The organism is Vreelandella sp. L-25 (assembly GCF_056857535.1).
The window spans coordinates 1-57,671 of sequence record NZ_JBSXNH010000084.1; the positions used below are offsets into that span (position 1 = coordinate 1).

53 protein-coding genes, 2 tRNA genes and 1 pseudogene (1 of these 56 running past the window's edge) are annotated in these 57,671 nt (G+C 55.7%); 25 read left to right on the forward strand and 31 right to left on the reverse strand.

The window, feature by feature from the left end; all coding sequences use genetic code 11:
• Together AC13CN_RS13920 and AC13CN_RS13925 are read left to right on the forward strand one after the other, a co-directional pair.
• Positions 1-191, forward strand: a 191-nt coding sequence (locus AC13CN_RS13920) for a hypothetical protein (RefSeq protein WP_483053216.1), incomplete at its 5' end; no start/stop codon positions are given.
• Between the two features lie 179 nt (positions 192-370).
• Positions 371-1,357 carry a cytochrome-c peroxidase gene (locus AC13CN_RS13925; RefSeq protein ID WP_062360341.1) on the forward strand — a complete coding sequence of 329 codons (987 nt, stop codon included), beginning with the start codon at positions 371-373 and terminating at the stop codon, positions 1,355-1,357.
• A 40-nt stretch (positions 1,358-1,397) separates the two neighbouring features.
• Here the strand turns inward: AC13CN_RS13925 and AC13CN_RS13930 are convergent, their stop codons facing one another.
• From AC13CN_RS13930 to AC13CN_RS13955, 6 genes are all read right to left on the reverse strand, one after another.
• The gene (locus AC13CN_RS13930) at positions 1,398-2,390 is read right to left on the reverse strand and encodes an adenosine deaminase (RefSeq protein ID WP_062360343.1); all 993 of its coding nucleotides are present in this window, start codon (positions 2,388-2,390) and stop codon (positions 1,398-1,400) included.
• Between the two features lie 31 nt (positions 2,391-2,421).
• Positions 2,422-4,128 (reverse strand): thiol reductant ABC exporter subunit CydC, encoded by a 1,707-nt coding sequence (cydC, locus tag AC13CN_RS13935; RefSeq protein WP_253556850.1) that lies wholly within the window; start codon positions 4,126-4,128, stop codon positions 2,422-2,424.
• Entirely contained in the window at positions 4,125-5,801 is a 1,677-nt protein-coding gene (gene cydD, locus AC13CN_RS13940) for a thiol reductant ABC exporter subunit CydD (RefSeq protein WP_074210523.1), read from the reverse strand. Before cydD ends, cydC begins: the two co-directional genes overlap by 4 nt.
• A 3-nt stretch (positions 5,802-5,804) precedes the next feature.
• The gene (cydB, locus tag AC13CN_RS13945) at positions 5,805-6,806 is read right to left on the reverse strand and encodes a cytochrome d ubiquinol oxidase subunit II (protein WP_044628267.1); all 1,002 of its coding nucleotides are present in this window, start codon (positions 6,804-6,806) and stop codon (positions 5,805-5,807) included.
• Positions 6,807-6,809: 3 nt separating this feature from the next.
• The gene (locus AC13CN_RS13950; protein ID WP_039182128.1) at positions 6,810-8,225 is read right to left on the reverse strand and encodes a cytochrome ubiquinol oxidase subunit I; all 1,416 of its coding nucleotides are present in this window, start codon (positions 8,223-8,225) and stop codon (positions 6,810-6,812) included.
• A gap of 220 nt (positions 8,226-8,445) precedes the next feature.
• Positions 8,446-9,420, reverse strand: a complete 975-nt coding sequence (locus AC13CN_RS13955; RefSeq protein WP_074210522.1) for a calcium/sodium antiporter — start codon at positions 9,418-9,420, stop codon at positions 8,446-8,448.
• Between the two features lie 185 nt (positions 9,421-9,605).
• On the opposite strand from AC13CN_RS13955, the gene AC13CN_RS13960 reads away from it, so the two are divergent.
• From AC13CN_RS13960 to AC13CN_RS13995, 8 genes are all read left to right on the forward strand, one after another.
• Positions 9,606-10,949, forward strand: a complete 1,344-nt coding sequence (locus tag AC13CN_RS13960; RefSeq protein ID WP_062360354.1) for a paraquat-inducible protein A — start codon at positions 9,606-9,608, stop codon at positions 10,947-10,949.
• Positions 10,942-12,624: an intermembrane transport protein PqiB gene (gene pqiB / locus AC13CN_RS13965; protein WP_062360356.1), complete on the forward strand. Its 1,683-nt coding sequence runs from the start codon at positions 10,942-10,944 to the stop codon at positions 12,622-12,624. Before AC13CN_RS13960 ends, pqiB begins: the two co-directional genes overlap by 8 nt.
• A 15-nt stretch (positions 12,625-12,639) precedes the next feature.
• Positions 12,640-13,227 carry a PqiC family protein gene (locus tag AC13CN_RS13970; RefSeq protein ID WP_062360358.1) on the forward strand — a complete coding sequence of 196 codons (588 nt, stop codon included), beginning with the start codon at positions 12,640-12,642 and terminating at the stop codon, positions 13,225-13,227.
• A gap of 272 nt (positions 13,228-13,499) precedes the next feature.
• Positions 13,500-14,756: a DEAD/DEAH box helicase gene (locus tag AC13CN_RS13975; protein WP_062360360.1), complete on the forward strand. Its 1,257-nt coding sequence runs from the start codon at positions 13,500-13,502 to the stop codon at positions 14,754-14,756.
• A gap of 76 nt (positions 14,757-14,832) precedes the next feature.
• Positions 14,833-15,333 (forward strand): hypothetical protein, encoded by a 501-nt coding sequence (locus AC13CN_RS13980; protein ID WP_044628273.1) that lies wholly within the window; start codon positions 14,833-14,835, stop codon positions 15,331-15,333.
• A 10-nt stretch (positions 15,334-15,343) separates the two neighbouring features.
• Positions 15,344-16,546, forward strand: a complete 1,203-nt coding sequence (locus tag AC13CN_RS13985) for an MFS transporter (RefSeq protein ID WP_044628274.1) — start codon at positions 15,344-15,346, stop codon at positions 16,544-16,546.
• A gap of 30 nt (positions 16,547-16,576) precedes the next feature.
• The gene (locus tag AC13CN_RS13990) at positions 16,577-17,638 is read left to right on the forward strand and encodes an asparaginase (RefSeq protein WP_062360363.1); all 1,062 of its coding nucleotides are present in this window, start codon (positions 16,577-16,579) and stop codon (positions 17,636-17,638) included.
• A 100-nt stretch (positions 17,639-17,738) separates the two neighbouring features.
• A complete protein-coding gene (locus tag AC13CN_RS13995) occupies positions 17,739-17,978 on the forward strand; it encodes a DUF2789 domain-containing protein (RefSeq protein ID WP_044628276.1) in 240 nt (79 codons plus the stop codon).
• A 9-nt stretch (positions 17,979-17,987) separates the two neighbouring features.
• On the opposite strand, the gene AC13CN_RS14000 is transcribed toward AC13CN_RS13995, so the two are convergent.
• Entirely contained in the window at positions 17,988-18,656 is a 669-nt protein-coding gene (locus AC13CN_RS14000) for a VTT domain-containing protein (protein ID WP_052509912.1), read from the reverse strand.
• A complete protein-coding gene (locus AC13CN_RS14005) occupies positions 18,649-19,065 on the reverse strand; it encodes an SRPBCC family protein (RefSeq protein WP_039182150.1) in 417 nt (138 codons plus the stop codon). Before AC13CN_RS14005 ends, AC13CN_RS14000 begins: the two co-directional genes overlap by 8 nt.
• Positions 19,066-19,264: 199 nt before the next feature.
• Between AC13CN_RS14005 and queC the strand changes: the two genes are divergently transcribed.
• The 4 genes and pseudogenes from queC (at position 19,265) to AC13CN_RS14025 (ending at position 21,753) form a co-directional block, all read left to right on the forward strand.
• Positions 19,265-19,975: a 7-cyano-7-deazaguanine synthase QueC gene (queC, locus tag AC13CN_RS14010; RefSeq protein WP_062360364.1), complete on the forward strand. Its 711-nt coding sequence runs from the start codon at positions 19,265-19,267 to the stop codon at positions 19,973-19,975.
• Entirely contained in the window at positions 19,975-20,637 is a 663-nt protein-coding gene (gene queE / locus AC13CN_RS14015; RefSeq protein WP_062360366.1) for a 7-carboxy-7-deazaguanine synthase, read from the forward strand. Before queC ends, queE begins: the two co-directional genes overlap by 1 nt.
• Positions 20,637-21,470, forward strand: a complete 834-nt coding sequence (locus tag AC13CN_RS14020; RefSeq protein ID WP_062360368.1) for a 6-pyruvoyl trahydropterin synthase family protein — start codon at positions 20,637-20,639, stop codon at positions 21,468-21,470. The genes queE and AC13CN_RS14020 overlap by 1 nt, the downstream gene beginning before the upstream one ends.
• Positions 21,467-21,753: pseudogene (locus tag AC13CN_RS14025) on the forward strand (YkgJ family cysteine cluster protein). The gene AC13CN_RS14020 and the pseudogene AC13CN_RS14025 overlap by 4 nt, the downstream one beginning before the upstream one ends.
• A 4-nt stretch (positions 21,754-21,757) precedes the next feature.
• Here the strand turns inward: AC13CN_RS14025 and AC13CN_RS14030 are convergent.
• Positions 21,758-25,663: an ATP-binding protein gene (locus AC13CN_RS14030; protein WP_062360370.1), complete on the reverse strand. Its 3,906-nt coding sequence runs from the start codon at positions 25,661-25,663 to the stop codon at positions 21,758-21,760.
• Positions 25,664-25,692: 29 nt separating this feature from the next.
• Complete coding sequence (locus AC13CN_RS14035; protein WP_062360372.1) at positions 25,693-26,349, reverse strand: MiaE family protein; 657 nt, start codon at positions 26,347-26,349, stop codon at positions 25,693-25,695.
• A gap of 524 nt (positions 26,350-26,873) precedes the next feature.
• Between AC13CN_RS14035 and acnB the strand changes: the two genes are divergently transcribed.
• From acnB to AC13CN_RS14050, 3 genes are all read left to right on the forward strand, one after another.
• Complete coding sequence (acnB, locus tag AC13CN_RS14040) at positions 26,874-29,477, forward strand: bifunctional aconitate hydratase 2/2-methylisocitrate dehydratase (RefSeq protein ID WP_062360374.1); 2,604 nt, start codon at positions 26,874-26,876, stop codon at positions 29,475-29,477.
• A 150-nt stretch (positions 29,478-29,627) separates the two neighbouring features.
• Positions 29,628-30,122: a ribonuclease E activity regulator RraA gene (rraA, locus tag AC13CN_RS14045; protein WP_062360376.1), complete on the forward strand. Its 495-nt coding sequence runs from the start codon at positions 29,628-29,630 to the stop codon at positions 30,120-30,122.
• Positions 30,123-30,128: 6 nt separating this feature from the next.
• Complete coding sequence (locus AC13CN_RS14050) at positions 30,129-32,072, forward strand: glycerophosphodiester phosphodiesterase family protein (protein WP_153016729.1); 1,944 nt, start codon at positions 30,129-30,131, stop codon at positions 32,070-32,072.
• Between the two features lie 15 nt (positions 32,073-32,087).
• Here AC13CN_RS14050 and ggt read toward each other — a convergent pair whose 3' ends face one another.
• Positions 32,088-33,875, reverse strand: a complete 1,788-nt coding sequence (gene ggt / locus AC13CN_RS14055) for a gamma-glutamyltransferase (RefSeq protein WP_062360380.1) — start codon at positions 33,873-33,875, stop codon at positions 32,088-32,090.
• Between the two features lie 151 nt (positions 33,876-34,026).
• A complete protein-coding gene (gene ppsA / locus AC13CN_RS14060) occupies positions 34,027-36,411 on the reverse strand; it encodes a phosphoenolpyruvate synthase (RefSeq protein ID WP_062360382.1) in 2,385 nt (794 codons plus the stop codon).
• A 236-nt stretch (positions 36,412-36,647) separates the two neighbouring features.
• Between ppsA and ppsR the strand changes: the two genes are divergently transcribed.
• A complete protein-coding gene (ppsR, locus tag AC13CN_RS14065) occupies positions 36,648-37,481 on the forward strand; it encodes a posphoenolpyruvate synthetase regulatory kinase/phosphorylase PpsR (protein WP_044628288.1) in 834 nt (277 codons plus the stop codon).
• A 12-nt stretch (positions 37,482-37,493) separates the two neighbouring features.
• Here ppsR and AC13CN_RS14070 read toward each other — a convergent pair whose 3' ends face one another.
• From AC13CN_RS14070 to AC13CN_RS14085, 4 genes are all read right to left on the reverse strand, one after another.
• Entirely contained in the window at positions 37,494-38,072 is a 579-nt protein-coding gene (locus AC13CN_RS14070) for a hypoxanthine-guanine phosphoribosyltransferase (protein WP_054640851.1), read from the reverse strand.
• Positions 38,073-38,119: 47 nt separating this feature from the next.
• On the reverse strand, positions 38,120-39,130 hold the full coding sequence (gene nagZ, locus AC13CN_RS14075; RefSeq protein WP_062360384.1) for a beta-N-acetylhexosaminidase: 1,011 nt from the start codon (positions 39,128-39,130) through the stop codon (positions 38,120-38,122).
• 82 nt (positions 39,131-39,212) lie between these two features.
• Positions 39,213-39,728 (reverse strand): L,D-transpeptidase, encoded by a 516-nt coding sequence (locus AC13CN_RS14080; RefSeq protein WP_054640850.1) that lies wholly within the window; start codon positions 39,726-39,728, stop codon positions 39,213-39,215.
• Positions 39,706-40,383, reverse strand: coding sequence for a TetR/AcrR family transcriptional regulator (locus AC13CN_RS14085; RefSeq protein ID WP_044628292.1), 678 nt, complete (start codon positions 40,381-40,383; stop codon positions 39,706-39,708). The genes AC13CN_RS14080 and AC13CN_RS14085 overlap by 23 nt, the downstream gene beginning before the upstream one ends.
• Positions 40,384-40,611: 228 nt before the next feature.
• Between AC13CN_RS14085 and lexA the strand changes: the two genes are divergently transcribed.
• Positions 40,612-41,289, forward strand: coding sequence for a transcriptional repressor LexA (lexA, locus tag AC13CN_RS14090; protein ID WP_044628293.1), 678 nt, complete (start codon positions 40,612-40,614; stop codon positions 41,287-41,289).
• A 21-nt stretch (positions 41,290-41,310) separates the two neighbouring features.
• Here lexA and AC13CN_RS14095 read toward each other — a convergent pair whose 3' ends face one another.
• Entirely contained in the window at positions 41,311-41,982 is a 672-nt protein-coding gene (locus AC13CN_RS14095) for an energy-coupling factor ABC transporter permease (protein ID WP_062360386.1), read from the reverse strand.
• A gap of 18 nt (positions 41,983-42,000) precedes the next feature.
• Positions 42,001-42,855 (reverse strand): formyltetrahydrofolate deformylase, encoded by an 855-nt coding sequence (gene purU, locus AC13CN_RS14100; protein WP_054640848.1) that lies wholly within the window; start codon positions 42,853-42,855, stop codon positions 42,001-42,003.
• Between the two features lie 274 nt (positions 42,856-43,129).
• On the opposite strand from purU, the gene AC13CN_RS14105 reads away from it, so the two are divergent.
• Positions 43,130-44,731, forward strand: a complete 1,602-nt coding sequence (locus AC13CN_RS14105) for a ribonuclease J (RefSeq protein WP_062360388.1) — start codon at positions 43,130-43,132, stop codon at positions 44,729-44,731.
• Positions 44,732-44,740: 9 nt separating this feature from the next.
• Here the strand turns inward: AC13CN_RS14105 and moaE are convergent, their stop codons facing one another.
• The 10 genes from moaE to AC13CN_RS14155 all read right to left on the reverse strand — a co-directional run bounded on the left by moaE (position 44,741) and on the right by AC13CN_RS14155 (position 52,542).
• Entirely contained in the window at positions 44,741-45,217 is a 477-nt protein-coding gene (moaE, locus tag AC13CN_RS14110) for a molybdopterin synthase catalytic subunit MoaE (protein WP_074210515.1), read from the reverse strand.
• A gap of 3 nt (positions 45,218-45,220) precedes the next feature.
• Positions 45,221-46,021: a cyclic pyranopterin monophosphate synthase MoaC gene (gene moaC, locus AC13CN_RS14115; protein WP_062360390.1), complete on the reverse strand. Its 801-nt coding sequence runs from the start codon at positions 46,019-46,021 to the stop codon at positions 45,221-45,223.
• A gap of 18 nt (positions 46,022-46,039) precedes the next feature.
• Complete coding sequence (gene mobB / locus AC13CN_RS14120) at positions 46,040-46,600, reverse strand: molybdopterin-guanine dinucleotide biosynthesis protein B (RefSeq protein WP_062360392.1); 561 nt, start codon at positions 46,598-46,600, stop codon at positions 46,040-46,042.
• 22 nt (positions 46,601-46,622) lie between these two features.
• The gene (locus tag AC13CN_RS14125; RefSeq protein WP_062360394.1) at positions 46,623-47,852 is read right to left on the reverse strand and encodes a uracil-xanthine permease family protein; all 1,230 of its coding nucleotides are present in this window, start codon (positions 47,850-47,852) and stop codon (positions 46,623-46,625) included.
• 88 nt (positions 47,853-47,940) lie between these two features.
• The gene (upp, locus tag AC13CN_RS14130; protein ID WP_044628300.1) at positions 47,941-48,570 is read right to left on the reverse strand and encodes a uracil phosphoribosyltransferase; all 630 of its coding nucleotides are present in this window, start codon (positions 48,568-48,570) and stop codon (positions 47,941-47,943) included.
• A gap of 97 nt (positions 48,571-48,667) precedes the next feature.
• Complete coding sequence (gene ung, locus AC13CN_RS14135; RefSeq protein ID WP_062360396.1) at positions 48,668-49,351, reverse strand: uracil-DNA glycosylase; 684 nt, start codon at positions 49,349-49,351, stop codon at positions 48,668-48,670.
• 1 nt (position 49,352) lies between these two features.
• Positions 49,353-49,832 (reverse strand): xanthine phosphoribosyltransferase, encoded by a 480-nt coding sequence (gene gpt, locus AC13CN_RS14140; protein WP_100731227.1) that lies wholly within the window; start codon positions 49,830-49,832, stop codon positions 49,353-49,355.
• 6 nt (positions 49,833-49,838) lie between these two features.
• Complete coding sequence (locus AC13CN_RS14145) at positions 49,839-50,384, reverse strand: adenine phosphoribosyltransferase (protein ID WP_039182221.1); 546 nt, start codon at positions 50,382-50,384, stop codon at positions 49,839-49,841.
• Positions 50,385-50,418: 34 nt separating this feature from the next.
• Positions 50,419-51,717, reverse strand: a complete 1,299-nt coding sequence (locus tag AC13CN_RS14150) for an NCS2 family permease (RefSeq protein ID WP_054640844.1) — start codon at positions 51,715-51,717, stop codon at positions 50,419-50,421.
• A gap of 198 nt (positions 51,718-51,915) precedes the next feature.
• A complete protein-coding gene (locus AC13CN_RS14155; RefSeq protein ID WP_054640843.1) occupies positions 51,916-52,542 on the reverse strand; it encodes a riboflavin synthase in 627 nt (208 codons plus the stop codon).
• 461 nt (positions 52,543-53,003) lie between these two features.
• Between AC13CN_RS14155 and AC13CN_RS14160 the strand changes: the two genes are divergently transcribed.
• The 4 genes from AC13CN_RS14160 to AC13CN_RS14175 all read left to right on the forward strand — a co-directional run bounded on the left by AC13CN_RS14160 (position 53,004) and on the right by AC13CN_RS14175 (position 56,132).
• Positions 53,004-54,047: a methionine ABC transporter ATP-binding protein gene (locus tag AC13CN_RS14160; RefSeq protein ID WP_062360398.1), complete on the forward strand. Its 1,044-nt coding sequence runs from the start codon at positions 53,004-53,006 to the stop codon at positions 54,045-54,047.
• Positions 54,028-54,681, forward strand: coding sequence for a methionine ABC transporter permease (locus tag AC13CN_RS14165; RefSeq protein WP_044628308.1), 654 nt, complete (start codon positions 54,028-54,030; stop codon positions 54,679-54,681). Before AC13CN_RS14160 ends, AC13CN_RS14165 begins: the two co-directional genes overlap by 20 nt.
• A gap of 113 nt (positions 54,682-54,794) precedes the next feature.
• The gene (locus AC13CN_RS14170) at positions 54,795-55,589 is read left to right on the forward strand and encodes a MetQ/NlpA family ABC transporter substrate-binding protein (RefSeq protein ID WP_054640841.1); all 795 of its coding nucleotides are present in this window, start codon (positions 54,795-54,797) and stop codon (positions 55,587-55,589) included.
• Between the two features lie 72 nt (positions 55,590-55,661).
• A complete protein-coding gene (locus AC13CN_RS14175) occupies positions 55,662-56,132 on the forward strand; it encodes a GAF domain-containing protein (protein ID WP_062360400.1) in 471 nt (156 codons plus the stop codon).
• A gap of 53 nt (positions 56,133-56,185) precedes the next feature.
• Here the strand turns inward: AC13CN_RS14175 and AC13CN_RS14180 are convergent.
• Together AC13CN_RS14180 and AC13CN_RS14185 are read right to left on the reverse strand one after the other, a co-directional pair.
• Positions 56,186-56,262: transfer RNA gene (locus AC13CN_RS14180), tRNA-Val, on the reverse strand.
• Positions 56,263-56,287: 25 nt separating this feature from the next.
• Positions 56,288-56,364 (reverse strand) — tRNA-Val (locus AC13CN_RS14185).
• A 182-nt stretch (positions 56,365-56,546) separates the two neighbouring features.
• Between AC13CN_RS14185 and AC13CN_RS14190 the strand changes: the two genes are divergently transcribed.
• Positions 56,547-57,617: an endonuclease/exonuclease/phosphatase family protein gene (locus tag AC13CN_RS14190; protein ID WP_062360401.1), complete on the forward strand. Its 1,071-nt coding sequence runs from the start codon at positions 56,547-56,549 to the stop codon at positions 57,615-57,617.
• 37 nt (positions 57,618-57,654) lie between these two features.
• Here AC13CN_RS14190 and AC13CN_RS14195 read toward each other — a convergent pair whose 3' ends face one another.
• Positions 57,655-57,671 carry the end of a class II fumarate hydratase gene (locus tag AC13CN_RS14195; RefSeq protein ID WP_062360403.1) on the reverse strand. It continues 1,360 nt past the right edge of the window, so 17 of the gene's 1,377 nt are visible here — the last part of the coding sequence; its start codon lies off the right edge, out of view; it ends in the stop codon at positions 57,655-57,657.

Below are 57,671 nucleotides of genomic sequence, written 5' to 3' on the forward strand. Positions count from 1 at the left end.
AAAGCGGATCAAACTTGGCTCAAGGTTCAAACGAATTCGAAAGATGTGAACATCTTTCTTGTGCGCTTGCCTTGATATTTGGTGATTTATCACCCTCATCGGCAAGCGCCCACATGAATTACCTGATCAAATTGTTAAAGAGCTTTTCGAAGGGCGTTGCCGTTCGATGTGGGCGTATTTTACGCATTTAAATCAGCGCGTCAACACTTTTTTCGCATTAGTACTCTGACCGAGAAAGCCTCACATAAAGACTTAACATTTGACCCAGCGCAACCTTCCAGAATCGGCCCTTTTTTAAGCTAATACTCACGTCACACCACCGCTAATTGTCGGCGTGTCGTTAAAAAAGAGCCAGATGAGAGAGGGAACTATGCGTAACAAATATGAAGTGATTTCAGCGCTCGGCGCCACTCTATTGCTTTCTGCTAGCGCAGCGCAGGCAAGCGATGGCCTAGATGAGTATCGCCAGAGGTTTGAGCCTTTACCACACCTACCACCATTACCTGCCACTAACTCCCAGACAGAGGAAAAAGTTGAGCTGGGTAATATGCTGTTCTTTGAACCGCGCATTTCCTCTAGCGGGGTTATTAGCTGTGCCACCTGTCATAACCCTGCGTTGGGATGGTCAGACCGCATACCTCGCGCCGTTGGCCATAACGGCCAAGTTGGCGAGCGCAATACGCCCACTGTACTCAACAGTGGATTTTTAGATGCACAGTTTTGGGACGGTAGAGAACCCGACCTTGAAGCACAAGCATTAGGACCCATCCAAGCAGACGTTGAGATGGCGATGCAGCTAGAGCATGCCTTGGAGCGCCTAGCTGAATTTGAACGGTACCAAGATAAATTTTCAGCCGCATACCCTGATCAAGAAGACCCGATCAACGCTGATAATTTAGGGCAGGCATTAGCCGCTTTCCAGCGAACGCTCAATACCCCGGATGCGCCCTTTGATCGCTATTTAAGAGGGGACATGGACGCGATTAGCGAACAAGCGAAAAACGGCATGGTAGCTTTTGTTGATAATGGCTGCATTGCCTGCCATCGCGGCGCCAACTTTACCGATAGTCAGTTCCACGCCATTCAGGTGCCGGGGTCGACAGATTTGGGTCGCTACGTGGTGACCGGCGAAGAAAGAGACAAGTACCGCTTCCGCACCCCCACCTTGCGTAATGTCGGCGTCACTTACCCGTACATGAACAATGGTGCCACCGAAACGCTCGAAGAAGCCGTGGCCATTATGGGCCAGGAAATGCTGGGACGTGAGTTTGACGAACCCACCATTGATAACATCACGGCATTTCTGCACTCCCTGACAGGTGAAATGCCCGATTTCGAGGTGCCCGCTCTACCCTGATGCACTATGCCGCCGCCCATAGGAGCGGCGGCAGGCTGTATCAGGCTGCCTCCAGGCGCTTCAACAGTTCAGCGCGCCGCGCGTCGCTGACGAAGGCTTCTTCCATGGCATTGCGATTCAGCCATTTGAAGGTATCTTCTCCCCAGCCAAAGGCATCGACACAGGCGATATGATTTTCGAGCAGCCCACCACCAAAATAGGCAGGATCGTCAGAGCTGATGGTGACCTTCAGACCCGCTTCCAACAACGCCGGTAGCGGATGCTGATCCAATTGATCGACCACTTTCAGGCTGACATTGGAGAGCGGGCACACGGTCAGTACCGTCTGGGACTCCTTGAGACGCTGCACGACGTCTTCGCTTTCGAGACAGCGCACACCGTGGTCGATGCGCTGAACGTCCAACAGGTCCAGGGCTTGCGTAATGTAAGCGGCAGGCCCCTCCTCGCCCGCATGAGCCACACGCACCAGCCCAAGCTCCTTGGCGCGCGCAAACAGGGCCTGAAACTTCTCGGGCGGGTTGTCACGCTCGGCGCTGTCCAGGCCAATGGCATCCAGCATTTTCCAGTAGGGTGCCGCCTGCTCGAGAACGTGCAGTGCCTCGTCGGCTGGACGATCTCTCAGGAAGGCCATGATCATACCCACTGAAAGGTCCAGCTGGCTCTCGGCCTCCTGTTTGGCCCTGAGCAGTCCCGCCATGACCACCTCCAAAGGTACCCCACGCTGCAGATGCGCCTGAGGGTCGAAGTGCATATCGATATGCAGCACGCCTTCCGAACGGGCACGCTTGAAATAATCCATGGCCAGGTCATAGAAGTCCTGTTCGCTGCGTAAGACGTTCATGCCCCGGTAATACAGATTCAGAAACCCTTGCAAATCCTTGAAATCATACGCTGCCTTGGCCTCTTCGACCGTGGCATAGGGGAGTTCGATGCCGTTACGTTCCGCCAGTTGGAACATCAGTTCTGGCTCGAGAGAACCTTCGATATGCAAGTGAAGCTCAGCCTTGGGAAGGTGTCGTAAAAAGTCGTTCATGGTCGCCGCCTATTTGCCGATTCGGTGAATATCAAAATGAAGTATCGTGAATTAACTTGCCGCCATCCAGCCGCCATTGATGAGCCAAACCCGGCACCAGGGCCGCATCATCCACTTGATGAACAAAGAAAATCGCCGTACGGCCTACCAACCAGGCGTCCAGCGAGGCCGCCACGTGCCGGGCGGTTGCCGCATCCACTCCCGCGAAGGGCTCATCCAGCAATACCACCGAGGGTGAGCGTAAAAAAAGCCTCGCCAACGCCACTCTGCGCGCCTGGCCGCCTGAAAGCTGCTGCCCTCTTTCTCCCACCTGAGCCACCAACTGACGAGGCTGGCGTTTCGCCCAGTCCGAGAGAGCGACCTGGGCAAGCACCTGCCAAAGCTCTTCGTCTGTCGCGTCAGGCTTGGCGATCCGCAGGTTATCGGCCAGCGATCCATCGAACAGGTCTATTTGCTGGGGCAGATAACCCATATGCGCTGCGCTACTTTCGAGGGTAACGGCCGAGGGTGCATGCTCCGCCACCCACACGTCCCCTTCAGTGGGAGAGATGCGGCCCATGATCAAATTGGCCAGCGTCGATTTGCCCGAACCCGAAATACCCATGATGGCACCACGTTGACCGGCGGGCAGGGTCAGGGAAACCTGGCATATAGCCCAGCCCGCCGCATCCGGATAACGGAACATGACCTCACGCAGTTGCAGGGCATGGCCACCCTCGTCATCCGGAAGAGAGCCCACACGCGTTTGCCCTTGTGTCGCCTGCAGGGCATTCAGCCGCTGGGCCGCCCCGTGGCTGGCGCCAAACCGCACAAAAGCGGCAGGCAGGCTGGCCAGCACCTCATTGATACCAAACACGGCAATCACGGCCATGACCATGATGGGGCCCACCACGCGCTGCTCGGCCAGTGCCAGACTCCCCAGCCAGAGCACACCGATGATCAACAGCCCCGTTACCGCCATCAGTAGCGCATTTCCCAGCGCGGCCTTCACGGCCAACTGACGCTGGTTATCCAGCGCTTGCTGTTCGTGAGATCGTATTTTCCTGCGATACCAGTCACTGGTTCGGTAGCTCATCAGCTCAGCGGACGCCTGCACCTGATCCAACACCAGCCGCCGAAGCTCCTCCTGATCATCCACTTGCCGATGGCTGTTGGTGAAACCCAGCCTGGCAAAGCCCAGGGTGATGACCAGCCACAGCAGCGTCAATACACAGGCCACGACGGCTCCCACCAGCGGCAACCAAATAGCGATGAAACCTGCAACGATCCAGACACTCAACAAGGCCACTACTGGCGGCACCAGCAGGCGTAGATACAGGCTATCCAGGGCATCGATATCCGACGTCAGGCGACTCAACCACTCACCGACTCGCCGACGCCGCAACGATGCGTCATCCAGGCGCGTCAAGTCACCAAAGACGCGATAGCGTAAATCCGCCAGCAGCGTCAGCACGGTATTGTGGTTGTAGAGCCGCTCAGTATATCGAGCGACAGTGCGCAGCAAGGCAAAAAAACGAATGCCGCCGCCGGGCACATAAATATCCAGCGATGACGGCAACCCGGCAGCCAACGCAATGCCCGCCAGGGCACACGCCGCAATGAACCAGCCGGACAAACCCAGCAGCGCAAGGCCCGCCAGCAATGTTACCCATACCAGCAGCGCACCCACGAGGAAGCGCTGCCTGCGCCTTAACATGAGCGCCAGCCATGGGCTCAGGTCATTGTGCAGAAACTTCATGGCGCCACCTCGTGAAGCTGGCCGTCTCGACACACCCAGTGGCGAGTGGCAACGGCCATCACCGCAGGGTGATGTGTTGCCATGACCAACGTTCGCCCTTCCGCCGACCAGGCCAGCAGTGCGTCGATCACGCTCTTTTCCGTCGCCGAATCAAGGCTAGCGGTGGGCTCATCCAACAACACCAGCGGTGCCTGGCTGAGAAATACTCTAGCCAGGGTCAAGCGCTGCGCCTGACCTCCTGACAAGCCGACCCCGCGCTCCCCTACCACCGTCTCCAGGCCATGGGGCAAGGCAGCCAACAATTCACCCAGGCCTGCGTTTTCCAGGGCCTCCTGCATGGCAGCCGGTGTCGCATCAGGCGCCGCCAGGCGCAGGTTATCGGCCAACGAGCCTTGAATGATGCAGGGTGATTGATCCAGCCACGCCACTTGCTCGCCCTGGCGGACTCTGCAAGCGCCACGCAGAGGCGCCATGAAACCGGCCATCAGCGCCAGCAAGGAAGATTTGCCACTGCCTGACTCTCCGGTAATAACCACCACATCTGCCTGACGTATCGTGGCCGAGACGCCCATCAAGACCGCCGAGTGCCGACCATAGCCCACCTCGACATCCACCAATTCAATCAGTGCATCTGGTTCAACGGGGGCGTCGAACCGGGTCGGCACCACGTCAGGCTCATTGAGGATGGTCACGATACTCTCTGCCGCCCCCAGCGCCGCAGCACGGTCATGATAATGCTGCGAGAGGGTTCGCAAGGGCTGGAAGAACTCCGGAGCCAGTAGCAACACCGCCAGACCACTGAACAGGGTCAGCGAGGGGGAAGGACCGTAATCGATATAGCCCAACAGACCAAACCCCACGTACATGGCGACGACGGCGATGGCCACCGAGGCAAAAAATTCCAATACCGCTGACGAGAGAAATGCCAGCCTGAGAGTGCGCATGCTCAGGCGGCGATACTGGTCGGTGGCATACCAGACGTCCTGCTGGGCAGCACGCGTATGACCAAATAGCTGCAGCGTCGTCATGCCGCGTACGCGGTCGACGAAATGCGCCGAGAGCCTGGCAACGGAAGCAAACTGCTCCTTGTTGAGACGCTCTGCCCCCATGCCGACCAGCGCCATGAACAGCGGAATCAATGGCGCAGAGAGCAGCAAGAAGATGGCCACCAGATAATCGAGCCAGCCCACCACGACGGCAATCAGCAGTGGCAGCAAAAGGACGATGCGCATTTGCGGGAGGAAGCGCGCGAAATAGCCATCGAGGGCTTCGATGTGCTCGACCGACTGGGTCGCCAGGGCCCCGCTCTGCTGCCGCGTCATCCAGACCGGGCCTAGCGCGGCGACCTTGTTCAAGACCTGCTCCCGAGCGTACTGACGAATGCGCAAGCTGGCAGTTGCACTCAACGACTCTTGCAGGGCAAGAAACAGTGAGCGCAACGCCACGGCGACCACCAGACCGAGCAGCACGGGCACCAGCGTGACAGGTGAGCGGCCATGAACGACCAGTTGCTCGATCGACCACGCCAACCCGACCACCAGCAAGATCGTCTGAGCGCCGGACAGCACGCCGAAGCACGCCGCCAGCGCCAGCCGAGCTCGCTCACGACGAGCCAGCGTGCTCAGCCAACGGCGCGGCGTCAACAAATTCGACTGGGCCGCAGGAGGGGCCATGAATCAGTGGTACCCTTCGCCGACGCGCACCTTGCCGCGGAAGACCCAGTAGGTCCAGGCGGTGTAGGTCAGGATGATCGGAATGACGAACAGCACACCGATCAGCAGGAACAGCTGAGATTCAGGGGCGGAGGCGGCATCCCACAGCGTGTAGTTGGGGGGCACGATGATGGGCCACTTGCTGACGATCAGCCCCAGGTAAGTGAACACGTAGATGCCGATGGTGGCTACAAAGGGAATGCCCTCGTCACGACGTTTCACGGAGCGATACACCATGAAAGCCGACAGCAGCGCCAATGCCGGGAACACCCAGATCAGCTGCAAATGACCGAACCAGCGCTCCCAGACCACCGGATTCACGAACGGAGTCCAGATGCTGATGATACCGAAGACGCCCAGTACCAGCGCCAACAGCAGCGGGGTGATCCTGTACGCCCACTCCTGAATGTGGCCCTCGGATTTCAAGATCAGCCAGGTGGCTCCCAGTAACGCATAACCTGCCATCAGGCCGAAGCCGGTCAGTACCGAGAATGGCGTCAGCCAATCGAAAGCGCCACCTGCAAAGGCAAAGTTTTCGACATGAAACCCCTGAATGTAAGCACCGACCACCGCCCCTTGAGCGAAAGCGGCCACGCCGGAGCCCCAGCAGAAGGCGCGGTTCCACCAGCGACGATTGCGCCGGGACTTGAAGCGGAACTCGAAGGCCACACCCCGGAAAATAAGCCCCGCCAGCATCAAGAACACACCAATATAGAGTGCCGGCAGGAAGACCGAATAGACCAGCGGGAAAGCCCCGAGCAAACCGGCACCCGCCAGCACCAGCCAGGTCTCGTTGCCGTCCCAGACCGGCGCCACGGAGTTCATCATCACATCCCGGGCGTCTTCGTCCGGGGCGAAGGGATACAGAATCCCAAGCCCCAGATCGAAACCGTCCATCAGCACGTACATCATCAGTCCGAACCCGATGATGCCTGCCCAGATTATCGTCAGATCAAACATTTCCATGTCTCAGTTCCTCACCGGGTCAACATCGTCATCAAAGGGAGTTTCCGTGGCCGATAGCGGGCGCATGGGGCGTCTGAAATTGTCGCCTGCCGTTTCACGCTCTTCCTTGGGCAGCATGCCGTTACGCACCACGCGGGTCAGATAGTAGATACCGGCATAGAACACCACCGCATACACCAGCACGTAGCCCACCAGCGTAAACAGCGCCATGGGGCCGGTCAACGAAGGCGTCACGCCTTCCGCATGGGTCATCATGCCGTATACCAGCCATGGGGCACGTCCTGACTCGGTCACGATCCAACCAGCCAGCACGGCGACGAACGGCATGGGGATCATGTACACCAGCGTCTTGAGGAACCCGGTGTGCTGATGGAATTTGCCTTTGCGACGCAGCAACAGTCCTGTCAGGGCGGTGGCAATCATCAACAGTCCGATCCCCACCATCACGCGGAACGCCCAGAAGACGATCCAGACCGGTGGCTGCTCTTCAGGAGCAAATTCATTCAGCCCCTGAATAACCCCATCCGTAGAGTGGGTCAGGATGAGGCTGGCAAGATTGGGGATGCCGATTTCAAAGCGATTGGTTTGCGCTTCCTGGTCCGGGATGGCGAACAGCAGCAACGGAACGTTGCCAGAGGTTTCCCAATGCCCTTCCATGGCCGCCACTTTGGCCGGCTGGTGCTCCAGGGTATTCAAACCATGGAAGTCACCCACGACCGCCTGGGCTGGCGCCAGAAACAGCAGCAACCAAAGGCACATGGAAAGCGCTCGACGATTGGCTTCCGGGTCGCGACCACGCAGCAGGAACCAGGCACTCACACCGGCCACCACGAAGCCACCGGTCAGAAAGGATGCCATGGCCATGTGCGCGAAGCGGTAAGGAAAGGAGGGATTGAATATCGCTTCGGTCCAGGAAACCACGTGGAACCGATAGTCGATGAGCTCTACCCCTGCCGGCGTATGCATCCAGCTGTTGGCAGAAAGAATCCAGAACGACGAAATGAACGTACCGATCGCCACCATGATGGCAGCAAACAGGTGCACCCCTTGCGGCACCTTGCCTCGGCCAAAGAGCAGGACACCGAGGAATGCCGCCTCAAGGAAGAAAGCAGTAACGACCTCGTAGCTGAGCACCGGCCCGAGGAAGTTGGAGGCCGCCTGGGAGAAGTTGCTCCAGTTGGTGCCAAACTGGAAAGACATGACGATCCCGGAGACGACGCCCATTCCGAAAACCACGGCAAACACCTTGGTCCAGAACAGTGCCAGGCGGTCCCAAGCGGGGTTGTTGGTCTTGAAGAACAGCCCATGAAGCAGCGCTATGTAAGACGCCAGCCCGATGGTGAAGACCGGAAAAATCGCATGAAACGATACAACGAAGGCGAACTGCATTCGCGATAGTACAAGGGGGTCGAGTTCCATCACACGCTCCTAAGACCTGGATTAAAATCCCATCAATGGGTGTCACAAGCTTAGTTGAGCCTTAATGGCGCTGCATTTTAGTTATAAGCACTAAGCTTATTCTTTACATGTGTTGTAGTTTAACGTTTCGACCGCCGTTATACAGCGATAGTTTGCCTGAAAAGCTGTGTCGCGTTGACGCATACTCCTCAGAAAAACCACCATTTTTCGGTGCAATCGTTTAAGACATCACCACAATGCTGACCATATAGCCTGTGTAGGCGATAAAAATGGCGAAGAGAACACCGCCTTCAACGCGGTTGATACGCCGTGGGCGACCACGCCAAGAAAATGCGAAGAGCACCATCATAAGCGTCATAAAGGTCATGACACTCCAATCACGCACCAGCACCTCACGACCCGCTTCAATAGGTGCAATCACTCCCGCCAGCCCAACAACGGCCATACTATTAAACAGGTTAGAGCCCACCACGTTGCCCAGCACCATATCGTGCTCTTTACGCCGCAGTGCGCTGATTGAAGAAGCCAGCTCCGGCAAAGAAGTACCTACGGCAACTACGGTTAAACCGATAATTAAATCACTGACTCCGAAAGCTACCGCGATCTCGACAGCTCCCCATACCAGCAGCCTCGAACTGGCAATCAACAGCACCAAGCCAATCAGCGTCCACATGATGGCCTTACCGCGCGACATCGGGTTGCTATCAAGACTTTCGGTCACTTCACCCAACAGCGGATCATCCTCCTGACCTCGAGAACGAATAATGCTGATCGCAATAAATATGCCAAGCGCCACTAGCAGCACAATAGCTTCAGCACGGGAAATCCAACCGTCGAAAAGCATATAGCCGGTAAGCAGCATCACCGCTACCAACAGGGGCATTTCTTTATGGATAACAGCTGAATGCACTGCTAACGGAGAGATAAGTGCGATAAAGCCCAAAACCAAACCAATATTGGCAATGTTGGAACCGTACGCATTCCCCACCGCCAAGCCTGGGTTGCCTTGCATCGCTGCCAGCACCGACACCATCATTTCCGGTGCAGAAGTACCAAAACCGATTACCAACATACCAATCAGCAGCGGCGACAGCCCCAGCCACCGCGAAGTTGCCGCAGCGCCATCAATAAATTTTTCTGCGCTCCAGATGAGCAGGACCAAGCCTACTACCACAGCAATAAAGGCAAGTAACATTTCAGTTCCTTGATGTCATAATGTTAGGCACTATCGCGGCTGCATCCTTGTCTAACTCTGGTATTTGGTCAAGTACTGTTTGCAAGTAGTTATCAGGTCACCTAGGTTGACACACACGATATACCATCGTATTGGTTCTAACCGTATTATGCACAGAGAGTTTGCTGTTGCCCCATTACGCCTTTATGAAACGGCCTTCGCTGCCGGTTAATACACCCCAGGTTGATTGCTCCCCCCCTGAAACTCGCACCCAGCGAAGGCGTTTGCGTGCGTGCCATGAATGTGACTGGGTATCTGCGCTCCCCCCCCTGAACTCTGGTGAAAAAGCCACCTGCCCTCGCTGCTCGCATGTGTTAGTGAAGCGCCACCGTTATCCTGCTCAGCGCAGTATGGCGCTAGCGTTAGCCTCATTGGTCGCATTAATAGTCGCGGTATCTTTTCCTTTTGTCAGTTTCAGCGTTAGCGGTGTTGGCAACCGCATTGATCTATCGCAGACCGCTACCACGCTGATTGCTTTCCACCAGCCGATAGTAGCTATTGCGGTCATGATGACTATTGTCGTGCTGCCCGCCGTATATCTTGTAAGCGTCGTCTGGCTTCAGTTTGGCTTACTGCAGTCTCGCCCTATGCCTTTTAGCCGTGACATTGCCCGCTCCCTGGCACATCTAACCCCATGGATGATGGCCGATGTATTCATCATCGGCGCACTGGTAAGCTTAATTAAAGTTGCTGGCATGGCGCAGATTGAACTTGGCATCTCCTTTTGGGCATTCTGCTTGTTCGCCATACTGTTATTAATGACGGTGCAGTCCATTGACGCTGACTGGATGTGGTTCTCATTGGAAGGCGAACCCCTTGCTCCTGAAGGCACGCTCACTGGCACCACCGCTGCTAGCCAGCATGTCACTGGCTGCCCTACCTGCGGATTGATTAATCGCATTCAGCATGGAAAAGAACGCTGTGTTCGCTGCCATGAAAAACTGCATAAGCGCCTACCACATAGCTTACAGCGCACCTGGGCGCTTCTCTTTGCAGCCAGCATCATGTATATACCTGCCAACCTTTACCCCATCATGACCACTACCAGTTTGGGCAGCTCAACACCCTCCACTATCGTTGGCGGCGTTGTTCAGCTCATTCAAATGGGGTCCTGGCCGGTGGCTGCAGTGATTTTTATCGCCAGTGTTATTGTGCCTGTTGGCAAACTGGTGGCACTCGCATGGCTATGCTTGATGATTAAGCGCAGCAACGAGCTCAACGCACAGAGCCGTACCCGCCTCTATCGATTAACTGAATTTATTGGACGCTGGTCAATGGTTGACGTATTTGTCGTGGCTATTTTGGTCGCCCTCATCCGCGCTGGGTCATTAATGTCGATTACACCAGGTCCTGCCGCGCTAGCTTTTGGTGCCGTCGTAGTGCTCACCATGCTGGCTGCCATGACATTTGACCCTCGTTTAATCTGGGATACCCACACTCCACGCCCTCTTCGCCGTAAAGCGGCCACCAAGGAACCTGTTGATGGCTAATGATTCCACGCCTCAGAATACCTCAAACGCTGAAAACAATGAGTTACATAAAGCCAAATCGTCGCCACAAACTCGGCTATCGCCTATTTGGATAGTTCCTTTGGTGGCCGTCATTATTGGGCTGTGGCTGGTTTATGATAACTACTCAAGCCGGGGCACCATGGTGACGCTGACCATGGACAGCGCAGAAGGTATTGAGGCGGGCAGTACGCTGATCCGCAGCCGCAATGTTGAGATTGGCCGCGTACAGAGCGTTCGTTTGTCTGATGACCTGTCTCACGCGGTGATGATGGCTCAAATTCAACCCGAAGCCGAAGCCATGCTCCGCGAAGACAGTCGCTTTTGGGTCGTTAAGCCACGCATAGGGCGCGAGGGGATCAGCGGCCTGGGCACGGTACTCTCGGGGGCTTATATACAGCTTGAGCCTGGGCAATCAGAGGAACCTAAGCGAGAGTTTGAGGTAAGCGATATCCCACCGGTCGCGCCTGCTGGGCAAGCAGGGTTACAAATTAGCCTTGTCAGCCAATTGGGCAATTCGCTGCGTGTTGGGGATCCCGTCTCTTATCAAGGTTACACGGTAGGGCGCGTAGAAGACGCTCGCTTCGATGCAGGCACACGTACCATGCACCACCAAGTATTTATCGAAGAGCCCTACGCCCAGCTGGTGACCGATAGCACCCGCTTCTGGACCGCTAGCGGAGTGGATTTCCGCCTGGATGCTGACGGCGTGCGGGTCAACGTAGAATCGCTGGAAGCTCTGCTGGGTGGCGGTGTCACCTTTGGTGTGCCTGAAGATCTTCCCATGGGTAAGCCGGTAGAAGCCAATACACGTTTTAACCTCTATGCTGATGAAGATACTGCCCGGGAAGGCACATTTAACCGCTATCTAGAGTATGTATTGCTTGTTGATGACACGGTTCGCGGGCTATCACGAGGCGCACCGGTCGAGTTTCGTGGCGTCCGAATTGGTACCGTGGCAGCAGTACCCTGGAATTTTACGGCGCCACAGCCCGATTCGCGGGCTCGTTTCGCCATCCCAGTGCTCATCCGCATCGAACCACAACGCTTAGGGATCGAAAACACCGATATCGACCTGGAGGAGTGGGATAACCGCTTTAAGCGCATGTTCGGCTTAGGCCTTCGGGCATCACTCAAGAATGGCAGCCTGTTAACGGGTGCGCTGTTTGTGGACCTTAACTTCCGGCATGACCTTGCCGACGAATACGTCGCGGAAGTTTTCTCCGAGCGGACCGTATTTCCGACGGTAGCGGGCGGTTTTGCACAGATTCAGGCTCAGGTGACTAGCCTGCTTGAAAAACTAAACGCCTTGGAAGTAGAACCGTTGATAGCCGGGCTGGACCGCAACCTGCAAGCTTCTGAAAGTGTACTGAACGAAGTGCGTGCAGTCAGCGCGTCTATCAATCAGTTGCTCAATGATCCAGAAACGCAAGCCATCGGGAGCAACCTCAACGGCACGCTGGAAGAGCTGCGCAGCACCCTTCAAGGGGTCTCGCCTTCATCGCCCGCCTATCAAGAGCTTACCGGCGCCATTGAGCGTTTGGATCGGCTGATGCGTGACCTACAACCGCTCACTCGGACGCTGAACGAGAACCCACGCGCGCTGCTGTTCGACAATTTAGAAACGCAGGACCCGATTCCTCGTGCTCCCCGTTAAGAAGGATTGAACGTCATGTTACGCCGATTACCGCTACTACTGCTGATCATCAGTTTGAGCTTGCTGCTTTCCGCCTGCGCTAGCAGTGTCTCTCCCCCTGCACGCTATATGCTTCCTGCCAGCCCAGCAGTGAACGCACCGGCTAACGCCCAGGCCACGCTGCAAGTGCGCACACCTCGACTAGCCCACTATTTAGACGTGGACGGGATTGTGATGCAGTTAGACGACATCACGTTAAACGAAGCGCGGGAGCACCAGTGGGCGGAGGGTATTGGGCGCCAGCTTGAACGCGCCTTACGGGCCGAATTGGCAGATCAGTTACCCAACGTGCAAGTGGTACGAGCAGAAGGTAGCAGCCCTGGGGCGCTCACCCTGTCCATGGAAGTGGATCAATTCCAAGGCCGCTTTGACGGTGTCGCGGTAGCCAGCGGCCAGTGGCAGCTTCGAGATACCGATGGCGAGTTGCTCGCACTCAAAAGCTTCACTGCAGAAACCACTCTTGAACAGGATGGCTACCCTGCCCTGGTCCGTTCGTTGGGCGAAAGCTGGGTGAGTGTTGCTGCACAAATTGCTCAGCAGTTTCGACAAGGCGGCTACTTCTAAACCTTTATTGCAATCGCTAGGGGAACAGCATTGGTGTGAGACTTTCGTGTTACACTCTTTGCCAATAAATGACATCACTGTCAGCGCTACCCTGTCACCCCCTTGTTATGCCTGGTATGGCGTTACAAGACGTATAAATGCCCGTCGCGGCACAGCGTATTATCTGGCAAACTTCGCTGCCGCGACGGTGTACCATCCTCGCTTTTTGAACATTACGCCTAGCAACGCCGCCGAGCTAGTGGCGCCGATTGCTATGCGATTGCGGAGAACGCATGAGTTTTTCTGATCTTGGTCTGCATGACGATTTATTGCGCGCGGTAACTGCGCAGGGCTATACACAGCCTACGCCTATTCAACAACAGGCCATCCCCGTCGTTCTTGAAGGTCGCGACCTTCTTGCCAGCGCACAAACCGGTACCGGCAAAACCGCTGGCTTTACGCTACCGATGCTACAGCGCTTGGCAAATGGCAAACGCCCCGGCAAACGCCAGGTTCGCGCACTGGTCCTCACACCCACCCGCGAACTGGCTGCACAAGTGGGGGAAAGCGTGGCTGCTTATGGGCAGCACCTCTCACTACGTTCACACATTATTTTTGGTGGCGTGGGCCAGCAGCCCCAAGTCGACGCTTTAAGAGCCGGCCTGGACGTTCTAGTAGCCACCCCTGGGCGCTTGCTTGATTTGCACCAGCAAGGGCATGTCGACCTCTCCGCCATTGAAATTCTGGTGTTAGATGAAGCCGACCGTATGCTAGACATGGGCTTTATCCACGATATCAAACGGCTATTGCGTCTGGTGCCGAAACAGCGCCAAAACCTGCTGTTTTCTGCCACTTTCTCTAACGAGATCCAAACGCTGGCCCAGCAACTGCTGAATAACCCTGCCCTCATCGAAGTGGCTCCACGCAACACCACGGCAGAAAAAATTGAGCAGGCCATCTACCGCGTTGATCGCGACAAAAAACGCGATCTATTGGCCCACCTGATCCAGCGCCACAACTGGTTCCAGGTGCTGGTGTTTACCCGCACCAAGCATGGCGCTAACCGGCTCGCTGAACAGCTCTCCAAGCAGGATATTCCCGCGATGGCGATCCATGGCAACAAAAGCCAAGGGGCACGTACTCGGGCGCTGGGTGCTTTCAAGAGCGGCGACCTACAAGTGCTGGTAGCCACCGATATTGCGGCACGCGGGCTAGATATTAATGAACTTCCTCACGTGGTGAATTTCGATCTGCCCAACGTGGCTGAAGACTATGTCCACCGTATTGGGCGCACGGGGCGCGCGGGTAGCAATGGCGAAGCGGTGTCTTTGGTGTGTGTCGATGAACACGGCCTACTCAAAAACATTGAGCGCCTGATTAATCAAACGCTGCCGAAACATATTGAGCCAGGCTTTGAGCCAGACCCCAATGCCAAGCCAGAACCGATCGAGAATGGCCGCCGCGGTCAGCGCCAGCCAAGGGCTAACCGCAAGCCTGGCGGCCAAGCTGCCAATGCTGGTGGCGAGCGCCGCCGTCGCACTCGCCGGTAGCCCGAACGCCCGGAATATGCGAAGGTAGCGCCTCGCTTATTCCGGCGTTTTTGCTGAATTAATTCATGGAGTGATTATGGCGTCTTCACAACTCATGGCAGATTATCGTCAATGGCTGACTTTTCAGCGTCAGGAGCAACTCAGCCGCGAGCATCAAGGTATTTCTCAGCGCCTAGAGGACGCCCGCGCCTCAGCTAATCAGGTCTTGCAGGCCTATCGCAGCATGGCTGAAAAAGCCTCAAACGAAGGTGCCTGTTATCGCACTCTGTTTTTACGCGAACGCGATAACGCCTCACTCCCCTGTGAAGGTTGGTTATTTGTACGGCGTGTACTAAGCGAAGGCAACAGCACCCGCGTTCGAGTCACACTATTGGAAACTTTTACCCTAGAAGATGGCATCATCGCGCCAGGTGATAAACCGGCACGCAAGCTAACGCTGGAAATTTACGACAAGCTTGATATCAATAAAGGCATGCGTACCCAGGCACGTGTTGATTGCTTGGATACCACGCAAGATTATCACTTCATCACCTTGCTAGATGCGGTGCGAGGCGACCTTCGCCCCTACTTAAAATAAGCGCCGCTTCATGATCTCACGCCACGCTTGCCGATTCATTTTGCTGATGTTTATGGTGGGGCTAAATTTACGCCCTGCCATGTCCTCGGTCGCCCCCCTGCTAAGTCGGCTGCAAGAAAATGCGGGGCTTTCCGCCTCAGCGGCGGGCTTGCTAACCACGCTCCCCGTTCTTTTTCTTGGCTTAACCGCCCCCTTGGCACCAATGATTGGCAACCGCATAGGGAGTGAGCGTGCACTTAGTGCCGCATTACTCCTGCTGGCCAGCGGCTTGCTATTACGGGTTCTGCCTTTTCCTGGATTGCTTTATCTAGGTACCGCCATGGCCGGTAGTGCTATTGGCTTGGCGGGCACGCTGTTACCCGCGCTAGTCAAGCGTGAGCTGCCTCAAAATGCAGATTTGCTCACCGGGCTCTACACCATGGCACTCTGCTTGGGGGGCGCTCTAGGCGCTGGGCTCAGCGTGCCGTTAATGCAGTGGCTGGGCAACTGGCAAGCCAGCCTAGTCAGTTGGTCACTGCTCGCACTGGCTACACTCATCGTATGGATCAGCTATGCACCATCTCCTGCGCCAAAACCAACGCTTAACCTGCCCACCGGCATCCCCCTCGTGTCGCTACTCAGGCAGCCGCTAACCTGGCAGGTGATGCTCTTTATGGGCATTCAATCTTCCATGGCATATATCGTTTTCGGCTGGCTGCCAACTCTTCTGATTGAGCGCGGATACAGCGAGGCAACCGCTGGCTGGACGATGGCCGTTTCCATTATGTGCCAACTGGTCTCAGCACTGAGTGCGCCTTGGATTGCGCGATTGCATCACGACCAGCGCCCGGCCCTGCTGTTGGTATTGGTATGTACCGCCTTAGGGCTTGTCATGCTGTTAGCCGCTCCGTTGGCATGGCGATGGCCCGGTGCCGTGTTGCTGGGGCTTGGGCAAGGCGGAAGTTTTAGCCTTGCATTAAGCTTATTGGTACTGCGAACCGCGAACGAACGCCTTGCAGGCCAGCTTTCTGGCTTGGTGCAAGGGGGTGGCTATACCCTGGCCGCATTGGGGCCCTTTGGGGTTGGTCTGATGCTCCAAGCCGGTGCTACCACGCAGCATATTGCTTGGCTACTGATTGGATTGATCGGCGTTTGCTGCGGCTTTGCGTTCTTTGCGGGACGCAAACGGCAGCTTGATGACCAAAGCGGCCAACTACAGGTATATCACCGCTAACTACTTCTTAGCTTTCAACAGGATACAGCGATGAGCCAGGCTCCTCTCCTTGCAGATAGCCAAGAGCGGCTGCTTGTGATTTACACCGGCGGCACGATCGGTATGCAGCCTCAGGCTAACGGGCTCTCACCTGCCGGTGATTTTCCTAAACGCTTGGCCAGCGCACTGAGCCAGCTGCCGTTGCGGGACCAACAAATGCTCCCTGCTTATGATGTCATCAGCTACTCACCTCTGATTGATTCCAGCGCGGCGACCCCAATAACATGGCAGCAGTTAGCCGCCGACATCGCCGAGCGCTTTACGGAGCATCGTGGTTTTGTGGTAATTCACGGTACCGACACGCTAAGTTGGACCGCCGCTAGCTTAGCCTACCAATTGCAGGGCTTAGATAGGCCTGTGGTGTTGACGGGTGCCATGGCCCCCCTAGAGGCTCCTAACAGCGATGCCTTACAAAATCTCTACGGCGCTCTACGATTTGCTGCCCATCCCGAACTACAGGAAGTGGCCATTTATTTTGCCAACCGCCTGCTCAGAGGCACGCGCGCCATCAAGCAGCACAGCGAGGCTGTCGAGGCGTTTTCATCACCCAGCTACCCACTGCTGGGCGAGCGCATCGGCGACGACTTTATTCTGTTCCCCAGCCGCGGCTTGTCTTACCAGCAGCGCGGGGCTCCGCGCTTTGAGCTGGTGGACTACCAGCCTGTCGCCAATGGCGAGGTGGTTCGCATTACCCTCTGGCCTGGCATAGCGCCCTGGCAATTAGAGGCGTGGCTTAGCCATCCAAACGTAAAAGGCGCGCTGCTACAGCTATGGGGCGCAGGCAATTTACCGGATAACCCCGCACTACTAGAGGTGATTGCCAAGGCGACCGGAGAAGGCAAACTCATCGCCGCCATCAGCCAATGCCCACAAGGAAGTGTGCATATGGGGGCTTATGCAGCAGGGCACGGTCTCAACAATGCTGGGGTGCTATCCGGCGATGACATGACGCCCGAGGCCGCCTACACCAAACTGGTGCATATGTTAGCGCAACCAATTTCATTAGAGGATCAGAGGCGACGATTTTTAACAACGCTAGTGGGCGAACGTTAAATGATCTAGCCAGTACTACACTGGCATAGTGGTTTATTCCCGCTATGGTTAAACAATGTCCTTAACGTGTATTAACCACCCACTGGATAGGAAGCCACTTATGGATCAACCGGTACATCACTTTAGCGAACTATTTGAGCAGTTAGGATTACGCTCGGATGCTGAATCCATCGAACGCTTTATTCAGCGGCACTCACCGTTGCCCAAGGAGATGCCACTGGCAGACGCCCCCTGCTGGAATGAGGGCCAAGCTGATTTTCTACGCGAAGCAGTGGAAGAAGATGCCGACTGGGCCGAGGTCGTCGATCATCTGGATGCCTCGATGCACAAAGCCGAATAGGCCTTCGCATCACGCCTGCTCCTGCGCCGCTTCCAGGCGGCGCCGGTACCAGGCCCCCGCCAGCAACAAAGCCGTCAACGCCAGAAGCGGCAGCAGTACGTCCATCTGCAGCGGGTCTTCTTCTTCGATGGCTTCCAGCGCACCGTAAATGGCACTGCTGTAGACAGCCCATTTCACGGCCAGCCCCAAGGCTGCAGCCAGCAGATAACGCCCCAGGGCAATATGCCCCAAGCCTGCCGCAAAATTGATCACTGAATGTGGAAAGCCCGGCAACACACGCATGGCACATTGCGTCAGCAGATCGCTACGCGCTTTCAGCGTGTCCATAACCTTGAGGGTCAGCCCCTTGGGCTGCCAACGCTCGCCGACCCGTGCAGCAAGCAGATATGCTCCCCAGGCACCCGCGACGCTGCTGATGGTCAACATCACCGTAGCGACCAAGGGGGGATAAAAGGGGGCAATCAACCACAGTCCAATACTGCCAGGCAAGCCAATCGCCAGGGTGACCGCCATGGTCAGCATGACCGTCACCACGACCACGGGATGATGAGACATGGTCGCGGCCCAGCGTTTCACCGCCATCAGGTCCGGAGAGTACCAAAGCCATATGTAGGCCAGCATGGCAGCCACCGCAAACGCGGCCGCCCAACGCCAGGAATAGAGAGATAATTTACGCATTGAGGCGTGCTTCAACCCGCTCGAGAATTTGCCGACTGACCTTTCCGACCAGCGGTTTGGCCGCCTTGTTCACCGCTTTTTCCATCAGACGATTGCGGATGTCATAGCTCAGCGTCAGCGACACCTCAGTCCCTTCGGGTACGGCACGCAGCTGATAGCGCCCCTGGTTTTTGACACCTTCCAGGGATTCCCAGGCCAGCACCGTTGGAGGATCGATATCGGTTACCTCCACGTCAAACGCCCAATCCATGCCCACTGCCCGCACGTGCCAGCGGTAGCGGTTTTCGCCAAGACGATCGATCGAGCGTATCAGGTCCGAATAATCCGCAAAATCTTCCACTCGGCGTAACAAGTCAAATACGCGCTCCGGGGAGGCTCTAACGATTTCACTATGTTCTATGGTGGCCATGCGTCCATCTCTTGCTCTAGCGGCTGTAGATGAGTAGCTTATCACGCCAATTCCATTGGCACACCGGATGCCACCACCCAGAACACTGGTCAGCAAGCGCGGCATTGCGTAAACTGCCCGCCTTCCGGACCGGACCCCGGAACACCGCCCTGCTGCTTGGGCAGGCACGACATAAATTCTCCGACCATGAGTACCCAGCATGTCATCCACTGCATCATCCGGCGCCCAGGCGCCATCCACCGTCGTCATCTACTCCGGCGGCATGGACTCCTATACCGTCCTTCACCGTGCGCTACGTGAGGGCCTCGCTGTCCATGCGCTATCCTTCGATTACGGTCAGCGCCACCGTCGTGAACTGGACGTTGCACGTCAGGTATGTGAGTCCTTGGCCATCCCTCATCAGGTCGTCGATATTCGCGCCATCCACGGGCTGATCGACAACTCGGCATTGACCAACGCTGCGTTGACCATGCCTCAAGGGGAGTACGATGCCGACTCGCTCCACAGCACCGTGGTGCCCAATCGCAACATGATTCTGCTGTCGTTGGCCATTGCCAAGGCAGTCAATATCGGTGCCAACCGCGTGGATTATGGCGCGCACGGCGGCGATCACATGCTTTACCCCGACTGCCGCCCGGCCTTCGTCGAAGCCATGAACGATGTAGCGCAGATTGCCAACTTCGAACCCGTCACCGTCCATGCCCCTTATCTGGCCTCCAGCAAAGCCGACATCCTGCGTGATGGGCTCGCCATGGGCCTGGATTACCGCCATACCTGGACCTGCTACGAAGGCCAGCAGCTCGCCTGCGGCCAGTGCGGTAGCTGTCGCGAGCGGTTGGCCGCCTTTGCGGCTAACCACAGCGTCGATCCTCTCGACTACGCCATCGACACTTCACAGGTGGCGCACTGATGTATCACGTTAAAGAAGCCTTCTACACCTTACAGGGTGAAGGCGCCCAGGCAGGTCGTGCCAGCGTGTTCTGCCGTTTTACAGGCTGCAATCTTTGGTCAGGCCGGGAAATAGATCGAGCGAACGCACAATGTACCTTTTGCGACACCGACTTTAACGGTACCGACGGAGTTAATGGCGGCCGGTTTAACACAGCCCAGGCGCTGGCAGAACACATCAAAGCGCTGTGGCCTCAGGAAGCTAACAACGCCGTGCCATACGTGGTATTTACCGGCGGCGAACCGCTGCTACAGCTCGATACCGAGCTCATTGCCACGCTGCATAGCGAAGGCTTCGAAGTGGCAGTGGAAACCAACGGTACGGTGCCCGCTCCTGCGGGCATTGACTGGCTCTGCGTTAGCCCTAAGGGTAGCAACCCGCTAGCGATCACCCAAGGCGATGAGTTGAAACTGGTTTTCCCCCAGGCCGATGCGCCACCGGAGCAGTTTTCTCACCTCGCCTTTAGTCACTTCTTTTTACAGCCGATGGATCTCAGCGCCGTCGCTCAAAAGAGTATTGCCACCGACGGCGCGGCGACCGTTCAGGCCACCACTGCGTACTGCATGGCCAACCCACAGTGGCGGCTGTCACTGCAAACGCACAAAATCGCAGGATTCGAGTAATGGCGCTATTTGTTAATCATCTGACCCATATCGATGTCTCTCTTTGGTGCCCCACGAAAGGGTTGGTTGGCTGTAGCTGGCAAGTGGATGCTCAACTAGAGGGTGAACTAGGCGAGGACGGAATGCTGTTCGACTTCGGTGAAGTAAAGCCGTGGATCAAACGCACCCTGGATAGCGGACTGGACCACACCCTACTGGTGCCCACCCAAGCACCCGGTGTTGAGGTCAGCGAATGCGATGAAGGACTCTGCATTCGCACCACCACACCCTACGTGATGGAAGTTCGTGGACCGACAGAGGCATTTACCCTACTTCCCTGGGCATCGATCACTCTAGAACGGGTGACTCAGTACCTCAGCGCCCAACTCACCGAGCAGCGGCCAGCCAATGTTGAACGCGTGACGCTCACGCTAAGCGATGAGCTTATCAATGGTGCTGCCTATGGCTATAGCCATGGATTAAAACGTCATTCGGGTAACTGCCAGCGCATTGCCCACGGGCATCGCTCTCGCCTGCATATCTTCCAGGAACAACAGCGACAGCCGCAGTTGGAACAGCAATGGGGAGCGTGGCTGGATAATCGTTATCTTTTGGAAGAGGCAGATATAGCAGAGCATAGCGAGTCACAGCTCACCTGCCGCTATGAAGCAGCCCAAGGCAGCTTCTCAATCACCTTGCCATCTGAGCGCTGTAGCGTGCTGCCAAAGCCCACGACGGTAGAAAATATTGCCCTCTGGCTGGCCGATCAGATCGCCAAGCAAACGGGGATCGCCACTCACGTATACGCCTTTGAAGGAATCGACAAAGGCGCGACAGCACAAGCGAGCCCATGAGTGAGTTGATCACCAGTGACAGCAGCGCCACATGCCGAGCAGGCTGCGGCGCTTGCTGTATAGCTCCGTCTATTACATCGCCGATACCCGGAATGCCCGAGGGCAAACCGGCGGGGGTGCGCTGCGTTCAACTCGACGCCAACAACTTATGCACGCTGTTTGGCAGCCCGCTGCGCCCGATGGTGTGCGGGCAGTTCGATTATGACCCCACCGTGCCGTGTGTGGCGAGCACCGCGATGAGGCGCTCGCCACGCTGTCGTGGCTAGAAGAGAGCACTCGCTAAACGTTTAAGCCTCGTTTTCAGCACTCAGCGAGTGGGGCAAACGGCGACCCAGTAGGCTAACCCAGCGCACCAGCACCGGTGCATCACTGTGGCTAACCTCGCTCAATAGGCGACGGAACGCCTCTTTTGCCTGCTGATCATTGGGTGAAATCCGCGTAAGCCAAAGCTCCAAGGCCGCTAACTCTTGATGGCGGTTGCCGTGTTCCCGTGACTGCACAATCGCCATTTCGGCAAGCGCCTTTACTTCACTGGCCGGGTGCCCCAGCAAGTCACGCACTCTGGCCAGTTGAGTCGCCAACTCGGGCAAAAAGAGCGTGGTGCGCTCTCGGGCAATCACCAAACATTGATCCAGATACTCCTCGGCGGCCTTTAACTCGCCAAGTTCAATACAGGCATCTGAGTACCAAAGGACGGGGCGCTGGAAACGATCTCGCCCATTCAGCTCAGCCATCTGGTCCAGACTATCTCTTAATTGAACTAAACCAGCGTGATCCCCCGCCATGGCCCTCTGCCAACCCAACACACCTTGGGCGGAGAGTTGCCACAGCTGAAGGTCCGGCGTGCCCGTCATGGCGGCCGCGCGCTCAGCATGGCGTGCCGCAAGATGCACATGCCCTAATTGGCGATAGAGCGCTGCGGCAAACATTAACGCCATGGCAAGCGTTCCCGGATGACCAATTTTCTCAGCAAGACGGATGGCTGACGAGACGTGACGCTCGGCGCGCTGATAGTCGCCACGTAAACAGAGTGCCCAGCCCTGGAAGCAGGCAGCTGTCACTTGCGGGTGATCCGAGAAGGGCAGCCACTCGATCATCATTTGCGCATTGAGCGGGTCGATTTCATCCAGGTGGTCATGGGCCTGCTGAATTCGTCCGACCCAGTACTCACAGTGCGCCCGGGCATAGTCGGCCAAACGGCGATAGCGTGGGTCTTCCAGACGCTCCGCAATATCCGCCAAGGTAGAGGCAAGTGCAAACGCATCGGCATGGGCGTAGCGCTGGCTGCGGCCTACCCACAGCCCCCACTTGACTAGGAAAATTTGTTCTAAATCTTCCGGGTCGTCCGGCGAATCACCACCGGATTGACTCAGCAGCTCCCGGGCGCGCACAAAGCTTTCGTGGGCAGTGGGCGAGCCATGGCCTTCCAGCGCAAACGCTGCCTGCCCACGCACGGTAAGCAGGCTGACCTCACGCTCCACTTCATGGTCAACGTGGCGCAAACTGGCCAACCCGAAGTCGGCCATCCGCAGCGCCGTACGGTTCGCGCTCACCTTCAGCGCTTCACGGGCAGACAGTTCGAAATAGCGCGCGCCTCGAGCGTAGTGGCCGCTGCGGCGCAGATGGGTGGCGAAATCCCCCGGATGGCGGCTGATCCACACAGGGAAACGCTCTTCAATCAGCGTAACGACCTGCTGGTGCAGCTTGACCCGTACATCCCGAGGGCAGGAGAGATAAGCCGCTTCTTGTAGTAGCTGATGGCTAAACTGGTACTCGTGCTCGCCGCTCTCTTTATCAACCGGCTCAATAATTTCCAGCAGGCGCATATGCTCTACGGCTTGAGAAATCCGCGCTTTATCCCAGCCGCTGCATTCAGCCAGGAAGTCGAGGCGGAAGCGTTTACCCAGCACCGCCGCAATATGGGCAATTTCCCGATCCCCTTCCAGCTGATCGATACGGCTGGCCAGCAGGCCAAGCAGCCCTTTGGGCAATTCATCGAACTGAACACTACGCCCTTCGCGACGATCCATATCCAGGCGACGGCAAATCTCCTGCATATAGAGCGGCACGCCATCGCATCGCTCAATAATTTGGTTACGCAGTCGAGGGCTTAAATGCATACGATAGCGGCGCGATAGCTGGGAGAGCAGCCGAGACGACTGCAGCGCATCGAGCTTGCCGAGGGTAATTTGCTGATCCCAATGCAGCTTCACTGGTAGCGCTTCACGACCGTGATGACTGGCCACCAGCATGAAGGCTGTATTGATGGGCAAACGAGCTTGTAAACCGGCCAATACTTTGAAGGAGGGTTCGTCCAACCACTGTAGATCATCAACCATCAAGACGAGAGTCTGGGCGCCAGCGCGCTGGTCGATCAGACGGTGCAGCAGTTTCACGACCAACTCTACCGCTTCCCCGCTTTGGGTAAGCTGAGTAATTTCCTGAACGTCCCTAACCCCCAGCGCCTCTTCCAACAGCTGTTGGCGAGCATCGTCTAGCGCTGTATCACCCAACGATGCCTGCAACTCATGCAATGCTTCTTGAGTAGGCGTGGCGCCTAGATGCCACGCCAAGAGAGAACGGGCCACCCCGTAAGGCTCTAACACCGACAAGCGTGTGGTTGGCTGCCAACAGATAGCGGCGTCGCGGCTAAGTTCAAGCTGACGAAAACCAACCATCAGCGCCGATTTTCCCATGCCTGAGGCCCCCCGCACCAAGACACTTTGCCTTAAGCCGATACCCGCTCTTGCCAGCGCATCACGCAGCGTACGCAGAGACGTTTCGCGGCCGACCAGACTGGGCGGCAGCGCATCCCGGCCGCCTTCATTCTGGCCTAACACCAGCGCCCGCAAGCGCACTCGACCATCGCTTGCCATCAAGCGCGACACCAAGCGCGGCTGCAGGTCCAGCGCCGGGGGCATGTGCTGGCTGGCTTCTTGAGAAATCACTAGTTCACTACCTTCAGCAGCGCCCATTAGCTCAAGGGAGACCTGGGTGACTTGGCCAAGCGGGTCAGCCAACTGGCGTTCAGGCAGATAGACCACACGGCCGCTATGTAACCCAGCCGCCAGCTCAAACGAAGGCGCTTCCCCTTCCCCACTCCAATGGCGCTGAGTTTCCTGCGGCAGCGCTTGGCGGCAGTGTTCATAGAGCGCTACCAGCTCGGCAAGCTGATGCGCAGGGCCGTGGGTGCCGAAACACGCCAGTCCCAAACCGCCGGTGGCCCCAGGCAGCCAGAAGCCACCTAAGTGATGGCACTGCTGCTCTAGCCAGCGCAATAGTTCCAGCTGAAGCGCTAGACAGTTACGAGTTGCCGCCCGGTCTTGCCAGTCGCCTTTCAGACGTAAGCGAATCGCCATGACCGACAGTTGGCGAAGCTCAATCTCATCTTCACGCAGCGGCTTACTATCGGCTGCCAGTGCACGAGAAAAAGCGCCCTGGGGCGACAAGGCTCGCGGGTCGTGGTGGCCGTCCGACCAGTAGCTGGCCAACTGTAAGAAACCGGGCTCCGGCTGCTGGCCCGACAGCGCGAGCAACTGCAAATAGCTGTTGTACTGTTCATGAGCAGCGGCCATTTGATTGTTTTCGGCCAGTTGACGCACCAAACGTTCATGGAAAGGCCCATAGCCTGAAAAGCGGCTCACCAGGCCTTCCAGCATGTCGTCTGGCGTTTCGTCATGAGCCTCAAGCACTTGCTCGGCAAACCGGATCACCCGCTGACGCCACTCATTGCGCACCTGCACTAGCCAACGCTGAAATTCGCTGCAACTTGCCAACTGCAACTCTTCAATTAGATCGCCTTGGTAGCATGACATCACCTCCTCAAGGGTTTCTAAATCCTTGGGGCCTTCTAGCAACTGCTGCAGGTCATGTAGATCTACCTGCCAGTGGGCAGGTAAATGAAAGGCGATAGTCTGTCGCGATACGTTCAATACCTGATCGGCGTTATCACCCATGGACTGACGCAGGCAGTGCAACGCGTGGCGCAAGTTGGTACGACCTGACGAAAGCCCCTGGTCTGGCCAGAGCAGCTCAGCCAGTGCCGCACGATTGACCGGCTGGCGATGCAACAAAAGATACACCAACAGGGCCTTAACTTTGTCGTAATTGAAATGAGTGAGTACATCCTCCCCCTGGGTTAAGGAGAAGTGACCAAACAAGGTCAGCTGGCCTGTCTGTTGAGCATCGCGCATGATACACATCCCGCCTGACTAGCAGCGCCTTAAGCGGGCACGCCGCTATGGAAACGAAACGCCGTATCCGGAGTCGTCATCAGCTCCGCTTCACGTGCGACAAAGAAGGCAATACGGTCATCAATCGGCTCAGCGGTCTGTTGACGCGCCAACAGCAGATAATCTTCAAAATGGCGCCCTTCTGACTTCACCAGCGTGCGGTAGAACTTCGCCAGTTCTTCGTCTAAGTAAGGGATAAGGCGGGCAAAGCGCTCACAGCTTCGTGCCTCAATTAATGCGCCAATAATCAGTACATCGATTAAGCGCTCAGGATCGTTACTGCGTAAATGTTTGCGCAGCCCCTCGGCATAGCGCGAGGCAGTGAGGTGATGATAGGCCACACCACGCTTTTCCATCAGGCCCACCACTTGTTCAAAGTGCAGCAGCTCTTCGCGGGCAAGCTGAGACATTTTGCTTAATAAAAGCGGCTGATCGACATAGCGGTAAAGCAGGCTCATTGCGGTGGAAGCCGCCTTCTTCTCACACTGCGCATGGTCAATCAGCAGCGTTTCAGGATTGGCAAGCGCCCACTGCAACCACGCATCAGGCGTTGGGCAGGCAAGAAACTGATGCAGACTTTCTGGTAGCAAATCATCCGCTGAAAGGGAGTGATCTGCTGTTTTTAGTGCCACTAGTTGTATAGACATAATACCGCTACCGAGCGTTTATCTCACTATTGTATAACACATAAACGCCGTTGGCGTTTGTTCCCTAGCTATCCGAAGGCCACTTACTTAATGGCGCCTCAATTCTCATATAGCATATTTCTAATATATAAGCCCAGCTTATTTGGCGCTCCACACACCGCCTAAACCACTTCACTACGTTACTTAATAACGAATTAATCGTATGCCTATGGTAACGCGGCATCACAATAATCACACCCGCGCTTACCTCAAAACACCCCTGCTGGTAAAAAACTTTCAGATTTTGGGCACATTAACTAAAAAAGCCGCAAGAAAGGAGCTCAATATCAGCGCCTCAACATAAAGTACAAGCAGGCACTTAGCTTGGCTTCTTAACATTGTCGACAGTTTCCCGTAGAATCCCTTTCATCCACCAGACGCTGTTTGTCAAGCGTCTGTCACGTGTCCGAACGCCTCACCCACCGTGCTAGTAGTCGTTCGGCACCACTGATTCATCACTACGAAGAAGATGAGAGGGCCCCAACGTGCTTGAAGCTTACCGCCAACATGTCGAGGAACGCGCCGCAGAGGGCGTCCCGCCTAAGCCCCTGACCGCCGAGCAAGTCGCGGCCTTGATCGAATTACTCAAAGCGCCCCCGGCCGGTGAAGAGGAATTCATTCTCGACTTAATCACCAATCGCGTTCCTCCCGGTGTCGACGAAGCCGCCTACGTCAAAGCTGGCTTCTTGACGGCCATTGCCAAAGGGGAAGCGACCTCTCCGCTGATCGATAAAATTCACGCGGTCAAACTGCTGGGCACCATGCAGGGCGGCTACAACATCGCCACCCTGGTCGAGCTGCTGGACGATGCCGAGCTCGCCAAGGAGGCCGGCGAACAGCTCAAGCACACCCTGCTGATGTTCGATGCCTTCCACGACGTGGAAGAGCGCGCCAAGGCCGGCAACGCGGTGGCCAAGGACGTCATGCAGTCCTGGGCCGAGGCCGAGTGGTTCCTCTCCAAGCCGGCACTGGCCGAGAAGATCACCCTCACCGTCTTCAAGGTGCCGGGCGAGACCAACACCGACGACCTCTCCCCCGCGCCGGACGCCTGGTCGCGCCCCGATATTCCACTGCATGCCAACGCCATGCTCAAGAACGAGCGCGAAGGCATCGTGCCTGAAGTGCCCGGCACCACCGGCCCGCTGAAGCAGATCGAGGAAGTGAAGGCCAAGGGCTTCCCGGTCGCCTACGTGGGCGACGTGGTCGGCACTGGCTCCTCGCGCAAGTCGGCCACCAACTCCGTGCTGTGGTTCTTCGGCGACGACATCCCCTACGTGCCCAACAAGCGCGCCGGCGGTTTCTGCTTCGGCGGCAAGATCGCCCCGATCTTCTTCAACACCATGGAAGACGCCGGTGCCCTGCCCGTCGAGATGGATGTCTCCAAACTCGAGATGGGCGACGTGATCGACGTCTACCCCTATGAAGGCAAAGTGTGCAAGCACGGCACCGACGAGGTACTGACCACCTTCGAACTCAAGACCCAGGTGATCCTCGACGAGGTGCGCGCCGGTGGCCGTATCCCGCTGATCATCGGCCGTGGCCTGACCGGTAAAGCGCGCGAGTCGCTAGGCTTGGCGCCTTCAGACGTTTTCCGACTGCCCGATCAGCCGGCCGATACCGGCAAAGGCTTTACGCTAGCGCAGAAGATGGTGGGTAAGGCTTGCGGCATGGACGGCGTTCGTCCCGGCATGTACTGCGAACCGAAGATGACCACCGTAGGCTCCCAGGACACCACTGGCCCGATGACCCGCGACGAGCTGAAAGATCTTGCTTGTCTTGGTTTCCAAGCCGATCTGGTCATGCAGTCCTTCTGCCACACGGCGGCTTATCCGAAACCGGTTGACGTAGACACTCACCACACCCTGCCGGACTTCATCATGAACCGTGGTGGCGTCTCGCTGCGCCCCGGCGACGGCATCATCCACAGCTGGTTGAACCGCATGCTGCTGCCGGATACCGTGGGCACCGGCGGTGACTCGCACACCCGCTTCCCGCTGGGCATTTCGTTCCCTGCCGGTTCTGGCCTGGTGGCCTTCGCCGCTGCTACGGGCGTCATGCCGCTGGACATGCCGGAATCCGTTCTGGTGCGTTTCAAAGGCAAGCGCCAGCCGGGCGTCACCCTGCGCGACTTGGTTCACGCCATTCCGTTGTACGCCATCAAACAAGGCCTACTGACCGTCGAGAAATCCGGCAAGAAAAACGCCTTCTCTGGTCGCGTGCTGGAGATCGAAGGCCTGGAAGACCTCACCGTTGAGCAGGCATTTGAGCTTTCCGACGCGTCCGCTGAGCGTAGCGCCGCTGGCTGTACCATTACGCTGTCTGAAGAGAGCGTGACCGAGTACCTGAAATCCAACATCACGCTGCTGAAGTGGATGATTGCTAATGGCTACGGCGACGAGCGCACCATCAGCCGTCGTATCGAAGGCATGGAAGCGTGGCTGGCCAACCCGAGCCTAATGCGCGCCGACAAAGACGCCGAGTACGCCGAAGTCATCGAGATCGACCTCTCTGACATTAAAGAGCCGGTTCTTTGCGCCCCGAACGACCCGGATGACGCCCGCTTACTGTCTGATGTTGCCGGTGAGAAAATCGACGAGGTGTTTATCGGTTCGTGCATGACCAACATTGGTCACTTCCGCGCGGCAGGTAAATTGCTCGAAAAACAGCCTGCGGGCAGCCTGAAAACCCGCTTGTGGCTTGCGCCACCGACCAAAATGGATCAGCACCAGCTGACCGAAGAGGGTTACTACGGCATCTATGGCCGTGCAGGCGCCCGCATGGAAATGCCGGGATGTTCACTGTGTATGGGTAACCAGGCACGCGTTGCAGCGAAGAGCACTGTGGTGTCCACGTCTACACGTAACTTCCCGAACCGTCTGGGCGATGGTGCAAATGTTTACCTCGCCTCGGCAGAGCTAGCAGCGGTTGCTGCTGTAGAAGGTCGTCTGCCGACCGTTGATGAGTATCAGCGTTACATGGGTGAGTTTGACGCCATGGCAGGCGAGATCTATCGCTACATGAACTTCCACGAAATCGAGGAGTATCAAAAAATCGCCTCGAACGTGATTCCGGTAGCCCAAGAGGCTTAATCGCCAGTGGCACCGACCCATCGCCGATGCTCGCAACATCGCAGCCTGGGTAATCCCTCGCTGAGCCGATGACAGAGCGCCCCTTCCTATTGAGGTTGGGGCGTTTTTTATGACGCTGTGAACATAGCGCTGTAACCATAGGAGTAACTCATGACAACGACAACCCAAATGGTCACCCCCGATCTATGCGACGCTTACCCCGACGTAGAGGTGCTAGAGCCCCTCTTTGCTAACTTCGGCGGTGTCGACAGCTTTTATGGCCCAATTCGCACGGTAAAGTGCTTCGAAGATAACTCAATGGTCAAACAGGCTGTAGCGGAGCCTGGCGAAGGTGCCGTACTGGTTGTGGATGCCGGTGGCTCTCATCGCTGCGCGATGTTAGGCGATATGCTGGCAGAGCAGGCAGCGCAAAATGGTTGGGCAGGCGTATTGATGTACGGTTGCGTGAGAGATGTCGACATTTTGGCCACGCTTCCTTTAGGCGTGCAGGCACTCGGCAGCCACCCGCGTAAAAGCGAAAAGCGCGGCGAAGGCCAGCGGGATATCGCCGTAACGTTTGCGGGCGTTACTTTAAGAGTTGGCCAGTGGCTGTATGCTGATAATAACGGCATTATCATCGCCGAGCAGCCCTTAAAGCTCTCCTAATCCCGCTTGTCAAGGGTGGCAGTTAGTGCCACCCTGATGCTTCACTCTGACACTTTTGTGACTATGCAGCCGCTCACTCAATTAGGCAACGCCCTTCTTCGCACTCTCCGAGATCACCTCCGTCCGCTCATAGCTTATCACTTGCTGTTTACCCTACTGGCCTCTGCCTTATTGGTACCGGCCGTTGCCTGGGTATCGCAACGCTTTTTGGCACAGCTAAACCGCACGGTGGTCACCACGGATGCACTCTTAGCGCTGCTCTTCAGCCCATTAGGGCTATTGGTCATGCTGGTGGGCCTTGGCTTTACGTTTTTACTCATTTACTGGCAGCAGGCTGGCATGTTGCAAGTGGCTGTCCGGCCAAAAGATAACCATTACCGGCTAGCGTTCGAGGCGCTCTGGTTGAGCACACGACGGCTTCCCGCTCTGGCGGTGCTGGTGATTCTCCAGGTCGGGGCTCACCTATTGCTGCTTGCCCCTTTTATGATGGCGCTTACCTGGCTATACGATCTATGGCTTAGCGGTGTCGACCCCTACTATTTGCAGCGCATTCGCCCTCCTGTGCTGTGGTACTTTTTAGCTTGCGCGACACCGTTGGTGGTTATCTGGATGATCTTAGCAGCGTGGCTGTATCTGCGCTGGCTGCTGGCACTGCCACTAGTGTCGCTGGAATCTTGCTCACCGTATCAAGCACTCACGCGAAGCGTTTATTTAACACGTGGCTGGCACCGCTCTATTGGAGTGGCTGTGCTCACCCTGCTACTGATCATTATTAGCTTACCCATTATTACCACATGGCTGTTTGACACGCTGGTCACGCCCTTATTGTGGTGGCTACCAGAGCACAACACGGTGCTGATTCCAGCGATGCTGGCCTATTTAACCGGCTATGTGCTGGTAACACTCACCATCACTTTCCTCGGTATTGCTACTAACGCTCTGCTGTCCGCCTGCCTCTACTTACAGCTGGCCCATCACGAACCACGCCCTGCGCCGCCTTCCCACGATGCCCACCCTGGACGCATGGCATGGGCGATTGAACTTAGCGTGCTGCTGCTCGCAGGGCTACAGGCGTGGTGGATTCTTAACAGTTTTGAGATTCGCGATAACGTGGCCATCATCGCCCATCGCGGAAGCTCCATGGTGGCACCGGAAAACACCCTTGCTGCCGTGTCTCAAGCGCTGGAGGATGGCGCTGACGCCGTAGAGCTGGATGTTCGCCTGAGTGCCGATAATCAGGTCATGCTCTATCACGACCGAACGCTCGCCCGCCTCACCAGTGATCCTCGAGAATTTGGCGACCTCACCCGTAGCGAACTCAGCGAGTTTGATGTGGGTAGTTGGTTTGGCGACGCCTTTCAAGGGGAGCGCATAGCGGGGCTGGATGAAGCGTTGGCCGCCGTCCGCGGGCGCGCATCGCTGATGATCGATATGAAAGCCCTACCGGGACAAGAAGAGAGGCTGGCACAAGCAGTCATCGATGCACTGGGGCAGGAAAGCGACATACGCTATCGCTGCTGGGCCACCCAGCACGAAGCACTAACAGCCGTGACGGCCTGCGGCTTTCCTAACGCACTGATGGATATGCGTCTGGCGACCACGTCGCCTGCACTGGTGCGCTACATCAAGCAACAGGCCCCGGGGCTGCGTGTTACTCTGCTAGCACAGCTCATTCTTCCAGGCACCCTAGACCGACGCCAATTTGATGCATTAGGCCTGCGGCATAACCGCATTAGCGCCCAAGAGGTGCGCCTGGCGGCGCTTTTCGGTTACGAGATTCATGCCTGGACGGTCAACGATCGGGCGCGCATGTCGGCGCTGATAGACCTCGGCGTTGATGCCATCATTACCGATTATCCTGATCGCTTGCACGCCTTAACAGAAGACCGCCGTGCGCTAAGCGACGGCGGTCTTATGCTGGTCAAGCTACGCAACTGGTTACGTCAGTAACAGTCGGGGCGTCGTTTACTCACCCATCACGACGCCTTCCCGACGCGGGTCGGCACCACCAAACAGTGTGCCATCCTCCAATCGCCGAATCGCCTGAAGGCCGCTCGTGAGCTCACGTTCGCTCACGTTGTGACCCCGCTCACGCAGCGATTCGATGATCTCTTCAGGGAAGCGACCCTCCTCTAAGTAAACATCACCACCCAACGTAATCGCATGGGGAAGACTCAGCGCTTCCTGAGCGTTCAACCCCCAATCGCGCATCGCTGCCAATGTCCGAGCAGTATAGTGGATGATCGCGGCGCCACCAGGGGAGCCGAGGCTCGCCACCAACGCACCGGTTTCCTGATCAAATACCAAGGTGGGGCTCATACTAGAGCGTGGCCGCTTACCAGGCTCCACTCGGTTAGCCACCGGCTGCCCGTCCACCTCAGGAGTAAAAGAGAAATCCGTCAGCTCGTTATTCAATAAATAGCCGCCAGGCAGGTCAGTGCCGCCATCTGCCAGAATACGTGAACCAAAGGCTTGCTCAATGGTGGTCGTCATCGCAATCGCATTGCCATCGGCATCCACAATGCTGATATGGCTGGTGCCATACTCAGGTTGCTCGGGCTGGCTGGCAAAGCTAACGGTCAATTCACCTGGATTGCCCGGTTCGGCGCTCTCACCCATGCTCTCTTCACCGATTAGCTCGCTGCGTTTACCAAGGTAGTCAGGCGCTAGCATGAGCGACCAGTCACCGCCCGGTGCCTCGACAAAGTCAGGGTCAGCGATGTAGCGGCCCCGGTCAGCAAACGCCAGCCGCGAGGCTTCTAGAAATTGATGCAGCCAGCCACTACTGGTCACGCCATTTTCCAGCGGCGCCTCCAACAGCGGTTGCTGGTCCAGCATACCGAGAATTTGCATGATCGTTAGATGGCCAGAAGAGGGAGGAGGAAACCCGCACACTTCCCACTGCTGCCAGGGGGTGCATAGCGGCTCACGCTCAAGAGATTGGTAACCACTGATGTCATCAAGCGAGATCTTACCGGGTCGAACCGGATGCGACTGCACCTGCTCAACGAGATCCTCCGCGACCTCACCTTCATAAAAGGCAGCGCTGCCCTCTTCTGCAATGCGACGCAAAATAGCGGCTAAGGCAGGATTTTTTAGTGTGGTGCCCACTTCCAGGGGCTCTCCATCGGCGGAGTAATAAAACGCTTGAGCCAGGTCGTTTTCGCGCAGATATTCGTCATTAGCCAGGCTGGTGTGCAGCCGCTGGCTCACCGCGAACCCCTCTTCCGCCAGTGTAATCGCGGGGGTAAAGAGTTCTTGCCAAGCCAACTGGCCGTGCTCAGCATGGGCCTGTTCCAACATACGCAAGGTACCGGGCACGCCCACCGACAACCCGCTGGCGACCGCTTCCATAAAAGGCAGCGGCTCGCCATCTTCCATAAAGAGCTCGCCGGTTACGGCGGCAGGCGCCGTTTCACGGCCATCATAAGCCTGTACATCAGCACCATCAAAGTGCATCAAAAATGCGCCGCCACCAATCCCACTGGATTGCGGCTCCACCAGAGTTAATACCATTTGTACGGCGACCGCCGCATCAATGGCATTCCCCCCAGCCTTGAGCACCTGATAGCCCGCGTCGGTAGCCAGCGGGTTAGCCGCCGCCACCGCGAAGGAGTCTGCCGCCCATCCCGGCTTCTCCTCAAAGCCTGACCCTACTTCCGGTGTAATGGAGGGTGTTTCGTAACCAAACCCCCAACTCACCATTGGCGCCAGCAGTAAACCAGTGAGTGAGAGTGCCCTTTTTGGCAGCATAACCTTTCTCCTTAAACCGTGTCTCAGACGTGAATCACCAAGGCGTAACCGCCTTTTGAGCGCTCAAGCAATAGCGTAGCCTATAAAACGACTGCGCCCGGCACAATGGCCAGGCGCAAAATAGCAAGCACGCTAATCAAGCTGAAGGAGGCTAAGCAATAGTTTCCCCCGCCAACATGAACCACGTTTCCAGCACTGCATCGGGGTTGAGTGACACGGAGTCAATGCCCTGCTCCATCAACCACTTGGCAAGATCCGGGTGGTCCGAAGGGCCTTGGCCGCAGATCCCCACGTACTTACCTTTCTCTTTACAGGCCTTAATAGCCATGGCCAGCAGCTTTTTCACCGCGGGGTTACGTTCGTCAAACAAGTGCGCGACGATGCCCGAGTCTCGATCCAAACCCAGCGTTAACTGGGTAAGGTCATTCGAGCCAATGGAGAAGCCATCGAAATACTCGAGGAACTCGTCCGCCAATAGCGCGTTGGCAGGCAATTCACACATCATGATGACCTTCAAACCATCAGGGTGCTCATCACCGCCACGCTGCAAACCGTTAGCCGCTAGCAGATCGACTACTTCACGCGCTTCATCCGTGGTGCGCACAAACGGCACCATGATTTCGACGTTGGTCAGCCCCATGTCGTCACGCACACGTTTCAGCGCGCGACATTCGAGCTCGAAACAAGGACGAAATGCCTCGGAGATATAGCGAGAAGCCCCACGGAAACCCAGCATAGGGTTCTCTTCACCGGGCTCGTAGAGCTTACCGCCTATCAGGTTTTCATACTCGTTGGACTTAAAATCCGACAACCGAACGATCACGCGCTGCGGATGAAAAGCAGCAGCTAGCGTGGAAATTCCCTCCACCAGCTTATCGACGTAGAAGCTCACCGGATCGGCGTAACCAGCAGTACGTAGATCGATCACCTGCTGTAGATCAGCAGGCAGCGTATCGTACTCAAGCAGCGCTTTCGGGTGCACACCAATCATGCGATTGATGATGAATTCAAGACGCGCCAAGCCAACGCCTGCATGGGGCAAACTAGCGAAACCGAAAGCGCGATCCGGGTTGCCCACGTTCATCATAATTTTAAACGGAATCTCCGGCATGGAATCAACGCTGGACACGTTGCAGTCAAAAGCCAGCAACCCTTCATAAACGTGGCCGGTATCCCCTTCCGCACACGAAACCGTAACGTCAATGCCTTCTTGTAGCTGCGTGGTCGCATCGCCACAGCCAACCACCGCAGGAATGCCCAATTCCCGGGCAATAATCGCCGCGTGGCAGGTACGCCCACCACGGTTAGTCACGATTGCCGAGGCGCGCTTCATGATGGGCTCCCAATCTGGGTCCGTCATGTCGGTGACCAAGATGTCGCCTTCTTGAATTTTGTCCATCTCGTCTGGGCTGAGGACAATCTTAACTGCCCCGCTGCCGATACGCTGGCCAATGGCACGGCCAGTAATCAGCGTGCGCCCTTTCTCACGCAGTTGGAAGCGCTCAAGCTTACCGCCCTCCTGCTGTGACACGACGGTTTCAGGACGCGCTTGAACGATATAGAGCTTGCCGTCATCGCCATCCAATGCCCACTCAATATCCATCGGGCGCTGGTAGTGTTGCTCAATGGTCACTGCTTGACGAGCAAGATCCATCACCTGCTCATCGTTGATGCAGAAGCGGCCACGGTCTTTGAAAGGCACGTCAACGGTTTCAACAGATTTACCGGCGCTGGCATCTTGGCCGTAAACCATCTTGATCAACTTGGACCCTAACGTGCGGCGCAGAACGGCCGGGCGGCCAGCAGCCAGGGTGGGCTTGTGAACATAGAACTCGTCAGGATTGACGGCTCCCTGCACCACGGTTTCGCCCAGCCCCCAAGAGGCCGTGACAAAAACGGCATCACGGTAGCCAGATTCGGTATCCAGGGTAAACATAACGCCTGATGCGCCGGTTTCAGAGCGCACCATCTTTTGAACGCCCGCTGACAGCGCAACATTCTCGTGGGCGTAGCCACGATGCACACGGTAGGAGATGGCGCGATCGTTAAACAGCGAGGCAAACACTTCATGCACCGCATGTTTGATATTGGCAAAACCTTCAATGTTCAAGAAGGTTTCCTGCTGCCCAGCGAAGGAGGCATCGGGAAGGTCTTCCGCCGTGGCGGAGCTGCGCACGGCTACTTTGAGGCTTGGATGTTGCGTTTGGAGCTGTTCGTAGGCATCGCGAAGCGCGGCTTCAAAGCCAGGCGGCAGCGGTGTATCAATGATCCACTGACGAATCGTTTTTCCTGCCTCAGCCAGTGCTTTGACATCATCGACATCTAAACGAGCAAGCTTGTCATTAATGCGGTCGTTCAGACCTTCGTGAGAGAGAAACTCGCGGTATGCGTGAGCAGTGGTCGCGAAGCCGCCTGGCACCGTGACGCCTACACCCGATAAATTGGAAATCATTTCGCCAAGCGAAGCGTTTTTACCACCCACGCGTTCGACGTCTGCCATACCTAGCTGATCGAACCACAGAATGTACTCTTCCACGCAACCCCCTCGCTTTTAGACTTCGTTACGACCCGTTGGGACGACACTAATAGACGTTGTCACCCTAGCACTGCGGCAGCGTATTCGCCATTGGTCTAACAGCGAAGGGAGTGGAGGATTTTTACAACAAATACACAAAATTAGCGTTTTATGTAGTATCGACTAGGCGTTGTGCTCATCGTTTGCACAGCACACAATAGCTTATCTATGAACATGGCAGACTGGCGGATCAGGTTATGAAACGAACAGCTTTCTTTATTTCGGATGGCACCGGCATCACCGCAGAAAGCTTAGGGCGCAGTCTCTTAGCGCAGTTCAGTGATGTGGAGATCAATATGCTGACTAAACCGTATATTGATACGGTTGAAAAAGCACAGGCACTGGCACAGATTATCGAATCGACCGCCGTACGCGATGGCTGTAGACCGATTATCATTGATACGATTGTGGATCAACAGATTCGTAACGTTATCCGCCAAGCGTCGGGGTTTAAGGTCGATATTTTTTCGACGTTTCTAGAACCCCTTGAGCAGGAGCTGGAAACGCACTCTTCCTACAGCGTCGGCAGAACACACTCCATCGGTAGCGACGACGTATATATGGATCGCATCCACTCGGTTCACTTTGCACTCGATAACGACGATGGAGCACGCACCCACCAATACGACAAAGCCGATATTATTCTAGTGGGGGTTTCCCGCTGTGGTAAAACGCCGACCTCACTCTACTTGGCGCTGCAGTTCGGCATTCGCGCCGCGAACTATCCGCTCACCGAAGATGACCTGGATGAAGATGGCAGCTTGAAGCTACCCAAAGCGCTGGCACCTCATCGGCACAAGCTGTTTGGCCTTACCATTGATGCACGCCGACTCTCGGCCATTCGTAATGAACGCCGCCCCAATAGCCGCTATAGCTCGATGGATCAGTGCTTACAAGAAGTAGAGCAGGCAGAATCGCTGTACCGGGCAATGCATATTCCGTTTATTGATACGACGCGATTTTCAATAGAAGAGATCTCTACGCGCATGATTGCGGAAACCGGCCTAGCGAGGCGGTTCTCACCCCGCTAGGATTGCGCTAGCTTACATGCCCTTGGGAGCAAAAATTCCAGGGGCATTACGCCAGTAGCCTTTGTAGTCCATACCAAAACCAAACACGTAACGGTCGGCCACTTCTAGGCTGCAGTAATCTGCTTTTAATCCCGGAACGGCTTTGCGGTCGTGCTGCTTGTCGACCAACACTGCGGTAGTCACACTGGCCGCCTGGGCTTCTTTGCAGTATTCCAGAATGGCCGCTAGGGTTGCGCCTTCATCGAGGATGTCGTCAACAATCACTACATGTCGGCCCGCCATGGGAATTTCAGGCGATACGCGCCAGAAAAGCTCACCGCCGCGCAGCTCGTTGCGGTAACGGGTCGCATGTAAATAGTCCACTTCCAGCGGAAAACCAAGACGCGTCAGCAGATGCCCCGTGGTAATGAGCCCGCCATTCATAACGCAGTAAAACACCGGTAGCTTGTCGCCCAAGTCTCGCGTGATCTCTTCCGCCATGCGATCCAACGCTCGCTCAACCTGCTCTTGTGAAATCAGGCAGTCGGCGTTATCCATCAACTCACGCATAGAATCTAACGATTCAAGCGCTTCTTTATCCAACTTGGACATGCTACTTCTCCAAAAACATCTAATAAGAAAACGGTATAAAAATGGAATTAATTCGCTAGCGCTTCGAGCTTGGCATGCGTGCGGCGCCAACGGCCGAGTGCAGCCAGTGCATCCAGTTCAGGCCTAGCACGGCCGTAACGCAGCTTGGCAGGCCGTTTATTCAGCACCCCTTGGCAGGCCCCTAGTACCTCAATGGCTGCCGCTCGGTCATTGCAGATCAGCAACATATCGCAGCCAGCGGCCAGCGCCGCTTTGGCACGCTCAGCCGGGCCGCCTGCCTCATGCGCCCCCGTCATGCTTAAATCATCGGAAAAAATACACCCTTTGAACCCCAATGATTCACGCAGCATGCCTAACCAGTTGGGTGAGAACCCTGCAGGGCGAGTATCAAACGCTGAATAAGTCACGTGGGCAGGCATGACACCGTTCAACACACCCGCTAACTCGCGAAACGGCACGAGGTCTCGGGCTTTCAGCTCGGCCAGGGGTCGCTCATCCACTGGCAGCGCAATATGGGAATCCGCCGCCACTCCGCCATGGCCAGGAAAATGCTTACCAACTGCCGCCATGCCAGCTTCATGCAAGCCTTCGATAAAGGCGCGCCCTAGTTGGGCGACATGCTCTGGATCGCTGCTGAAACTACGGTCGCCAATGACGCTGGAGATACCGCTCTCAACATCCAACACTGGCGCAAAACTCATATCCAACCCACAGGCGGCCATTTCCATCCCCAGCAGCCAGCCTGTGTCTTTGGCTAAGGTGAGCCCTGCTACTGGGTCGCTGGCATACAGATCGCCAATTCGCGCCATGGCGGGCAGCTTGGTCACCCCTTTTTTGATCCGCTGGACTCGACCGCCCTCTTGGTCAATACCTAGCAGTAGATCACCACGCACACGACGAATACTGCTGCAGAGCTGCCGCACTTGGTACGCATCTTCGACATTACGGGCGAACAGGATAACGCCGCCCACCGCAGGGTCTTTTAGCAATGTCTTTTCAGCGTTGGATAACTGCGGCCCTTCTAGGTCAAGCATGACCGGGCCAATGGGTTGCGTCATGGGGAGGATCCGACAAAAAGGGCGCCATTTTAGACTAACCGCTTAGCGTGTCAAAATTCTGGCAGGACGCCCGGAAGTGGGCTTAATGCAACCAAACCGGCGTACCGGGTTGGGCGTGTGCAAACAGGTAGTGTAAATCGTGATTTCGCAGGCGGATGCAGCCGTGAGAGGCAGCCACACCCATCGGTTGTTCTTCAGGCGTGCCGTGCAAATAAATGTAGCGCCGCTGGGAGTCCACGTCAGCGCCGCGGTTAACGCCGCGCTCCAGCCCGCAGAGCCACATAATGCGCGTTAGAATCCAGTCTCGCTCAGGGTAATTGGTCGCCAATTCAGGCGAAAATACTTCGCCAGTCCATCGGCGACCACGAAATACCGCATTATCAGGCAAGTCCTTGCCGATAGACGCACGGACATAGTGCCAGCCCAGCGGTGTTTGGCCGCTACCCTCTTGCTGCCCTACGCCAGCAACCCCAGTGGAGATCGCGCACTCATAGTTCACTTCCTTTCCCTGCCACCAGCGCAACCGCTGCCGCTGGGTGTCAATCTCCACCCAACCAGATTGGGAAGGCGGTAATTCAGCTAGCCTGGGCGTTGCCATGGTTTCCCTCTTCAACCGCAGCCGGTAGCGGCGCGTTCATCGCAGCAACAACGACTGGACGTAGCCGCCGCACAAGGTCACGCACCGTCACCTGCTCTTGATAATCCTTTGCAGCAATATCACGCAGGGCATCCAGTCCTGAGAGCGTAAATATCACTGTGCCTAGCATAAAGTGTAGCCGCCAAAAGCGCTCGGCGTCCGGCAGCTCAGGCGTGGCTTTACGCACCAGCTCGGTAAAACGGGTAAATACATCGCCATACTGCTGCTGAATATAGCGACGCAGATGCCCTTGCGCCTGACTGTAGGCTAACCCTAGTAGCCGCATAAATACCTTCAGGCTATTACGTTCGGCGGGCACTGCCAGTACCGTAGTGGCCATGGTCTCTAACAGCACTTCTAGAGGAATAGGCTGGCCTTGATAGTGAGCTTCTAGCTCGTCCAGTGCGGTGTGAAAACGCTCTGAAAATGGATCGAGATAGCGGGAAAACACCGCTTGAATTAGCGCTTTTTTGGAACCAAAGTGGTAGTTCACGGCCGCCAAATTAACCCGGGCCTTGCTGGTGATATTACGCAGCGACGTCTCGGCAAAGCCTCGCTCTGCAAACAGTACCTCTGCAGTATCTAAAATACGCGTTACCGTATCCGATTGGGCCATAGCGCCCTCCAAAAAACAGGTGTTTTAAACATAGCTGAATACTATGTCATAACCCCTGCTGGCTCAATCTCTTATCCAAAGGGTAGTAAGCGTTAACTAAACACTTAACGACTGTCTCGGTTGGGTGTAACTCGTCATGTACTGGACAGAGCAACATACTGTATACTTAAACACATACTGATTAAGCCGACATGTAGCTACTGTCTTTTCACTGTTTTGGAGTTTGGTATGTCGCGTCCACTCACAGCACGTCAGCAGCACGTATTTGATTTTATTGTTAAGACCATGGGTGAGCTTGGCTACCCCCCTACCCGCGCCGAAATTGCCAAAGCGCTGGGATTCCGCTCGCCTAACGCAGCAGAAGAGCATTTGCGTGCGCTCGAGCGCAAAGGCGCTATTCGTATAATTCGCAATACATCACGAGGCATCCGCTTACCTAACCAGGAGCCGCAGGAGCTTACTGAAACACCAGCGGCTGCAGCACCTGCTACTAATGAGCCGCTGCCCAATGGGCTTCCTGTGATTGGTGAGGTCGCCGCTGGCAGCCCTATCCTTGCGGCTGAACATATTGACCGTTACTGCCCGCTGCCCGCTGAGTACTTCACGCCTAAAGCAGATTACCTGCTACGGGTGCGCGGCCTATCCATGAAAGATGTAGGCATTCTTGAAGGCGACCTTCTGGCCGTGCATCGCACTGACCGCGTTCGCGATGGGCAAATTGTCGTGGCACGATTAGAAGACGAAGTAACAGTCAAGCGTTTTAAACGCCAAGGGCATCAAGTAACACTGATTGCCGAGAACGCAGATTTCGCACCAATTGAGATCGACCTACGCACTCAGCAGCTTGATATTGAAGGCGTGGGTGTTGGTGTTATTCGCGGTGGTAATGGGCAAGCGCTTGGCTAGTTGCCCAACCTGTAAGGCAGGCTACTGCAAGTCGATATAGCGGTGGTCATTAAAGGTGGCCACCCAGCTTGGGTGGTACACCAGCAAAATACTCAGCAGCATACCGGTTATAAATGCCTCTGACGGCATCAGTAACGGTAAAAAGCGGGCATACTCTTGGGCGAGATAGACGGCCTCGGGATCAGTGCCCGCTACGATAATCAGCGCAACAGTAGATAGCCCTCCCCCTAAGGTCGCCAAGGCTGTTCCAAAAAAGCCACAAGCAAATAAAAACACCATCAAATTATCAGGCAACCGACGGTCAACGATTCGCCATACAAAACCGGTCACGGTCGCAGGCACAATACCTGTCACCAGCACATTTGCCCCCATTAGCGACCAATCGTTTCTGCCAATAGCCACCATGGCGACATTAACCATCACATTGCTGATCAACGCCAGCGGCATTTTAAAGACTAGCGTCATCAGCACCGTAAACACCAAGTGAAGCGTTAACCAGTCCACCGCTTGCGCACGCAATTGCCACATCAACATGACGGCCAACGTAGCTGCCATCCAGCGGTGCTGAAGCGCTGTATCCTCAAGCAGTGGCCGCCAGGGGCGCAGGCATAAGCACCAGACGATGACACCCAACGATAAAAGCCACGTCATCACGAGTGCCCACGGTGCCAATACGCTTTGTGCAAACGACATAGCGCCCCCTTCTGCCGATTAGCTAAAAACGACCGTTTTGTTGCCGTGAATTAGCACGCGATCTTCTAGGTGCCAACGCAGCCCCCGCGCCAATACCGCTTTTTCCACATCGCGACCAAAACGTACCAAATCAGTAGGCGTGTGACAGTGGCTGACCCGGTGAATGTCCTGCTCAATTATAGGGCCTGCATCCAGCTCTTCTGTCACATAGTGGCAAGTTGCCCCAATCAGTTTCACGCCCCGCTCATAGGCTTGATGATACGGCTTGGCACCCGCAAAGGAAGGCAAGAAGCTGTGATGAATGTTAATCACGCGCCCTGCATACCGTTCGCAAAGCGAAGGTGGCAGAATTTGCATATAGCGTGCTAGCACTATGCAGTCAGCGCGGGCAGCATCAATCTGCTCCTGCACCTGTTCAAAAGCCTTTTGTTTATTAGCCGGGTCAACTGGTACATGATGATAAGGGATGCCATACCATTCAGTCAGCGAGCGCATATCATCGTGATTAGAGATAACGCCGACAATATCGCAATCCAACTCACCTGCCTGCCAGCGGTAGAGAAGGTCCACCAAACAGTGGGATTCCCGAGACACCATCAACACCACACGGCGGCGCTTTTGGGTATCCACCAGCGACCACTGCATATCAAATTCAGCCGCCACCGGCTCAAACGACGTGCGCAGTGCTTCCGCCGACATACCCAGAGAATCCGCCAGAATCTCGTAACGCATAAAAAAGCGGCCAGTCTCTAAGTCAGAGTGCTGGCTGGCTTCGGTAATTGAGCCGCCTTGTTGAGCAATAAAACTTGAGACACGCGCCACGATGCCCACTTGATCTGGGCAGGAAACAACTAAACGATAGTAATGAGACATAACAAACACTCTTAACGTATTTAACGGCACGCTCGCCAAGCACCTGCCTACCAGCAGGTAAACCACATTAGCGGCGGTAGTGTACCGTAAGCACGATGAGGAAGCACCGTGGTCAGGTGCCGCGATGATTGTTACCCGCCCCCCGCTTCCCGTATAGTTAAGGAATTACTTTCTAGGCTTTTCATAACTGATGCATCCATCCCGCGTTCAACTTCGTCCCCGTCGTCGCCCGCCCCTGCGCCTACTCCCGCTAGGTGGATGTGGTGAAATTGGAATGAATCTTACGCTGTATGGATACGACGACCAGTGGATCGCCGTAGATTGCGGCATGATGATTCGCCAAGACCTGCCCAACTCGCCGCTGCAAGTACCTAATACCGATACCCTAGAGGCACTGAAGATCACACCTAAGGCGCTGTTTATCACCCATGGTCATGAAGATCATATTGGTGCGGTGGCGTGGCTATGGCCCAAATGGGGTTGCCCTATCTTTGCCACTCCTCTCGCAGCAGGGCTATTGCGTTACAAATTCGCCGAACACCAGCTCAGCAGCGCCTCCATTGAAGTGATTGAACCAGGCGATGCGGTGGAGAGCGGGCCATTTACACTGCGCTACTTGAGTGTTACCCACTCCATCCCCGAAAGCTGCTCCATCATGATGCAGGCGGGTGATTACCGCATACTGCACACCGGCGACTGGAAACTCGACCCCAACCCACTGATTGGCGCCCCCGTGAACGCTGCCCAGTTTAGAGCACTGGCGCCGGTGGATCTTCTGGTAGGTGACTCGACCAATGCGCCAATGCCAGGGCAGTCGGGCAGCGAGGGGGATGTTGCCAAGGCGCTTTCCACCACATTGAAAGCGTGTAAAGGCCGCGTGGTAGTGTCCTGTTTTGCTAGCAACCTAGCGCGCGTACTGGCCATTGGCTTAGCGGCCCAAGCGTGTGGCCGTCGCGTTAGTTTGATGGGCCGCTCAATGGAGCGCATGGTCAGTGTTGCTAGAGGCCTTGGTTATCTGGATAACTTCCCCCCCCTGGTGCCACCCCATGATTTGGGCTATCTACCACCGGAGGAGGTCGTGATTATTGCCACCGGTAGCCAAGGCGAGCCTCGCGCTGCCTTGCAGCGTTTAGCGCAGCGTCGACACCCCTTTGTGGACTTGGAACCCGGCGATAGCGTGATTTTTTCCGCCAAAACAATTCCAGGCAATGAGCGCCCTATCGAGCAGCTTAAAAAACGTTTACTGCAACTCGGTGTCACGCTGTTCGACGAAATGAACCACCCCGAGCTTCATGCAACCGGCCACCCCGCTCAGGAAGAGCTGAAAAAGCTCTACCAGTGGGTGAGGCCCAAAATGCTACTGCCGGTACATGGTGAAGCGCGCCATCAGGAGGCGCACCAAGCGCTTGCTGAGGAGCTAGGTATCAGAGCGCCGCTAGCACCGGTGAATGGCGATATGATTGTGCTTGACCACCAAGGGCTGCGCTGCGAAACGCGCTACCCACAGCCGCCTTGCATTGTTAACCAAAATAGCGTCGTGCCTCACCCTGGCCTTGAGAGCAGCCATCCCACTACCCGTCGTGGCAGTCTGTTTCTAGCGCTACCGGTAGCAGCAACAGAAACGGGATGGTGTCGTATTGGTCGTCTGATGCTTGACGCCAACGGCGCAAGCCCTATGGATGAAGATAGCTTCAGCGAGTGGCTGGATGAGCAGCTAGAAGAGATTGAGGCAGACACCTTGGCTGATTTGCGCCATGCGCTGCAGCCAAGGCTGGTGCACTGGCTGGCTAACCACTTGCAACATATGCCAGACGTGCACCTGCAGATCATGGCCGCTGAAATGCCGACCATCGAAGAGTTAAACGACGAGCCTTAAACACAGGTGTTACCAGCGTTCAGCATCCTGCTGATCGGTGTGGCGCTCTTTAACCCAGTACGCCCCCTGCTTGGAGTGCTCTTTCTTCCAAAACGGCGCCTGGGTTTTTAAATAATCCATAATGAAATCGCAGGCCTCAAACGCATCGCGGCGGTGTGCGCTTGCCACCAGCACTCTAACGATAGGGTCGCCCGGGGATAAGTCGCCCACCCGATGAATAACACGCACCGCCTGCAGCGCCCAGCGCTGCCAGGCTTGCTCAGCAATTTGCGTTAAGGTGCGCTCAGTCATTCCTGGATAGTGCTCAAGGGTTAACCCCGTTACGTCGGGCGTCTCGTTAAAATCTCGCACTAACCCGGTGAACGTCACAATCGCACCAATGTCGGTGCGCTGGCGCAGCGCGCTCTCATAGCCGTACGCCATTGAAAACGGAGCGGACTGCACTTCTACCGCGATGTCTGGCAATGTCGGCTCGCTAACAGACACGGCTTAGCCTCCCGTTACCGGTGGAAAAAAGGCCACTTCGTCATCATCAGTGATACGAGCGCTATCATTTGCCATCACTTGGTTAATGGCACATAGAGTGCGCTGATCAGCCAGCACGGAAAAGCGTGCATCCTGGGCACTAAGCGCAGCTTTTAGCCCGGCCACATCGCGACTTGGCAGCTTATCAAGCCCAATGGCCAGATCACTCTCACCGACCCGCTCACGCAGCTCTGCCAAAAACTTGACGCGCACACAGGGCGAGGCACAGCGCTCACCTAAGCTTACCTCTCCCACTGCGCCTTCACCGGTGACAATAGGCGTGACCATCTCACGCTCCCGCTGATAGTCACCACGCAATCCGCCTCGCTTGCTGTCGAGCTGCACAGCTTCAATGCGCATCTCTTTATCAACGGCTTTACACATATCGTAAAGCGTCAGGCAAGCAACCGAAACGGCCGTCAACGCTTCCATCTCGACGCCCGTGCGCCCGTTCAAGCGACACATGGCCGATACATTCACCCAGCCATTTGCATGGTCAATATCGAAATCCACCGCTACTTTGGAGAGCGCCAGCGAGTGGCAGAGCGGAATCAGTTCATGAGTTCGCTTCGCTGCTTGAATACCCGCAATACGCGCTGTTGCGAGTACATCCCCTTTGGGCAGCGCCCCATCGCTTAATAGCTGCAGAGTATTGGGCTGCATCACGATTCGCCCAGAGGCAACAGCCTCACGACGGGTCTCGCGCTTATCGCCGACATCAACCATATTCGCTTCGCCGTGCGCGTTCAGGTGGGTTAACTGCATGGTGTCACCTTTTCATCATCAAGCCAGAGTGCGGCGTTGTTGGTCGGCCCACTCACTTACCCAGCGAGCAATCTCTTCACAATTATTTAAATCCAAGCGGGCCACCGATGGCCTAAGAGCCACCGGCGGCTCAGCAGTAAGCGCAGCCGCCTGCACCCACTCATCGCATAAAATAGCCGGATCGCCTATTCCGTCTCGGTAAAGCACCAGCTTGGGAATAGGCCATGCTTTGAAGCCTTCCACAATCACCAGATCTGGGTGATGCGGTGCCATTAGGGTAAGCAAATAGGCTAAATTAGGCTCCTCCTGCCCTGGCGTCTCCTGCATCAGTGCAAAACGTTGGCGCGATGCAATCAGCATAGGAGTGGCCCCGGCGCTACGCAGCTTGTAGCTGTCTTTACCCGGCTGGTCCACATCAAACTGGTGGTGGGCATGTTTAATCACCGCTACCGAAAGGCCCTTTTCACGCAGTAGAGGTAACAGCTGCTCTAGCAGCGTGGTTTTACCGGTCCCACTCCAGGCTGCCACTCCCAGTGTGGGAAACGGTACGGGAAACGGAGAGCGCAGTGCCTCACTCATAAATCACCCTATGTGCCACAAGTTACTCACCCTCTTTTTCTGCAGGTAATAACCAGTTTAACGCAATGCCTACCAAAGCGGCTAAGCTAACGCCCTGCAAAGTGAATTGCCCACCTCCAAACTGCATACCACCGATACCAAACACCAAAATAAGTGACACCACCACTAGGTTACGCGCCGCAGTCAGCGACTGACCTGCACGCACCAGGGTATTCATCCCCACTACAGCAATAGAGCCGAATAGCAGCGTCATAATCCCCCCCATGACCGGCCCGGGAATTGTCTGCAGCAGCGCCCCCAATTTGCCAACAAAGGCAAGGATGATGGCAATAACAGCAGCCACAATCATATATTTTGGATTGAATGCCTTGGTTAGCGTCACAGCACCGGTAACTTCTGAATAGGTCGTGTTAGGCGGCCCACCGAACAGGGCTGCTGCCGTCGTTGCCAAGCCATCGCCCAGTAACGTGCGGTGCAAGCCAGGTTTTTCAAGATAGTTTTTACGTGTCACCGAGCCAATCGCCACCATATCGCCAATATGCTCAACGGCGGGAGCGATGGCCACTGGAATCATAAACAGGATGGCCGCCCAGTGAAAACTCGGCGCGGTAAAGTTGGGGATAGAGAGCCAAGCCGCTTCACGCACCGGAGTAAAATCAACCACCCCCATAATCAGCGCCAACGCATACCCCGTTGCAATGCCGCCTATAATCGGCACTAAACGCAGCAGCCCACGGCCAAGCACCGCAAGCAATAAGGTTACTAACAGACTGGCCATGGAGAGAAAAATAGCTTGCCCATAGCTAATATTATCGCTGATTTCACCGGTTGCCATACTGACCGCGACTGGCGCTAGCGCTAAGCCGATCACCATAATCACTGGGCCCACCACGACAGCAGGCAGCAAACGATGCAACCAGGCGGTGCCCTTCAAGCGCACCGCCTGGGAAATGGCAACATAGACAAGTCCCGCGGCCATCAGGCCACCCAGCGTGGCAGAAACGCCAAAACTGGCGATTGAGCCTTGAATAGGAGCAATAAATGCAAAGGAAGAAGCTAGAAACACCGGCACCGTTTGTTTGGTCACGCCATGAAACACCAACGTGCCAATCCCGGCGGTAAAGAGTGCCACGCTGGGGTCTAGCCCGGTTAATAGCGGAACCAACACAAGCGCACCAAAGGCCACGAACAGCATTTGCGCGCCGGTAAGCAGCATTTTAGGCCACGACTCTTGACCAGCACTGTTTGTCATCACACCACTCCTGGGGGTCGGTTATTAGTAACGGAGGCAAAAAAATGCCCCCAACGCGAAGCGTAAGGGGCCTTTTGAGGCGGAGCGCTTAACGCGTTCCGAAAATCTTATCGCCGGCATCTCCCAAGCCGGGGACGATGTAGCCATTCTCATCGAGTCGGTCATCCACCGACGCCGTGTAAATCTCTACATCAGGATAAGCATCTTGCACCCGTTTAATCCCTTCAGGGGCAGCAACTAAGACAATCACTTTCATATGTTCACAGCCACGCTCACGCAGCATATCCAACGTGGCCACCATCGAACCACCAGTCGCCAGCATCGGATCAATCACAATCGCCATGCGCTCTTCGATGTCGTTGGCGAATTTAGCGAAGTAAGGTACCGGTTGAAGCGTCTCTTCATCCCGGTAAAGACCAACAACGCTTACCCGTGCGCTAGGGATTAAATCCGTTACGCCCTCCAACATGCCTAGCCCGGCACGCAGGATCGGCACGATAGTGACTTTCTTACCTTTCAAACGACGGGTCGCAATGGGCTCGCCGTTCCAGCCCTGAATCTCATGGTCTTCCAGCTCCAGACCTTTGGTTGCTTCATAGGTCAAAAGCTTAGCCACTTCACCTGCCAGTTCACGAAAGCTCTTAGTGCTCAAATCAGCTTCGCGCATCAATCCCAGCTTATGTTGAACAAGCGGATGGTTAATGGCGTAGACACTCATGGGGCTTCCTCACTGCAGGGGATTCAGGATGGCGACCTAGGTCGCATCGACATGCTTACAAAATTGCGCGCCATTCTACCCGCAACTGACCATCAGGTTAAGGGGTTTCGGGCAATTGCCACTCAATTGGCGTCCGCCCTTGCTCCTGCAAGAATTGATTCGCCCGCGAAAAGTGGTGATTACCAAAGAAACCACGGCGCGCCGACAGGGGCGACGGGTGTGGTGACTCAAGTACCAAATGGCGAGAGGTATCGATGAGCGCTTTTTTCTGGCGAGCATGGCTACCCCACAGCAAAAAAACGCAGGACTCTGCATGCTGACTCACGGTTTCAATAGCCCGGTCGGTAAAATGCTCCCAACCTTTTCCCCGATGCGACGCGGCGTTGCCCTGTTCAACGGTAAGCGCTGTGTTCAGCAGCAGCACCCCCTGCTTCGCCCACGACTCTAAAAAGCCATGACGCACTGGGGTAAAACCGACATCGCTTGCCAACTCTTTGTAGATATTGACCAGCGACGGCGGCACTTGCACGCCCGGCTGTACCGAAAAACAGAGCCCATGGGCCTGATTAGGCCCGTGGTAAGGATCCTGCCCTAGAATTACCACTTTCACCGAGGAGAGCGGCGTTAATTCAAAGGCGCGAAACCAGTTTGAGGAGTGAGGGTAGATCACTTTCTTAGCCGCTTTCTCTGCGGCCAAAAATGCTTTCAGGGCGGACATATAGTCAGCCTGAAAATCCTGCCCCAGCCACTGGCTCCAGTCTTCGGGTAGCGGGTTAGCCATATTACTTTTTCATTTGGTCAGCGAGAGGCTCTACGTAGGCAATGCCCATATCCCAAGGGAACTGAATCCAGCACTGCTGTGCCACTTCGGTCAGGTACTGATCCACCAACGGCCGACCTTCGGGCTTGGCGTAGATGGTCACGAAATGCGCCTTGGGCAGCATTTCACGCACCGCACGCGCCGTCTTGCCGGTGTCGACCAGATCATCCACTAGCAACCAGCCTTCGCCGTCGTGGTCGACGCCTTTCATGATGTCCAGGCCACCCTGGCTCATGTGGTCGTAGCTCTTGATGCAGATCGTGTCGATCAGGCGGATGTTGAGTTCACGGGCAATCAGCGCCGCAGGAATCAATCCGCCTCGGGTAATCGCCACGATCCCCTTGAAGTCACGCTCGATCAGCAAATGGCACAGCTGACGAACATCACGATGAATCTGATCCCAGGAGACGGTGAAGTGTTGGTGGTAGCGTTCGCTGCTCATGGGGCGTTACTCGTCTTCATTAAAGGAACAGACCGCGAATACGCTATAGCCCGCATCGCGAATTTTGGTAGAGCCACCCAGTTCAGGCAGGTCGATGATCGTTGCCGTCTCGACGACCTGGCCGCCGCAGCGCTGAATGAGGTTGGCCGCTGCCAGCATGGTACCGCCGGTGGCAATCAGATCATCCATCAACAAAATACGGTCATTCTGCTGAAAAGCGTCGGCGTGCAGCTCGACTTCCGAATGACCATATTCCAGCGTATAGGTCTCGCTGATCGTCTTGAACGGCAGCTTGCCCTTCTTGCGCACCGGCACGAAGCTGCAGCCCAGCTCATAGGCCAACGGGGCACCAATAATGAAGCCACGAGCGTCAATCGCCGCGATGGCATCCAGGTTCATCTCCTGGTAGCGGTGCACGAAGCTATCGATCAGCTTGCGAAAGGCAGCGCTGTTTTGCAGCAGCGGAGTGATGTCACGGAAGTTCACTCCTTGCTCTGGCCAGTCAGGAACCGTGCGAATAACGGACTTAATGTAATCGCCGTAGATGCTCATCGCGTCTCTCATTGATTAGTCAAAATGCGGGCAGTTAGCCCAGGAACAGGAACTTTGCTGCAAACAGCAGCGCCAGCACGACCACTGCCGGATTCAGGTCGCTGAATCGACCTGACAGGGTCTTGATGGCAACGTAGCTAATAAAGCCCAGGGCAATACCCTCGGCAATCGAGAAGGTCAGCGGCATGGCCAGCGCAGCGATCAGCACCGGCGCGGCGTCTGTGGGGTCTTCCCAGTTGGCATGTGCAAGACTACCCGCCATCAGTACCGCTACATACAGTAGCGCACCCGCCGTTGCATAAGCCGGAATAGAACCTGCCAGCGGCGCGAAAAATAGGCTGATCAAGAACAGTACGCCCACCACAACGGCCGTTAAGCCAGTACGCCCACCAGATACAATACCTGCGGTTGATTCGATATAGCTGGTCGTGGTGGAGGTACCCAGCGCGGCGCCCGCCATCGAAGCGGTACTATCTGCCATCATGGCACGACCAATACGCGGTAGCTTGCCGTCTTCATCCAATAGTTTGCCACGGTGAGCAACACCTACCAGCGTACCGGACGTATCAAACAGATCGACAAACAAAAAAGCGAAGATAACGCTGAGCATGGCTACATCTAGCGCGCCCACCAGATCCATCGCCATGAACGTCGGTGCAATCGAAGGAGGCATCGACATAATGCCACCGTACTGATTGTGACCCAGCACCATGGCCAGCACGGTGACACCAATAATGCCGATCATAACGGCGCCAGTAACACGCAGGTAAGCCAATGCGGTAATCACGAAGAAGCCCAGCAGCGCGTAAAGCGGCGCAGGCTCTGATAGGTCACCAAGGGCAACAAAGGTTGCCGGGTTTGCCACGACAATACCGGCATTCTTCAGTGCAATCATTGCCAGGAAAAGGCCGATACCCGCCGCGATGCCCAAACGTAAAGAGAGCGGAATAGAATTAATGATCCATTCGCGAATTTTAAAAATACTCAGCAGGAAAAAGGTCAAACCAGAGAAGAAGACGGCCCCTAACGCCGCTTCCCAGGTGTAGCCCATACCCAGCACCACGCCGTAGGTAAAGAAGGCATTCAACCCCATACCCGGCGCTTGAGCGATCGGATAATTGGCCCATAGGCCCATCACGAAACAGCCAATCGCCGCGGCCAAACAGGTGGCTACGAACACAGCGCCGTAATCCATTCCCGCTTCCGAGAGAATGCTTGGGTTAACGAAGATGATATACGCCATGGTAAGAAACGTTGTAATCCCGGCGATCACTTCCGTTTTTACATTGGTCTTCTGCTCTGTGAGCTTGAAGTAGTTGTCCAGTGATTTCATTTAGTTTTTATCCTTCGCGCTTACGCTGAATGCGTCCCTTGATGCGAGAAAAGCCGCACATACTACCGAAAGGCACCACGCGATGCGAGCACCTCAAGTGCGGCTAGCTAAGTTGAGGAGAAGCCTCATACCTAATTTATTTAGCAAACTTCAGGCCATGAGCTAACCGATTGGTCAACAAAGAGCCAAGATTTTCCACTATTGGCGGCTCGCCAGAACCCGCTCCACCGTCTCAACAATCACTTGAGTCTGCGGGTCAATTTCAATATTGACCCAGTCATTCATCAAACGGCTACCTAACATCGTGCGTGACAATGTTTCAGGGATGAGATTAACACTGAACTCCACCCCTACCCCATCGGCAGATGGGCGTACATCGCCAACGGTGAGGCTGATACCGTCGACACCAATATAGCCTTTTTCAAACACAAACTTGGCCGCTTTATCAGGCAACGCAAACCAGAGCCGACGGTTATTAGGAGCCTCTTCAATAGCCACTACCTTCGCCATACAAATAATGTGGCCTGACATGGAGTGCCCGCCAATTTCATCCCCAAAACGAGCTGCGCGCTCTATATTGACGCATTGGCCTGGCGTAATTGCACCAAGATTGGTCAATCTCAGCGTTTCGCGCATCAGGTCAAAGCTAACGCGCTCACCATCTATCGCCGTTACCGTCAGGCAAACGCCGTTATGTGCCACTGATGCACCAATCTCTAACCCGCTACGCATACTCTCTGGCAGAGCAACCACATGGGTGCGGAACTCCTCTAGTTCATGCACCTCAACGACCTCAGCGATACCTTGAACAATGCCAGTAAACATTGGCCCTTCCTTTCAATCTCAGGTTAGTAGGATGGCGTAGACCATAAAAACTCGCGCAAGCTTACTACTAATGACCCAACCTTGTGCAGCCAGTGGTTAGCAGACGCCTATTGATCATGGCTTTTTTGCTGTTAGCAAGCAGTTCAATCACCTCGAAACAGCAACAAAAACCAAAAACTATCAACTAAAAAGAAAATAAACCTGTATATGAACTTAAAAACATGAAATAGAACGGATTTAATTGACAACCCATTCGCCACTCTTTAGACTTTCGCCGCAAATGTAATGACGCCGATTTGTACCCAGATTGCGGGCGTCCACCTGGCCTTTGGCGGGGTGAAGTGCAGCTAAAAGGGTGTGTCCAGCATTGATGGCCACCCGCAAGGGTGGCCTTTTTTTGTTCCCCGCCCTACGCTTGCCCCCTCGCACTCCGTCTTCGGCCTACCATTAAGGCAGACGCTATGATTGAACTTAGCAACGTTAGTAAAACCTATGGCAGCGGCGACAGCGCCGTCCATGCTCTTCAGAATGTTAATTTAACGATTCCCAAAGGCACGATACACGGCGTGATTGGTCTGTCCGGTGCGGGCAAATCGACGCTCATTCGCTGCGTCAATCTGCTAGAACGCCCCACTAGTGGTAGCGTTTTGGTGGATGGTCAAGAAATGACCGGTCTACGCCGTCGTGAGCTCAACCATGCTCGCCATCGTATTGGTATGATTTTTCAGCACTTTAACCTGCTCACCACGCGGACCGTGTTTGATAATGTCGCCCTTCCCCTGGAGCTGATGGGCGAAAAGCGCAGCGCTATCAAAAATCGTGTTTTACCGCTATTGGAGATGGTGGGCTTAGCCGATAAAGCGAAGCAGTACCCTGCCCAGCTTTCCGGCGGCCAAAAACAGCGCGTGGCCATTGCCCGCGCCCTGGCCAGCAAGCCCAACGTGCTGCTATGCGACGAAGCGACTTCAGCCCTCGATCCGCAAACGACCAGTTCAATCCTTGAACTCCTCAGGGATATCAACCATCAGTTGGGGATTACCATTCTGCTGATTACCCACGAAATGGAAGTGGTGAAATCGATTTGCCATCGGGTCAGCCTGATCTCTGACGGCAAGCTGGTAGAAGACGCGGAAGTCGGCGACTTCTTTACTGCGCCAGCCACCCAGCTTGGCCGCGACTTTTTGAACGACTTTCTTCAGCTCAGCCCTCCTAAAGAGCTTTTGGAACGCCTGGAAGAGAGCCCCAGCGAACATACACATCCGGTGGTGCGGCTGACTTTCTCAGGCGATGCCGTCTCCACGCCGCTCATTTCTCGCTTGGCGCGTGAGTGCAGCGTCGATGTCAGCATTTTGCAGGCCAAAGTCGAGTCCATTCAGGACCGCACTCTTGGCCTAATGATTGCCGAATTACTGGGCAGCCATGAGCAAACCCAGCAAGCCATGTCCTATTTAGCAGCGCATCAACTACAGGTGGAGGTACTCGGCCATGTCCAGCGCAATGTTTGATCTTATTTTACAGGCCACGCTGGATACCCTTTATATGGTGGCAGTGTCCGGCGTCATCGCCACACTGCTTGGCCTGCCACTGGGCGTAATGCTTTATGTCACCCGCCCGCGACAAATTCTGGCGATGCCGGTGCTTAACCAAGTGTTGGGTATCATTACCAATATTGGCCGCTCAATTCCCTTCATCATTTTGATGGTGGCCATCATCCCCTTCACCCGCATGCTGGTAGGTACGTCTATCGGCATCAACGCCGCCTCCGTACCGCTGACCATTGCAGCAATTCCGTTTGTGGCTCGCCTCATTGAAGGCGCGCTCAACGAGATTTCTCCAGGGTTAATTGAATCGGCACAATCCATGGGTGCGACGCCTTGGCAAATTATTACCAAGGTGCTGATTCCCGAAGCTCGCGGCGGCATTATTACTGGCCTCACCATTACGCTCGTCACCCTGGTGAGCTACTCAGCCATGGCAGGCGCAGTAGGCGGCGGCGGCCTTGGCGACCTTGGCATTCGCTATGGCTACAACCGCTTCAACCCAACCATTATGCTAATCACTGTGGTGATTCTAGTGGTGCTGGTACAAGGATTCCAAAGCCTAGGCGACTATTTAGTGCGCAAAAGCGACCGTAAATAGTCATAGCCAGCGCCTTTCATCGACATAGCTAAATATAACAAAAACGCATTAGACTTGCGTTTCTTATTCCCTCATCATTGCACCACGATGCATAACGACACTGGAGTAACGCCATGCAAAAAGTCATTATCGGCAGCCTGACCGCGCTTGCACTTGCCATCAACGTTGCCAATGCGGAAACCCGTACCATTAAAATGGGCACCGTAGCTGGTCCTGAAACCGAAGTGATGGAAGTCGCCGCTCGCATTGCCAAAGAAGAGTACGACCTGAACGTCGAAATCATCGAGTTCACTGACTACGTAACACCGAATGCCGCACTGGCCGATGGCAGCCTGGATGCCAACGCCTACCAGCACGAGCCCTACATGCAGGCGATGGTGAATGACCGCGGCTACGACTTTGCCATTGCCGGTTACACCTTCGTGTATCCCATCGGCGCTTACTCTGAAAAGTACGACAGCATTGATGAGCTGCCGGACGGCGCACAAATCGCCCTGCCCAACGACCCCTCCAACGAAGGGCGTGCGCTTATCCTAATGCACAACGAAGGCCTGATCACGCTCAACGATCCGACGTTCCTGGAAGCCACGCCGATCGATATCGCAGAAAACCCGCGCGGCTTCCGCTTCCGTGAAATCGAAGCCGCCCAGCTTCCCCGCGTGCTTCCCGACGTGGATATGGCCTTCATCAACAACACTTTCGCCCAACCGGCTGGCCTGAGCCTGGACGATGCGCTGATCAAGGAAGGCCCTGAGTCTCCCTACGTCAACCTGATCGCAGTTCGCGGTGGCGATGAAGATCGCGAAGAGATTCGCCAGTTGGTCGACGCTTATCAGCGTGACGAAGTGATCGAGAAAGCCGACGAGCTGTTCAAAGGCGCGGCGGTACCGGGCTGGACCGACGAGTAACTCTCATCCGTTCGTCATTCATTATCAGGCCAGCCGAGAGGCTGGCCTGATGCGTTTCACCAAGGAGATGGTATGTCGATAACCGATTACACGCTGTTAAACCGCCAGTTAGAGGCTTTGCTGGATACCCGCGACTGGCTGACCAACAGCGCCCAAACCTGCGCCTTCATTCAGCAAACGCTAGAAGCGCTGAACTGGGTTGGCTTTTATTTGCAGCGCGAACCGCAGCTACTGTGCCTTGGGCCATTCCAGGGCAAACCCGCCTGCCACCCCATCCCTTTTAGCAAAGGCGTTTGTGGGGCTGCGGCCCGTGAACAGGCAACGCAACGGGTCGATGACGTTCACGCGGTGGCTGACCACATCGCTTGCGACGCCGATTCACGTTCCGAGCTGGTCGTCCCCATCGTACACGACGGTTTCGTATGGGGCGTTCTGGATATCGACAGCCCCCAGCACGCGCGCTTTAGCCAAGAAGACCAGGCTGGCATCGAGGCGCTGGTGGCCACTTTCGTGCGGCAAACAGACCTTCCCCGCTTCGTTTGATGGCGCATTAAACAACAAAAAGCCCCACTCAATGAGCGGGGCTTTTTAGAATCTGGTAGGACCAGGCGGATTTGAACCGCCGACCTCCACGATGTCAACGTGGCGCTCTAACCAACTGAGCTATGGTCCTAGAAAGGATTTGCACATATGAAATTTGGTAGGACCAGGCGGATTTGAACCGCCGACCTCCACGATGTCAACGTGGCGCTCTAACCAACTGAGCTATGGTCCTGCTGTGCAACGGATGCGTATTCTACGGCTTCATAGCTGAATTGCAAGTAGTTTTTATTCTTCACACCCTTACCAACGAGTACCTTATCGCTGTTTCTATGAATAATGTCGGCACTTATCAAACCTAAGGACTAAGCTGGACATAGATTAATACTGATCGCCCGTGAAATAAGGAGGTAAGTTTTGCTAGGGCCTTTGCTAGGATGCATCGCCGTTTTACTGCTACTTTCCACGTTAATTGCTCGCATAAGATTGCGCTGGTGGTGGATACGCAGTTTTGAGTTTCCACGCCTGCAGATTGCCTTACTCGCTGGGGTATGTGCGCTAGCAAGCTGGATGCTGCTGGAGCCAGGTAAATGGCGAATGGCATCGACAGGCTTATCGCTGCTTACCCTGCTGATACAGCTGCGTTACATCATCCCTTGGACGCGTCTCTGGCCCGTTCAAGTGAAATCGACCCATGAGGCGCCAAGCAATCAAAAAATCACCCTGCTGATCGCCAATGTGCTTACTCCGAATCGCCAGGCGGATAAACTGCTCAGTATGATTGAGCAATACCAGCCCGATATTGTGCTAACGCTGGAGTCAGACCAGTGGTGGCAGGATCAACTAGATCAAGCGTTAGAGGATAAGTGGCCCAATAGCGTCAAAATACCGCTCGATAATCTTTATGGCATGCATATGTACTCGCGACTAACCCTCAGCGAGACCGAGGTAAAGTGGCTGATTCAGGATGACATTCCCTCTATCCATACCTATGTCACGCTGGAAAGCGGCGACCGAATCCGCCTATACGCTCTTCACCCGCGTCCGCCAGCACCCAGTGAAAGCGAGAAGTCGCTCTGGCGCGATGCTGAACTACTGTTAGTTGGTAAGGAAATTCATCGCCACCCTTCTGCCACTCTGGTCGCTGGCGATCTAAACGATGTTGCTTGGTCGCGCACCACCCAACGCTTCTGCCGCATCAGCGGCATGCTTGACCCTCGTCGTGGCCGGGGCATGTTCAGCACGTTTCACGCTAACTACCCGGTCCTGCGCTGGCCGTTAGATCACGTCTTTGTCAGTGAGCACTTTACGCTGGACAGTATGCAGCGCTTGGATGCCTTTGGGTCTGACCATTTCCCTATTCTGGCCACACTCTGCTATCGCCCTACTCGCCAGAACGAGCATGAAACACCAGAAGCCAGTCAAGAAGAGCGCCAGAAAGCCAGCGAAACCATTGAAAAGGGCAAAACGGAGACGCAGCAAACTTAACCGTTTTACCCAATCGCTAGGCATAGGATGGAATAGGTTACTCGGGCACACCGC

Excerpts from the sequence above, each read along its gene's own strand:
- AC13CN_RS13925 (WP_062360341.1), top strand. The coding sequence starts at position 371 with ATGCGTAACAAATATGAAGTGATTTCAGCGCTCGGCGCCACTCTATTG.
- AC13CN_RS13930 (WP_062360343.1), bottom strand. The coding sequence starts at position 2,390 with ATGAACGACTTTTTACGACACCTTCCCAAGGCTGAGCTTCACTTGCAT.
- cydC (WP_253556850.1), bottom strand. The coding sequence starts at position 4,128 with ATGAAGTTTCTGCACAATGACCTGAGCCCATGGCTGGCGCTCATGTTA.
- cydD (WP_074210523.1), bottom strand. The coding sequence starts at position 5,801 with ATGGCCCCTCCTGCGGCCCAGTCGAATTTGTTGACGCCGCGCCGTTGG.
- cydB (WP_044628267.1), bottom strand. The coding sequence starts at position 6,806 with ATGGAAATGTTTGATCTGACGATAATCTGGGCAGGCATCATCGGGTTC.
- AC13CN_RS13950 (WP_039182128.1), bottom strand. The coding sequence starts at position 8,225 with ATGGAACTCGACCCCCTTGTACTATCGCGAATGCAGTTCGCCTTCGTT.
- AC13CN_RS13955 (WP_074210522.1), bottom strand. The coding sequence starts at position 9,420 with ATGTTACTTGCCTTTATTGCTGTGGTAGTAGGCTTGGTCCTGCTCATC.
- AC13CN_RS13960 (WP_062360354.1), top strand. The coding sequence starts at position 9,606 with ATGAAACGGCCTTCGCTGCCGGTTAATACACCCCAGGTTGATTGCTCC.
- pqiB (WP_062360356.1), top strand. The coding sequence starts at position 10,942 with ATGGCTAATGATTCCACGCCTCAGAATACCTCAAACGCTGAAAACAAT.
- AC13CN_RS13970 (WP_062360358.1), top strand. The coding sequence starts at position 12,640 with ATGTTACGCCGATTACCGCTACTACTGCTGATCATCAGTTTGAGCTTG.
- AC13CN_RS13975 (WP_062360360.1), top strand. The coding sequence starts at position 13,500 with ATGAGTTTTTCTGATCTTGGTCTGCATGACGATTTATTGCGCGCGGTA.
- AC13CN_RS13980 (WP_044628273.1), top strand. The coding sequence starts at position 14,833 with ATGGCGTCTTCACAACTCATGGCAGATTATCGTCAATGGCTGACTTTT.
- AC13CN_RS13985 (WP_044628274.1), top strand. The coding sequence starts at position 15,344 with ATGATCTCACGCCACGCTTGCCGATTCATTTTGCTGATGTTTATGGTG.
- AC13CN_RS13990 (WP_062360363.1), top strand. The coding sequence starts at position 16,577 with ATGAGCCAGGCTCCTCTCCTTGCAGATAGCCAAGAGCGGCTGCTTGTG.
- AC13CN_RS13995 (WP_044628276.1), top strand. The coding sequence starts at position 17,739 with ATGGATCAACCGGTACATCACTTTAGCGAACTATTTGAGCAGTTAGGA.
- AC13CN_RS14000 (WP_052509912.1), bottom strand. The coding sequence starts at position 18,656 with ATGCGTAAATTATCTCTCTATTCCTGGCGTTGGGCGGCCGCGTTTGCG.
- AC13CN_RS14005 (WP_039182150.1), bottom strand. The coding sequence starts at position 19,065 with ATGGCCACCATAGAACATAGTGAAATCGTTAGAGCCTCCCCGGAGCGC.
- queC (WP_062360364.1), top strand. The coding sequence starts at position 19,265 with ATGTCATCCACTGCATCATCCGGCGCCCAGGCGCCATCCACCGTCGTC.
- queE (WP_062360366.1), top strand. The coding sequence starts at position 19,975 with ATGTATCACGTTAAAGAAGCCTTCTACACCTTACAGGGTGAAGGCGCC.
- AC13CN_RS14020 (WP_062360368.1), top strand. The coding sequence starts at position 20,637 with ATGGCGCTATTTGTTAATCATCTGACCCATATCGATGTCTCTCTTTGG.
- AC13CN_RS14030 (WP_062360370.1), bottom strand. The coding sequence starts at position 25,663 with ATGCGCGATGCTCAACAGACAGGCCAGCTGACCTTGTTTGGTCACTTC.
- AC13CN_RS14035 (WP_062360372.1), bottom strand. The coding sequence starts at position 26,349 with ATGTCTATACAACTAGTGGCACTAAAAACAGCAGATCACTCCCTTTCA.
- rraA (WP_062360376.1), top strand. The coding sequence starts at position 29,628 with ATGACAACGACAACCCAAATGGTCACCCCCGATCTATGCGACGCTTAC.
- ggt (WP_062360380.1), bottom strand. The coding sequence starts at position 33,875 with ATGCTGCCAAAAAGGGCACTCTCACTCACTGGTTTACTGCTGGCGCCA.
- ppsR (WP_044628288.1), top strand. The coding sequence starts at position 36,648 with ATGAAACGAACAGCTTTCTTTATTTCGGATGGCACCGGCATCACCGCA.
- AC13CN_RS14070 (WP_054640851.1), bottom strand. The coding sequence starts at position 38,072 with ATGTCCAAGTTGGATAAAGAAGCGCTTGAATCGTTAGATTCTATGCGT.
- nagZ (WP_062360384.1), bottom strand. The coding sequence starts at position 39,130 with ATGACGCAACCCATTGGCCCGGTCATGCTTGACCTAGAAGGGCCGCAG.
- AC13CN_RS14080 (WP_054640850.1), bottom strand. The coding sequence starts at position 39,728 with ATGGCAACGCCCAGGCTAGCTGAATTACCGCCTTCCCAATCTGGTTGG.
- AC13CN_RS14085 (WP_044628292.1), bottom strand. The coding sequence starts at position 40,383 with ATGGCCCAATCGGATACGGTAACGCGTATTTTAGATACTGCAGAGGTA.
- lexA (WP_044628293.1), top strand. The coding sequence starts at position 40,612 with ATGTCGCGTCCACTCACAGCACGTCAGCAGCACGTATTTGATTTTATT.
- AC13CN_RS14095 (WP_062360386.1), bottom strand. The coding sequence starts at position 41,982 with ATGTCGTTTGCACAAAGCGTATTGGCACCGTGGGCACTCGTGATGACG.
- purU (WP_054640848.1), bottom strand. The coding sequence starts at position 42,855 with ATGTCTCATTACTATCGTTTAGTTGTTTCCTGCCCAGATCAAGTGGGC.
- AC13CN_RS14105 (WP_062360388.1), top strand. The coding sequence starts at position 43,130 with ATGAATCTTACGCTGTATGGATACGACGACCAGTGGATCGCCGTAGAT.
- moaC (WP_062360390.1), bottom strand. The coding sequence starts at position 46,021 with ATGCAGTTAACCCACCTGAACGCGCACGGCGAAGCGAATATGGTTGAT.
- mobB (WP_062360392.1), bottom strand. The coding sequence starts at position 46,600 with ATGAGTGAGGCACTGCGCTCTCCGTTTCCCGTACCGTTTCCCACACTG.
- AC13CN_RS14125 (WP_062360394.1), bottom strand. The coding sequence starts at position 47,852 with ATGACAAACAGTGCTGGTCAAGAGTCGTGGCCTAAAATGCTGCTTACC.
- upp (WP_044628300.1), bottom strand. The coding sequence starts at position 48,570 with ATGAGTGTCTACGCCATTAACCATCCGCTTGTTCAACATAAGCTGGGA.
- ung (WP_062360396.1), bottom strand. The coding sequence starts at position 49,351 with ATGGCTAACCCGCTACCCGAAGACTGGAGCCAGTGGCTGGGGCAGGAT.
- gpt (WP_100731227.1), bottom strand. The coding sequence starts at position 49,832 with ATGAGCAGCGAACGCTACCACCAACACTTCACCGTCTCCTGGGATCAG.
- AC13CN_RS14145 (WP_039182221.1), bottom strand. The coding sequence starts at position 50,384 with ATGAGCATCTACGGCGATTACATTAAGTCCGTTATTCGCACGGTTCCT.
- AC13CN_RS14150 (WP_054640844.1), bottom strand. The coding sequence starts at position 51,717 with ATGAAATCACTGGACAACTACTTCAAGCTCACAGAGCAGAAGACCAAT.
- AC13CN_RS14155 (WP_054640843.1), bottom strand. The coding sequence starts at position 52,542 with ATGTTTACTGGCATTGTTCAAGGTATCGCTGAGGTCGTTGAGGTGCAT.
- AC13CN_RS14160 (WP_062360398.1), top strand. The coding sequence starts at position 53,004 with ATGATTGAACTTAGCAACGTTAGTAAAACCTATGGCAGCGGCGACAGC.
- AC13CN_RS14165 (WP_044628308.1), top strand. The coding sequence starts at position 54,028 with ATGTCCAGCGCAATGTTTGATCTTATTTTACAGGCCACGCTGGATACC.
- AC13CN_RS14170 (WP_054640841.1), top strand. The coding sequence starts at position 54,795 with ATGCAAAAAGTCATTATCGGCAGCCTGACCGCGCTTGCACTTGCCATC.
- AC13CN_RS14175 (WP_062360400.1), top strand. The coding sequence starts at position 55,662 with ATGTCGATAACCGATTACACGCTGTTAAACCGCCAGTTAGAGGCTTTG.